Below are 56,264 nucleotides of genomic sequence, written 5' to 3' on the forward strand. Positions count from 1 at the left end.
TGGCAGATGCCACCCTGCCTTGCAGGCAGGAGTCAGCCGACCGAATGCGCTCCGTTCCCAGAAATGGGCGTCCTTCGCGGAACCAACCGCCAAACGAAAACTGGAAGTGCAAGCCCACGATATTAATCGTGGGTAGCTGACATGCGCACTGGAATTAACGGTGAATTGCATAAGGGTCCGTAGCTTAGTCTGGCCAGAGCGCCCGGCTCATAACCGGGCGGTCGTCGGTTCAAATCCGGCCGGGCCCACTTCATCCGTATCCAGTAATGTCCTTAACAAGATGAATAACGGGCTTTTGTGCATTTGTTGCGTTTTTTCACCCTATGAATATCCAGCGTTTTGGGCGAAAATCGGGTGTTTGCTTAACACATCGCGGAGCTGCCTGCCGGCGACGCCTTATTTGATTCATACGTAGTATTTCTCCGTCTCTCGATCTCCCAGCGTCCTCCGAGCCTATCAAAAGCTCCCCCAAGGTATTTCATATGAGAGGACGTGCCATTCCCTGACGACGCCTGCTGGTCCGGTTCGCTTCCCTTCCTATTGTTAATAGGCACCAGGCCAGCCCCAGGGAATAATATTTGAGAGAGCAACCGTTTGCCTGGTACCGAACGACATGAAGATCGAAATCTACTTCGAATCAAAGTTCGGCAACGGCAAGAAGGTCGTTGAGAAGCTCGCGGAGGATCTGACCTCCAAGGGGTATGTTGTGGGACTGCACCCTATCAATGATGTCAGTCCGAAGGAGATGCCTCCGGCGGACGTATATGTGTTCAGCTCACCCACCAGGCTCGGAAAGCCGGTGGGCAGTATGAGGCGCTTCACGAAGAAGGTCAAGGCACCCCAGGGAGCGAAGTACGCCCTCATCGCCACGCACGGCGCCGCCACGCCGAACAAGAAGACCGGCCTGATGCCAACTATCGAGGAGATCGAGAAGTGGCAGCGGACCCTCCCGATCATGGAGGAAATCCTGAACCAAAAGGGAATGGTGAAGATCGCGGACCTGAAGGTCTATGTGCTCGACTTCAAGGGGCCGCTGGAAGAGGGCTGGGAGAATAAGGTGACAGGGTTCGCGGACCATATCCAAAGCAGGCTCACACAATAGGCCCAGGCCGCTGATCCAGCTAGCCACGAACGGAGGCCGCCTCGGTGTCTGTCTTCTAGGCCGATCGGTGAGAATGCTCAGTTGGTCAGAGAGGGGATTCTCGATGGATTGGGATCACTGCATTTGTTCAAGTCGATATGAAATGGCGAGAGGCATTTGAGCCAGATCGCTCTGGTATCAGAAGACACGGTGGTCGACCGCTTCGACCAATCCATTCTCCATTTCGCCCATGTGCTCTCGAACCGCATTAAGCCAGATGAGATCCGGCTTTCGGACAACGTCCTGCAAAACGATTTATCCGCACATCCCCATGCAAAAGCAGTGCTTGGGGGGAGCCATGATGCAGAAACTTTCGGACATCAAGGAGATCAAGCTGGAGGACCTGAGACCAGACGCATTCATCAAACGGCAGGTCAAGGAGATATCCGTTGCCGTGGGAAAGGGGGTGGCCATCAACGCCTTGTCGGGCGGCGTCGACTCGTCCGTCGTGACCATGCTTGGCCACCGAGCGCTAGGTCCCAGGCTGAGGACCGTTTTCGTCGAGAACGGCATCATGCGGGAAGGAGAGCCAGAGCGCGTCGTCAAGCTGTTCAAGGGGCTGGGGGTCAAGGTCGAGCTCGTGGACGCCAAGAGGGAGTTCTTCGGCGCCCTGAAGGGCCTCACCGATCCTGAGGAGAAGCGGGAGGCCATCACCCAGACGTTCTACAAGACCGTCTTCGGCCGCATCGTCAGGGAGAGCAAGGCCAAGTATCTGCTCCAAGGCACGAACTACACGGACGTCGAGGAGACGGTGGCGGGCATCAAGAGGCAGCACAACATCCTGGAGCAGCTGGGCATCGACACCAAGAGGGAGTTCGGCTACCGGGTGCTCGAGCCCATCATCCAGCTCCGCAAGACTTCCGTCAGGAGGGTGGGAAAAGCTCTGGGAGTCCCGGAGGATATCTACAACCGTCCTCCGTTCCCCGGCCCCGCCCTGGCCGCACGGGTCATAGGCGAGGTCACCCCGAAACGAGTGGCGACGATCAGGAAGGCCACGGCCATAGTCGAGAAGGAGCTCCAGGGCACCAAGGCGTTCCAATGGCTTGCCATACTACATCAGGATAAAGTCACTGGGATACGAGCGAACAAGCGGGATTTCGGGCAACAGATAGAGGTACGGTGCTGGAATAGCACGGACGCGGTCACGGGCACACCGACGAAATTGCCTTTCGAAACGCTGACCCACCTCGCGGACCGGATCACCGCGGAGGTGCCGGGGGTGGTGAGCGTCACCTACAACGTCACCAAGAAGCCGCCCTCGACGATTGAAGCCATCTGAGCACCAGGACCTGCGGCCAGCAATAGGAGCGCCGGCGTTTCCGGAGTACTTGCCCTTGTGGGTTTCCTGCCGCCCCAGGTAACGAACCCATTGGCAGACCAGAGGGCGATATCGATAGAGGTCAGATACCGCGTCGGATGTCGTCGATGCCCGCTTCCACCCTTTCTTTGACGCCCGCCTGCAATTCGTTCAACCGATCGCGCACACGGACCTTGTACACCTCGTCCTTGATGGCTGAGAGATTGATCTCCACGTTGAGCGCCGCTCCCACCACACCTGAGTAGGCGGCCTGCAATCCCACGGCGACATCCGTGGCGGCGTTCTTGTTGCACTTTCCTGCAATCACCAGCAGCTCATCGATGACCTTCCTGCACAGCTCGACCGTGGACAGAGGAATCTCTGCGGCGCATTTGTAGGCGTTTTGGATCCGCTGAGTGCGGAAGATCTTTTCCTCCTCGTTCTTCTTTGACAACTTAAATGCCTTCATGACGTCCTCGTAGGCATCAGCATCCAGATCGATCGCCAAGGTGAGCTTGGATCGCAGCTCGTCGAACAAGCGCGCCTTCTCTTCGAAGAGCGACTGGACCGATTCGTATCCCTTCTTCCCGAGGGTCAGTCTGCTCGTCATCGCTCCTAGGGCTGCGCCCATGGCCCCGGACAAGCAAGCAGCGCTTCCTCCACCAGGGGTCGGAGACCCGGATGCCAGGGTTTGAAGGAACTTGTCCATTCTCATCGATCTGAGCGTTGGCGACTGGGCATCCAACTCCTCCAATCTCTTTTCGATGATCTGGCTGCGCTCCCATCCGTCCGTCAGCTGGAGACAGTGCTCGGCCGCATCGAACAGCGCATCGGCTGGAACCACACCGTACACTTCGCTCCTGATGACCCTGACGCCCTTCCTCTCGGCTTCCTTGCGCACCGCCTCGAACACCGCCTGCATGGGGGTCTTCGTGAAATCGTTCAGATTGATGGACACCTGCACGTGGGGCTTGGTCCGGAAGCCCATCGCCTTCACGTAGGGGAATCCTCCGTCCTTCTGCCGGATGCTCTTGGCTATGCTCTTGGCGACGTCGACATCGCTCGTATCCAAGTATATATTGTAGGCGATGAGGAACGCCCTGGCGCCGATGACGGTGGCACCGGCCTTCGGCAGTGCCGACGGCCCGAAATCCGGCTTGCGGTCCGGATCGGAGCGGATGGATTCCTTGAGCCCTTCATACTGCCCTTTGCGGATGTTGGCTAGATCCACACGATCCGACCGGCTGGCCGCCGCCTCGTACAGATAGGTCGGGATGCCCAGCTCCCGGCCGACCTTCTCTGCCAGCCTTCGAGCCAGCTCGATACATCCCTTCAGATCGATGTCGCTGATCGGAACGAACGGTACAACATCCGTGGCACCGATCCTCGGATGTTCGCCCTTGTGCTGGTCCATGTCGATGAGCTCGGCCGCTTTCTTTATGCCAGCGAAGGCCGCGTCGAACACCTCCGTCGGCTCTCCGACCATCGTCACCACGGTCCGATTATGATCAGGATCGCTCCGAGAGTCTAGAATCTTGACCGATCCACTCTCTCGCATCGCCTTCAGGATGGCGTCTACGACCTCCTTCCGCCTCCCTTCGCTGAAGTTGGGAACGCACTCCACCAGAGCCATCTTCTCTCCCCTAACATGGACCGGTCAGCTACATAACTCGATGTCCGCGGCAGACGACCAAGGAAGGATGGATAGCGCCCTGGCGATACAGTATCTCCTTGAAGCTCTCGCATGGAAAGCCGACCAGGTCCGCTACGAATCCCGGTTTGATCGTTCCTCGGTCTTCGAGACCGAGGGCTCTCGCCGCCCGATACGTGATACCGGCCAACGTCTCGGCCATGCTCAGCCTCTGGTCCGCTCCTAGCAAGGCGGCTTGGGTCAGTAGGTCGCCCATCGGAGCGGAGCCAGGGTTCCAATCGGAGGCAATGACGACGCTCAAACCCATATCCAGCATCTTCCGCACCGGAGCGAACGGCCCTCCCAGACCTAGAGAGGAACCGGGAAGGGCGATCGCCACCACACCTTTCTCGAGTAGAGCTCGCATCTCCCGCTCCGTGCTCTGCTCCAGATGGTCTGCGCTCATCGCTCCCACCTCGGCCGCCACCAAAGAACCGCCGACCGCGAACTGGTCCGCGTGCACCACCAGGCTGAATCCCACGGCCTTGGCCTTGGTCAGGAACTTCCTCCCTATCTCAGGAGCGAAGGCCCCCTCGTCGATGAAGATGTCCACCCGTTCCGTCAGGACCCCCGCCCTCACCCGGGGAAGGATCTCCTCCAGAACATATTCCAGATACTCTTCGTGCGAACTGAACTCCGGAGGAAGGACGTGGGCGGCGAGGCACGTAGGCACCAAGGTGGGATAGATCCCCTCCAGCTCCTTCACCATACCAATGGCTCGGAGCATCTTTAGTTCGGATCTCACGTCGAGTCCATATCCGCTCTTGACCTCGCAGGTCGTTACCCCTCTCAACAGATGCTCCTTCGCCCTTTCGGCCAGCAGCTGAACCAACGTATCTTCCGAGGCTTCTCGGGTATGCTTGACGGTGCTCAGGATGCCGCCTCCACCTTCAGCAATCTGTTGGTAGGTCTCGCCGGCCAAGCGCCGGGCGTACTCCTCGGTCCGCGAACCGGCATAGCAGATGTGAGTGTGGGAATCGATGAAGCCCGGAAGCAGGACCGTGCTCTCGCGCACGGGGGAGATGGTCATGGGGAGAAAATCAGACCTTGCCTTCTCCCTCAGTTGCTGGAATTGGTCTTTGCTCAGTACCTGCTTGATATGAACGCCCTCTAGCAGCAGCCCACCGCCTTCGACGACCTCCAGTCCATCGTCCTTGAGCGGACCGGTCGGGGATAGATGGTCCATGGTGACCATCTGTGAGAACGGACCCAATAGTTGCTGCCTGGTCAAAGGGACTTCACCCGGAACGAAGTTGATGAGCAGGACTTGTGTGCCGGAGGTAATAATACTTCACCCGACGCCAGCTACTTCCTTTTCTTGTTCGTCCGATCGGAGACCAGGCGTTCCACCAATCCCTTCTCCGGAATGAATGGCATCGTGATATGTCCCTCATGGGTGCGGTTCCATTCCTTTGCTGTATCAATGGCATTGGGGTTGCGGGCCCACGCTCTCCTGGCTATGCCGCAGTTCACGTCCCAATCGAGAGCGGAGGATAGTATGCCCTCGACCCTCTCGCTGCCATCGAGCAGGAGGCCGAAGCCGCCGTTGATGGCTTTGCCGGTGCCGACCCCACCCCCATTGGAGAGCACGGTCATGGTCATGCCTCGAGCGATGTTCCCGGCCCAGGACTGGTGGCTCATCTCCGCCATGATGTTGCTGCCATCCTTGATGTTCGCGGTCTCGCGAAACGGGCTGTCGGTGCCGCTGACGTCGTGGTGATCGCGACCGAGCATGACCGGCCCTATCTTCTTCTCGCGGACCATGTCGTTGAACTTCTTTGCGATACGAACTCTCGCCAAAGCATCGGCGTAGAGTATTCTGGCTTGAGTGCCGACCACCAGTTGGTTGGATTTGGCGTCGCGCAGCCAGACGTAATTGTCGTAGTCCTGCCCTCTCCTTTCCTTCCTTCCTTGCCAGATCTCGTGGACGATGTCTCGGGCCGCGACATCGGTCTTGTCCAGGTCCTCCGGATCTCGGCTCAGGCACACCCAGCGGAACGGGCCGTAGCCGTAGTCGAAGCAGATCGGTCCGATGATGTCCTCCACGTAGGAGGGAAGGATGAAGCCGTTCTTCGGATCGCCGTCGATGGCTATGTCCCTGGCACCTGCGTCATAAACGGCCTTCAAGAACGAGTTGCCGTAGTCCCAGAACTTCGTTCCCTGCTCCCGCATGATCTTTATCAGCTCATATTGGCGGAGGAGAGAGCTATCCACCAGCTCTCTGAATCTCTTTGGGTCGCTTCTGAGTAGTTGCCTTCCTTCCTCGAATTCCACGCCTACGGGGGTGTATCCGCCCTCGTAGACGGCGTGGCAGGAGGTCTGATCGGAGGCCAGTTCGATGCGGATGTGGTGATCTGCCACGTATTGCCACAGATCGACCACGTTACCGTGGAAGCCGATGGAGATGCCTTTCTTCTCTTCTCGAAGCTCCTCCACCCAGGAGAAGACCTCGTCCAGATTGTCGGAGACGCGGCCGAGCCATCCTTGCTCTTTCCTGGTCTCGATGCGAGAGCGGTCCACTTCCGCAATGATGCCGATGCCGCCGGCGATCTCGATGGCCTTGGCCTGAGCGCCGCTCATGCCCCCAAGCCCGGAGCTCAGGTAGACGATCCCGGCCAGGTTGCCGCTCTGCTCGATGCTCAGGTACTTCCGGGCTGCATTCAGAAGAGTGAGGTACGTGCCGTGCACGATGCCCTGGGGGCCGATGTACATCCAACCTCCGGCGGTCATCTGGCCGTAGTTGCTGACGCCGAGCGCTTGAGCTTTCTGGAATTCTAAAGGGTTGTCGAACATCCCCACCATCAGGCCGTTGGTGGAGATGACCCGGGGGGCGTCCCGCTTCGAGGGGAAGAGCCCTAGAGGATGTCCGGACATGACGACCAACGTCTGATCCTCCTTCATGACCTCCAGATACTTCTTGATCAGGCGGTACTGCATCCAGTTCTGGCAGACCTGGCCCGTTTCGCCGTACGTGACCAGCTCATAGGGATAGAGGGCGACCTCGAAATCCAGGTTGTTGTCTATCATGACCTGGATGGCCCTGGCCTCCGGGATGCCTTTGTATTCGTCAATCGACCTGCCAAAGATGGCGCCAGCTGGGCGATAGCGGTATCCGTAGATCCTTCCGTAGGTAAGCAGCTCATTCAGCAACTCGGGAGCGAGGGTGCGGTGCAGTGAGCTGGGGACGTAGCGAAGGACATTCTCCACGGCTAGGATGATCTCCTTTTCCGTCAGATCGAGCGCACGCCTGGGAGCTCGGCGGTACTGAGGGTCGAAGGTCGGATCTGGAGGAAGGAGACTGTTCAATTGGACCGAGGGCGGGGAAGTTTTGCTCATCGCATCTGTCTTCCCACGGGGGCGGCTTAAATGTTCGCCTTGGGCTTAGGCCGGTGATTGAACAACGGTCCCACGTGGCAGTCGCCAATAGATTAACATTCAGAGGCCCTGTTGCAAAACTCTCATGACCAGAATTTCTTACGCATAGCCAGTTGAATTAGATTGAAGAGAGCGAGCTTGACCCGAACCTCATTTCTTCGACCGTTTTCCGACCGACATCGAAGACGATGTCAGAGAAGAGCGCCGATCATGCTGAAACGGTCTTCAGCATGATCCAGCGCCTCTTCGGTTACCGCTTGAGGTGCCGTTCCGAGAACGGCAGGAAGAATGAGGTCCAGGCGAAGCTCTCGATGTTCAACCTTTTCTTACTGGCTAGGAACGGTTTCCTTTGGAACGATTAGTTTAGCAACAAAGCCTTCAGAGTTACAGGTGAATCTTCGGAGACCAGACGACTTGCAGCCAGCTTCCAAGGGTCATGGCTCGTCTTGGGGTGCAACTAATTGATACAGGTCTTCACGGATTGGTCAGGTATTGATTGTAATAAACCGGCCGGTTCTCCATTCATATCCGACCGAGCCCACCAATCCTCCAGCTCGGCATTGAGGTTGTCCAGAATGTCCACCTCGTCCACGATCCTCTTCGCGTTCTGTGTCTTGCCGCCCACCAGCCGAATGACCGATGTCACCTTTTCCCTTCTGTCCATTCCAAGCCCGTCGCTAACAACCTAGCGATTTTCCTATGTCCTTTTCCATTCTCAAAGACAGGTCGACGCCACTATTTCCTTATAATCAAACCGCAGAGCAATGACAATGTTAAGGAGAGCGTGCTCACATTTGCCGTCGTGGAATCTAAAACGGAGGTTGAGGGCGACGGGTGCGCCAGCGCGGAGGACCCCCTCGCCTTCAGGAAGGAGGTGGCGGAACGCATCGCTCGCGAGGAAGCGATGCTGACCAAGGTGAGCCGGCCTCCGAGAGGCTTTTATCTGGCCAGCATCGTCACCTTCGCCCTCCTGACCATCATGATCTGCTTCTTTCTCCTCGATCCTCCAATCCTGCTTATCTGGCTGGTCATCGGCATCCTCCTCTATTCGTACAATTTCATCATCCTCCTCATACCCACCACCACCTCGAAGAAGATAACGGCGAAAGCGCACCTGGACGTCGCCGGGCTGTACGATCAGTCCAAGGAGCTGGGGCAACACCTGATAACCAAGAACAAGAAGCTGGCGGTGGAGATGGGGTTGACCGTCTTCCTGAGCGGGATGGTGCCCTTGGCACTCAGCTTCGGGGTCATCTTCGGGCTGGGCCTGGTCTTCGCCCTCTACTTCGGCTACGTGACTCATTCTATCGGCAGCGACGTGGCTGGGGCCATGGTGCTCCAGATCCTCCTCATCTTCGGCTACTACATGCTCATCATCGTCCTCCGACCTCAAGCCCAGGGCATCACCAAGGTGGCCCGCTCATTCCGAGGCAAAGTGGGAAGAGCGCGGAACGAGGGACGATGGGCGCTCACCCTCATCGCGGTCATCATCGCCGGGGTGGTGAGCCTGATCACGATCCTTTTCTTCGGGGCGATCATCTTCCCGGGAAACACCTTGTTCAAGATCCTTTCTGATTTCGACGAGCTCGGATGGGTGAGGGTTCCAGGATTGATCGTCATGCTTGCCGTCCAGGTGGTCGTGATGCGACATTTCCAGGGCATAGCCAGCCGGATGATGGCCAAAGGACTGCTGCGCATCCGAAGCCAGAGGCTGAGGAAAGAGGTCCTGGAGGAACTGGATCGCCGATTGGCTGGAATGAACGGTCCTGAGTTGGATAGCTGCCTCGTCGAGCTGGACGAGATCAAAGTGCGATACTATTCGATAGCCATCTACGACATAGTGGAGCAGAACATCTTCGGCCGTTGGCCGATCTACTTGGTCACTCCCACCATGCGTTACGTCAAGGACGTGAACGCCCTAAAATACGTCGAGGTATGAGCGACGGAGCTCAATTCTTTCCGGACCCGAGCATCTCCACCCAATCCCAATAATAAGCGATCCGCGGCCGTTTTTCTTTGACGCGGGCGTAGGCGTCCCGGTAGCTCAGGCCGTACTTCTTGCTCACGTAGATCATGGCCAAGAAGAGGGTCCGGTCCTTTCCCTTGCGGCAGCGGATGAGGACTTTGGCGTCGAGGTCAGAAAGAGCCACGAGCATGTCCCCCGCCCGCAGCAGCTGCTCGATCCTTGGCGTGTGCTTGAGATCGCGGCCTCGGTCGAACAGCGTCCGGGCGTCGATGATCAGCTCAACGCCCTCCTCTTTCCTCCTGTGGACGGAGATGGCATCCATCCAACCTCCAACGGCCACGAAATCATCTATCCAGTCCATGCATGCCCTCCGCTTTCCTGACTCTAGGTAATGGACTAGGGAGGCGGATGGGTTTTAGGATGTTGGCTGATGGCTCGGAGGAGCCGTCTCATGGAGCCGATCGACCTTGCTTGAACGTGCCAGGTCGAGAGCTCAAGCGATTTTGGTACCCGCCGTAGGACCCCACAGCGCATCGTATACCGCTTCGATCTTCACCACGACGGCCGCTTTCACGGGATTCTTGGGGTTCACGGCGTGCACCTGGGCCCTCAGGTCCTCGTGCACCTTGTCCCCCTTATGCACTTTGACGGAGCCCTTGATCTGGAACGATCTCTTTGTCTCCGAATCATAGCACAGGACGGAGATCTTCGGGTTCTCCTCCAGGTTCTTGGCCGTCTTGTAGAAGAAGTTGTCCGTTATCAACAGCGTCTCATCGTCCACGATCTTTAGCGAGCCGATGAAGACCACGTTCGGGGTCCCGTCCTTCGACGCTGTGGCGATGGGTATGGGCTTCTGCTTCTGCAATGTCTCCTTTACTTGAGTAGGCATCTTGACCGTTTCGACCACCAAGCGCAATTAGAATCAACCCCGCTAATGAAGATGACGGTGCTCTGCAGGCGGCAGAAAGGCGAATATCGCTCTAGGTCGGCCTTCTGGCCTTCTCAACGACCTGCCTGTCCCGCCAGGATTCCACATGATGACCGGACATCATGAAGCGGCATACGATCGAGAAAAGGTCGGCTCCCGCCCTACGACGGCGGAAGCATGATGCCTTCCCCTGACATCCTCTTCGTGGGAATAAGATGACGGCCAAGAAGATGCTGAAGGTGCTGGCGGACGGAGGATACCCGGCCAGGATAGTGCCTGTCTCCCGACTGGAAGATATCAAACGGGACGTGGAAGGTCTGCGCGAACAGGGACTGTTGGACCCATTGCTGCACGAGACCTATCTGAAGGGTTACAGCTACCAGCCGCCGAAGGAGATGCCTGATGCCAAGTACATCATCATACTCTCAGTGCCAAGGCCTCAGATCGAAGTGAGGTTCCACTGGAACGGGAGAGAGGTCAAGACCATCGTCCCTCCCACCTACGCGAACACCCTGAACATCATCGCCAAGGCCAAGGAGACGCTGGAAAGGACCGTCGAGCACGGAGAAGGAAGATTCGTTCTGGCCCTGTTCCCGTACAAGACCTTGGCCGTGCGCACTGGGCTCGCCTCCTACGGACGGAACAACATCAGTTACGTCGGGAAGCAAGGCAGCTTCCACCGCCTGACGGCTTTCTTCACAGACCTCGAGCTGGGCGTGGATGACTGGGGAATGCGATCGGTCCTTCCCCGATGCACGAAATGCACCGCCTGCCTGAAGAGCTGCCCGACCAAGGCAATAGACGAGGACCGCTTCCTCTTGCATGCGGAGAGATGCCTGACCTTCCTGAACGAGTTCCCATCGGACCGGTCTTTCCCCTCGTCCATCAAGCCTTCGATGCACAACGCCATCGTCGGATGCATGCGGTGCCAGCATGTCTGTCCTTACAACAAAGAGGTTCGGGATTGGACCGTCAAGGGGGAGGATTTCTCAGAAGAGGAGACGGGATATCTTCTGAAGGGCGAGTTCGTCGGCGACAAGGCCAAGGAGATGGAGGCCAAGCTCGGAAGGTCCGGGCTCGATCTCAGTGTGTTCCCCCGCAACCTGAGAGCGTTGCTGGACGCCTGAGGAGAGCCGCCATTGGGGATGCATTTACGACCATGGAGTGCATAGGTTCATATACTAGGATGCCGTCGGGTGGCTCACTAGAATCGGTCCGTTCACTGTTTTCCTGAGAAGCATCACACGGAATCACAAGGGAAGAAGCGAAAGGCAGAGAAGCTAGAATAATTCACACGGAGGTGAACAATAGAATGTACGACAGGGCACCCAGGGAAATGCACAAGGCCGTTTGCGCCGACTGCAAGAAGGAATGCGAAGTCCCCTTCAAGCCCACTGAGGGGCGACCAGTATATTGCCGCGACTGCTTCAGCAAGCACAAGCCGGCAAGGCGCTTCTAAAGGGACAGTGCTGCATAAAGCACAAATCCAATCCTTTTTTTCATTTTTCTATTTTCTCATGCACTCCTCGTAGCTGGTCGTATAGCTACTTCGCTTGGTTTGCAGGAGGAAGAATCCATATTCCCTTGTCTTCTAGTGTTCCATTGCGGTGAAAGGCTCAGTGGAAACGCTTTAATCCGCGCGCATGATGGGTTGTCGTGCTCCTGTCCGCGAAAGGCATGACCAAGGCCTTCGGCGCCAAAGAGGTCCTCCGCAACGTGGACTTGGAGATCGAGGCAGGGGACCGCATCGGCCTGGTGGGTCCGAACGGCACAGGCAAAACCACGCTGCTCAAGATCCTTACGGGAGAGATCAAGCCGGACACCGGTGAGCTCACCGTCCGCACGGCGAAGATAGCATACCTTCCTCAGTTCCACGGATTGGACGATGAGACGTTGGACCAGGTTCTCAAGGACCCCTTCGCCCCGGCTGAATTGGCTCGGCTGGAAGAGCTGGAGCGGTTGATGTCCTCCGCCGGCGATGATCCGGAGGTCGATCTGAACGAGGTGGCCGCCGAGTACGCTCGCCTGCAGGAGGAGCTCACCTCCAAGAGAGGATACATCCAGGAAGAGAGGAAAGAGAAAGCCTTGGTCCGCTTGGGACTGACCGACCGGCCCCAGGAGAGAAGGATCAACGAACTCAGTGGGGGCGAGGCGACCAGGGTCATGCTCGCCCGGGTCCTGGTGCAAGCGGACGAAGCGGAGATGATGATCCTCGATGAACCGACAAGTCATCTGGACATCGAGACCACCGAATCGCTCGAGGACTTCCTGCGCCATTACCCCGGCGCGGTCCTGGTGGTCTCCCACGACCGCTATTTCCTGGACCGGGTGGTGAAGGAGATCTGGGACTTGGACTCAGGAACGCTGACGAAGTACCGGGGCAGCTACACGGAGTTCGCCAAGAAGAAGGAGCTGGAACTGGAGAAGCAGAGGATCGCCTACCACAAGAACCAGACGGAGAGGGAGAGGAATCTCAAGATCGCGGAGGAGCAGCACCTGCGCCTGAAGTATGCTACGACGCACAAGACCCGCTTGAAGATGGTCGACCGCATGGAGGAGGTCGATGCCCCTCGGAAAGAGAAGAAGCTGGACATCAGACTCCAGGCCGTGGCCAAGTCCGGCAAGAACGTCCTCACGGTCAAGGGATTCACGGTCAGAAGAGGAGGGAGGAGGGTCCTGGAGAACATCGACCTGGAGATCGTGCGGGGCGACCGGCTGGGCATCTTCGGTGCTAACGGATCTGGCAAAACGACGCTGCTTCTGGCATTGATAGGCGAGCTGGGCTTTGAGGGCGAATACTGGCTCGCTCCCGGCGCGCGGTGGGGCTACTTCGCCCAGGGACACGACGGCCTCGATTCGAACCTGACGCCGGAGCAGCAGCTGGAGCAGATGCTGAGCGAGGAGGAGAAGAGAAAGGCGAGGGGGATGTTGGCGCAGTTCCTCTTCACACCGCAGCAGGTCAAGACGCCGATCGCCAATCTGTCGGGGGGAGAGAGAGCGAAAGTGGCGCTGGCCATGCTCACCTCGGAGAAGAGCAACCTGCTCTTTCTGGACGAACCTACGAACTACCTCGACCTGCCTTCGAGGGAGGCGGTGGAACGAGCGCTCATAGGGTTCCCGGAGACGCTGGTCCTGGTCACGCACGACAGATATCTTCTTGATGTCGCATGCAATAAAGTGGCCGATCTTAGGAATGGCAGAATGCGCCTGTTCAACGGCACCTACTCGGAGATGAAGAGGTCCTTGCCCCCCTCAGAGGTCATGGCCGAGGCGGGCATGTACCGGGTGGTGTCCGGATTCACCGACTGGGCCACGAGAACGAAGTATCGGCCGGGGGACAAGGTAGGCATCGCTCCCTCCGAGGTCGAGAGGTTCCGCTGGGCCCTGGACGCGGGAAAATTGAAGAAAGGGACGGGGAAAGAGCTGAAAAAGGTCCAGAGGAACATCTGAACCAAGCCATTGAAGGATGTCAGCGGAAGAGGAAGATAGAAGTTGAAGAACAATGGAAATAGGTCTAATCTATACAGGCTGGAAATATGAATAAGTTTCACGAGATGCTACTGTATTTCATTCGAGGCGTACCAATGGACAGGGTTGTCAATCTAATGGGTATGAAATGGTACGTGCCACATGATTACGTCCTCCCTTTCGTAGGTAGGCTGACGATCCCCTTCGGTTTCTTGCCATTGTTTGAGGCAACGCAACGTAATTGGATACGCCAGAACGTCCCTAAGGGGGGCGTGTTTGTGGACATCGGGGCGGCCTTCGGCCTCTATTCACACACCTTCGCTAACCATTTCGATATGGTCTATGCCATCGAGCCGCATCCAGTCAATCGCTTCATCCTCGGAGAGAACATCCGTTTGAACGGGCTGAACAACGTACAGGTCATACCCTATGCCATATGGGATTCGCATACCGAGATTCGCCTCGGCCATCTAATCGAAAACGATTATTTCCGAGTGGGAATCCAGGAGAACCAAATCGAGGGCCTTCATACGTTCGATGAGGTACATATTCCAACGATAAGGCTCGACGACGTGTGCTTGGCTCCAGACTTTATCAAGATGGACATCGAAGGCGGAGAGTATATGGCCATAAGGGGAATGGAAGAGACACTCTCGACATATCGTCCTCTGCTTATGGTGGAGGTGCATGAGTTCCAGCACCCCGCTAAGGACTTCTTCGAAATAATGGGGGCATTAGACTATCGTAGAATCTATTCTCATTGGACCAGTCACGTCTTCGCTCCGGACCGTGGACCGCAGTAGTCGGTGGCCTGGGCCATGCTCGCACTGGGCATGTTCACGCTGAAAGTGCCATTCTCCAGCATCCCGTCCTTCGTCCTCCGCTTCTTGCTTATCACCAGCCCGATCAGCGGCGGCTCGTTCTATATCATCGTCACCCAGGCCAGGATACAGAAAGTCGCCTTGCCTTTCACGTTCGCTCCAACCAGGACTACCGGCATCGCCATCGGTGGCAGCTTCTTGCCCAGCTTCACCTTGCTCATGTTCCCCTCATCGAACTGATTCGTGCCCAGGCTTATCAGGCTTCACTTTCTCTTTGCTCCGATAGCTCCCAGGAGAGCGGTTGTGCTCCAGTTGGGGAGAGCGGAAGGAAAAGGCATTAATACTTGCGTGGTATGTCGTGGCATAGCACGGCTGACCGTGCAACCACAAAAAGGAGGTTGAAAATGGCTGGAGCGAACCTTGAGCTATCGTCTTCGCAGACGAGCGTCCCGCATTCGAGCACCATCGCCACGCAGCATAGCGCTGCACTGGAACCGGGGACGTCGGAGTACTATTCGCTCCAGCAGGCGGTCTTTGAGGCGGGCAAGATGTTCCTCGTGCATGGGGGCCGGGTGGTCGTTCTCCGCTGCGACGGCGGCAGATGGATCTCGCCGCTGATCCAGTGGGCCCGCGGCAATTGCCAGTTCATTGCGCTTGACGACACGCAAGAGAGCGTGGAGGAGTGCATCGACCGGCACAAAATGTGCGTCCACCTAGGATTCGTCGAAGCGGGGCAGATGGACCTGAACGAGCGGTTCCCTGAAACGACGAGCGTGCTCACCTTAGGCATTGAATCGATGAGCAGACTGCAAGACGAGCGCAGAGGAGAGGTGCTGCGATCGATCCGCAGACATCTGGAACGAGGTGGCGGTTTCATCATGATGGAGCACGCCGACCGGGATTGGGAGACGGAACTCAGGGAAGCGGGCTTTCATGAGATCAGGCGCATCTGGCGCCGCGGGACGTTCATAGCCTGGTTGGCACTTCGCTGAACTCGTCGAGGTTGCCTACGACAAGGACGACGGTGTCGCCAGAAATGGCTGGCGTTGGAAACGCCCCCAAGCTTATGCCCTTCGCGCAGTTGCGTTCAACGGACCCGGCGCTTAATGCAACTGCCCGCCATGCCTAGAGCATCTGGTCCGTGGCCCTCAGGCTCAGAGTGTCGCAGATCTCCTCCACGAAACGCAAGAGATCCTCGCGGCCGCAGGCAACGGCGCCCTTGACCAAATAGGGTGAGAGATCGTGGTCCATCGCGCCGAGGTACGTAGCCAGGATGCATCCCGTCGCGCTCAACCCCTCGATGATGACGGTGTCGCATTTCTGCTTGAGCAGTATATCTGCCAGATTGGTTTTGTTGAAGGCGTTGGGGTAGTTCTTCGTCACCTTGATGTCGGAGTCCCGGACGTGGATGCCATCCGCGAATTCGAACGATCTCGTTCCAGGCTCCGGGCCTTTCCCCTTGTCGGTATGGTAGATGAATATGATGGGCAACCCCTTCTCGCGGAAGATGCGGATGCCTTCGTTGATCTCCTCCGCACGCATCTCCACGGACCTCTTCAGTTCGGGGCTCATCTCCAACCAGGCATTCTGGATGTCCACCACTAGCAACGCGGGCTTCATGTTCTCATCCTTTGGTAGGGGTGCAATTCCATTGGCAGATAATGAGGATTGGTGTCGCGCATGTCGAAGTGGTTCGATGGCTCGTCAGCCCCCTCCGCGCTCGTTCGTTCCGGGATAAGGCAGTGACCGCATCGCGACCACTAGTGCCCGCATCCCCCAAGTAACGTGACCAGAATAGGAGGGAACGAGGAACATGATATCCAATGCCCAGATCTACGAGAACAGCGAGATGAGAATGACGCTCCGACGCCTTGAGGACGACAGAAGCTGGAGGCTGTGTGTTTCGGCACGATCGCTCTTGAGCGGGAACGGAGGAACGATAAATGGCGCAGCGGATGCCTTTCACAAAGAGCCGGCTTGCTACCCGAACGAGGGGGTGAGATGGTGAGCGCCGCCAATCCCCTAATGGCGCTAACGGAACTGCTGGTAGCGGTGACCGTATTGATCACGCTCTGGCGATTCCTCAACTCCCCGGGAGTAGGAGGAACGGAGAGTGGGGAAGGAGAGCAACAGCACCCCGACGACTCAAGGAGCTCGGGCTAGGGAACGCTGCTAGATGGCGATATCATCTCATGATTGGCGGCTTGAGGAGAACGCCTGCAACTGAGCGGAGATTCTTTGATGCAGACCTTTTCCCGATTTCTCATTTCTTGATGGCGACATCTTGAAGCCGAGGAGCGCACAAGCTCGATGCATGAAAGCGCGCTCGGTCACGAGAGTGCTGACCGGAAGGCCAACCTTGGAAGGGGCGGGAGTGCACCTGTTCCGGGTCTTTGGATATGGAGAGGTCAAGCTCATGGACCCCTTCCTGATGCTGGACGATTTCCACTCCTCCAATCCAGATGACTACCTGGCAGGCTTCCCGATTCACCCGCATCGGGGCATGGAGACGGTCACATACATCATCTCTGGTAAGGTGGAGCATCAGGATTCGCTAGGCAATCGCGGCGAGATCGGTTCGGGCGATCTGCAATGGATGACCGCTGGGTCCGGCATCATGCACCAGGAGATGCCCCGCCGATGGGAGGGGTTCATGCAGGGATTCCAGCTCTGGGTGAACCTACCTCGCAAGCACAAGATGATGCAGCCCCGCTATCGAGATGTCAAGAAGGAGAGCATTCCCCTCCTCGAACCGGAGAAAGGGGTGGAGATCAAACTAATCGCCGGCGAGCTCCAGGGGATGAAGGGACCGGTGCAGGACCTGGTCGTGCCAGTGGAGTGCCTCGACGTCCGATTGTCCAAGGATGCACACTTCTCCCACGACATCGCCCCAGAGCACAACGCCTTCGCATACGTGTTCGAGGGAAGCGGAATTTTCTCTGTGGACGAGGGAAGGGGCATCAGGACCGGCCAGGCAGTGGTCTTTGGAGAAGGGGACCATGTCCATGTCAGCGCTGCGGACGGAGGTGTTCGTTTCCTCTTAGCCTCCGGCCATGCGCTGCACGAGCCGATTGCCTGGAACGGCCCCATCGTCATGAACACTTCTGAGGAGCTGGAACTTGCTTCCAGCGAGCTGCGCGCCGGCACGTTCGTCAAGGCCCACCCTCAGAGATGATCTAGAATCGGATGGCCGCAAGAACCTGGCAAGCTTAAGTAGCGCCTGGAGCAATAATTGGACGCTACAAGGGGGTCTAGGAACGGTCAAAGAACTCAAATACGGCCAATGCCGCAATTTCAGTCCAGAAGTCGATTTCAAGTGCCAGTCGACGGCCGAGCTGGAGCCGCTGACGGAGATCATCGGGCAGGACCGGGCGGTCAAGGCGCTGCAGTTCGGACTGCGCATCAAGGACAAGGGCTTCAACGTTTTCGTGGCGGGCATGCCCGGCACGGGAAGAAAGACCGCCATCATCAACTTCATCAAACAGCTGGCCAAGGAAGCGCCCACGCCGCCGGACTGGTGCTATGTCAACAATTTCAAGGACCAGGCCAGGCCGAAGGCCCTCCAGCTTCCTCCGGGGAGGGGAGCGAGCTTCAAGAAGGAGATGGAGAAGTTCGTTTCCGGTCTGGCCAAGGCCCTCCAGGATGCCTTCGAATCCAACGACTACGTACAGCGCCGCACCTCCAGCCTCAAGTCCATCGACGAGAAGAGGCAGGAATACAACGCCAAGATGACCAAGATGATCGCCGATGCCAAGTTTCAGCTGGTGCAATCCCCCGTGGGCGTGGCATTGGTGCCTCTCATCGATGGCCAGCAGTACACCGAGGACATGCTTGCTCAGATGCCAGCTAGGGTGCACAAGCAAATCGATGCCAAGCGCGACGAGTTGCAGGTAGAAGTGCAGAAGACCTTCGTACAGCTGCGGGACCTGGACCGCGAAGCAGAGGAGAAGGTCAACAAGCTCAACCGGGAGATCGTCACTTTCGTGATTGAACCTCGCCTGGCACCCATGCGGGATCAGTTCAAAGAATCGCCACAGGTATTGGAGTACCTGGCGGACGTGCAAGAGGACGTCCTGCAGAACGTGCCCCTCATCATCCAAGGAGCGAGGAAGGTGGATGGGCCGATGGGGCTGCCCATATCCATAGACTCGCCGGCCAAGAACTACCAAGTGAACCTGATCGTGGACAACTCCAAGCTGGAAGGTGCTCCGGTGGAGATCGAGCTCAACCCCACCTACTTCCGTCTGTTCGGCGCCACGGAGAAGGAGGCGAAGTTCGGCGCTCTGTTCACGGACTTCACCATGATCCGGGCAGGCTCCGCCCACAAGGCGAACGGCGGCTATCTGGTGGTGCCGGTGGAAGGCCTGTTCCAGGATCCGCTCACCTGGCCTTCGCTCAAGCAGACCCTCTCCTCAGACATGCTGGAGATCGAGGAGCAAGCGGCCCGCATGGGCTACATGGTCACCCGCTCCCTGCGGCCGGAGCCGATACCTTTCAACACCAAGGTCGTCATCATCGGCGATCCGTACGCATTCGATGTCCTGTACGCGGCGGACAAGGACTTCCGCGGACTCTTCAAGGTGAAGGCGGACTTCGATACCACCATGCCGCGCAACAAGGACAATGTGGAGCAGTACGCGGCCTTCGTATGCACGCTGTGCAACAAGGAGAGCTTGCTGCATTTGGACGCAGGTGCGATGTCCGAAGTGGTGGAGCTCTCCTCCCGCATGGTGGAGGACCAGAACAAGCTCAGCACGCACTTCGCGGAGATAGCGAACGTCGTCCGCGAGGCCAACTTCTACGCCCGCCAGGAGAAGGCGGCGGAGATAGCGCGCAAGCACGTCGTGAGGACCATCGAGGAAAAGGTGTACCGCTCCAACATGATCCAAAAGAAGATGGAAGAGATGGTGCAGAAGGGCATGGTGCTCCTGGAGACCAAAGGCGAGAAAGTGGGGCAGGTGAACGGGCTCTCGGTTATCTCCCTCGGTGACTACGCCTTCGGAAGGCCATCGCGGATAACCGCCTCTGTGGGCGTGGGGAAGGAGGGGGTCATCGACATCGAGCGCGAGGCGCAAATGAGCGGCCCCACCCATCACAAGGGCGTGCTCATCCTGGGCGGATACCTCAATGGCACCTACGCCACCGAGAGGCCGCTCTCCCTCACCGCCAGGCTGGTGTTCGAGCAGTCGTACTCGGGCGTGGACGGGGACTCGGCTTCCTCCACCGAGCTGTACTGCATCCTATCCGCCCTCTCGGACAAGCCGATCAAGCAGTATCTGGCCGTCACGGGCAGCGTCAACCAGAAGGGCGAGGTGCAAGCCATAGGCGGCGTCAACGAGAAGATCGAGGGCTTCTTCGAGACCTGCAAGATCTCCGGCATCAGCGGCAAGCAGGGCGTGCTCATACCGCGAAGCAACGTGCAGAACCTCATGCTCAAGCAAGAAGTACTGGACGCCATCAAGCGGGGCAAGTTCCACATCTATCCGATCAAGGTCATCAGCGAGGGGATTGAGGTCCTGACCGGTGTGAGGGCGGGCGAACGTCGTCCGGATGGCAGCTTCGAGAAAGGCACCATCAACGACCTGGTGCAAAGGCGCCTGAACGATATGGCGGACCGTATCAAGGAGTTCCGCAGCTGATACCTCGACCTACGATCAACTTGAATCGAACGGCGACTGACAAGCAACGACTCAATGGATCATGAGCAGTGGCGCCGAAGAACATAGCTGAGGTGGAAGTGATAGAGAGCGATCTACCTTCTCGCCGTCGTGGTGGCAGCTGACTGTCCTTCGGGCCGCAGGTCCTTGAACATGAGGAAGAACGCCGCGATGGCGAAGATGTAGAGCATTGCTGCCAGATAGAACGGCAGGTCGTAGATACCTGCAGCCAGCAAGGCGCCACCGAAGAAAGTGGTGACGCTGTTCGGAAGGCGCCAGACGATGTTGTTGACCGCGCTCGCCAGCCCTCGCTCCTCTTTGGAAATGATGCTCATCATGTATGAGTCGCCCAGTGGGCCAGCCATGTTCATGAGGACCGAGCGCACCAAGAACACGACCGCCGCCAGTGCGGCGCCGGGCATGAGGGGGATAAGGACCATGAAGATGGTGGAAGTTCCCTGGCACAGAACGATGGCACGCACCGATCCGAACCTCTTCCCCAGCCTGGTGGAGACGATGGTGGCAATCCCTATGGTGATGCCAGAGACCGCCAGCAGGGGGCCGCTCCAGGTGTCAGGGATGGAGTACCGTAGCCAGAGCCAAGTGGGGATCAGGGGTATGATCAATCCCGCCCCCAGGCCGATGAGGGCGTTGCAGCCGGAGAAGCGCAGGATCCGCCCCATGTTCTTTCCTCGCTTCAGCCCCTGCTTCGGTCTCTTGTGTTCGTGGTAGTCGCGCAACAGCCTTGACAGGGCAAAAGGCGATACTATGCTCAAGATCGCCATCAGCAGGAAGGTGTAGGAGTGGATCTGGGCGGAGCTGATGTTGAGCACGTCCTGCAGAGCGGGGAAGAAGAACGGCAGGGCAGCGCCAACCGACATGGCGGTGCCATTGACGATGAATGATACGACGAAGGCTCCATCCCGATTCTCCAGGGTGGTCATGTCCGCGATCATGGCGTTCCAGGTGGCCATGTAGGCCCCTTCGCCGATGCCCCCCAGCATTGCGGCCAACATCAGGACCGTGAAGTCTGTGGTGACGCCAAATGCGAGCATCACGGGGGCCATGACCAGCAAGCCCGCCAGCAGGATGCGCTTCCTCCCGATGCGGTCAGAAAGGAGACCGATGGGCACTGCCACCACGACCAGGGCAAGGCCGGTGACGCCCATGATGGCGCCCACCTGTCCCGAGGAGAGTCCGACCTCGGGCAGATAGGCCGCGACGATCGTGAGCAGGTAGCCGTACCCTACGCTCGAGAAGACCGTGAGGTAGATGAGCCACTTCACGGTGCGGGGAACATGTGGGGAGATGCCCTTTCTCATGGCGCGCCTCGGCGAGCGCGAGATTCCGCCCCATCCATATCAAGGCTGCGTCGCGGCCCTTAAACCACCGAGGCCACGCCCAGAACGATGGTGATCAGAAGAAGCGGATATGCCTCCAGGATCGAGATTGCCAACAACAATACTACGCCCGTCCCCTTGGAGGACCTCATCTTGGTCAAACGTCTCAGTCAAGAAGAGATAGTCGTTGCGCCTCTCGCCCTCTCAAAGGCAGCCTTTGATCTCTGAGCGCAGCTCCTCCTTGACCCGCTCCCCGACCACGGCCTTTGCCAGCTCTCCGCCCTTGAAAATGAGGAAGGTGGGCGTTCCACTGACATCGTACCGCCGAGCGATGACTATATTGGCGGGAGCGTTTAAGCGACCGAATATCACCGTACCGGTCATCTCCTCGCACAGCTCTTGGAAGGCCGGCTCCATGCGCTTGCAGTGACCGCACCCCGACATATAGACCATGACCACTGCCGTTCCGCCCTTGGAGAGGAAGTCGCCGAAGCTCTTCTCGCTGAGCTCTGCAGGCCCGCCCGTCTTCTGATCATCGCTGCTGAAGAAGCCCATGTTCTCCTTTGACAATTGTGAGGTCGGGCTATAATACCTTACCAGAACGGAATTCGTTCACTTGCGAAAGAGGGGAGAATAGAAATGAAGGGGGGGCCGTCCCCTTCCCCAAAGGGCCATGCGGCGGCTCTTCCCTTCAGCGGAAAGCATGCCCGCTCGAGATAAATAAGGCTTTGCTGACTGGAGAACTATTTCGAATTTCTACCATGCGAGAATCACTCAATGTTCGTGTATCGCTAGCCGACCAAGCCAGTCGCAGTAGGGTCGCAACTTATATATCCAACGTCGGACAACTGTCATACATAGGGATGCACTTATGCCAAACTCATTGGTCAAGAGCGCTCTCGAGAGCGTGAAGAATCAGGCTGAGCCGCCTGGACAAGCGAACATGGGAGTATCTGCCGCCGACGAAGAGATCAAGAGGATCGCGGCGCAGCTCGAGGTCAGTATCAAGATCGTGGGCTGCGGGGGCGGTGGTTCGAACACCATCAATCGATGCGTTGACGCCGGAATAAGCGGAGCGCAACTTTGTGCCTTGAACACCGATGCCAAGCACCTGCTGACCGTGATCGCGCCGACCAAGATACTCATAGGCAAGGTGACTACGCGAGGCCTTGGAGCGGGAGCGATCCCGGAAGTGGGAGAGCAAGCCGCGCGCGAGAACGAGATGGAGATCCGCAAGTTCCTGGAAGGCTCGAACATCGTCTTCGTCACCGCGGGAATGGGGGGCGGAACCGGCACGGGTTCGGCGCACTTCGTGGCCGGCATCGCCAAGGAGAGGATCAGGGCGCTGACCATCGGAGTGGTCACGTTGCCATTCAAGTCCGAGGGAACGGTCCGAATGGAGAATGCTCTCGACGGGCTGGATAAGCTCCGCCGGGTCACCGACACCACCATCGTGGTCCCGAACGACAAGCTGCTCGAGATGGTACCGAAGCTGCCAGTGCAGGCGGCCTTCAAAGTGGCGGACGAAGTGCTCATGCAGACGATCAAAGGGCTGACCGAGATCATCACCAAGCCCGGCCTGGTCAACCTGGACTACGCAGACATACTCACCATCATGAACGAAGGAGGAGTAGCGTTCGTGGGAATGGGCGAGTCGGACAAGGACAGCTCCGACGACCGCGTCAAGGACGCGGTGCACGAAGCGCTCACCTCCCCGTTGCTGGGGGACATCAATGTGAAGCAGTCGAAGGGCGCACTTGTGAGAGTGGTGGGCGGGCCGGACATGACTGTCGACGAAGCCCAGAGAGCTGCGGACATCGTGGGTAAGAGCGTCGATCCCCGCGCGAGGATCATCTGGGGATGCTCGATCGAGCCGGAGAACGAGGGCAAGGTGCAGGTACTGGTCATCTTCACCGGGGCAAAGAGCAAGTTCATGCTGGACGGAGCGAGCGACGACGTGGCCGCCAGGCTGGGCATCAGGGAGCAGAAGCTGGGGGCGGTGGCCACGGGCCACGGAGGAAACGAAGGCATCGACTTCGTGCACTGATCCGACCCACTCCAAACCTCTTCTTCCTTCTTCTTTCAGTCTCGGCCTTCGACGGTGATCCTGAGACGGTTCGCCCACGTGCCTGAGACTGCAGCGGAACAAACACCCGTCTGAATCGGCGCGGCTTAGTGGTGCATCCTAAGCTACAAGCTCCTGAAGCGCGGATTGATTAACGAAGGGCGCGTTCGGTCGAGGTCGAGAGCATGGACGGTCGGAAGAGAAGGGAGAAGACAACGATCGAGGGAGCGATGGTCCTGGCCCTCGCCAAGAAGGAAAGGAGCGCAGAGGAGCTGGTATCGTTGTTCTTGACCGATGCTGAGCAAAGCCGGGCCCGGGCAACGCTGCACTCTCTCGTCGAGACCGGCATCGTGACCAAGGGCGTGGATGAGGGACCGTGCGCGCTGGCACAGACCATCGAGGCGATGAGGGGGGCGTTCTGGCTCGCCGACCGCGAAGGTTTGGGAGGAGATTTCCTCTCCTCGGCCTACATGCAGAAGTTGATCCACGAGAGATTCCTGGATGAGATGACACGAGAGCTTGTGTACTCCTCCATCCTCTCGATCCTGAGCATCATCACTTCGAACCCCGGGGAGAGGGAGCGGGACCCGACCATGAGCTCGTTGACAGAACGCCTCATCGAGGATGAGGAGAGCATGCTCGGCATGAGCGCCATCGCCGGCCTACTAGAGGAGGTCGGTTTCCGAGAGTTCCTGGCATTCAATCTCGGCGACTGTGCGGATGAAGAGGAGCGCTCGAGCAGAAAGCGGGAGGTCCTGGAGAGCATGGCCGAGAGGGACATCGTCATGTTCTTCGGCAAGGAACCGGTCCTGGATCCAGCCGCTGAGGTGTTGAGGGACGCGCTCTTTCCCGCTGAGAGGAGAGAAGAGGTCCTGGTGCTCCTGCGTTCGTCTTCCGCCGCAATGCGAGCGGTCCTCACGACCGCGGAAGGACGGTCGTCCGCTCTGCTTTCGGAGGCCATCGGTTCGCTCCTTCCCCTCCTAGAACATTTGTTTGCAGTCTTCGTGCACGCGGACCTCGTCCGCTGCGACGTCGCAAGCAAGGCCAAGGCCGAGGGTGAGCTTCTGGCCGTGGCTGAAGAATGCGCTAGACGATGGAGGGGAGAGCCGCCTTTTCTCCTAGCTCTTCAGCAGAGGGCGAGGGACGAGTTGAAGAAGGAAAGATGATGAGAGGCGTTCAGTCCAGGAGTCGCTTCTCTCCCTGCAATGCCTGTATCTCGGTGATGTCCTGAGTGGCCTCCAGGCAACCGAGGTACTTGCCCGAAGGACCGCGCAACGCGTGGTACTCGATCATGATCTTCCTCTTCCCCCTCCCTTCCATATGCAGATCGATCCAGAAGCGCGCCCCCTCCCTCTTGCCCTGCTTCATCTCCTCTAGGATGGCCTCCACCTTGTCCAGCGATCTTTTTGGATGGCAATTGCGCACATCCCGCCCCACCACCGCCGCTGGCCGCTTGAAGATGCGGCTCTCATGTCGGTTCCACGCTACCACCTTGTCCTTGGAGTCTAAGACCGAGAACTCCACTGGCACCGTTTCCAGGACCGCCTGCAACAGCTCACCTTCGAGTTTACCGATCATCCTCTTATCACCTTCGACTAGAATCGTGCCAGCGGTAGATGAGCCAATCGGTGCTCCCATCGACACAAAGAAGAAGCACTGTCGGTATCGGCGGCGGAGGAGCTTTCGACCAACGGCCACGTCCTGATACACCAGGACGACGGATTGATGCTCGCCGAGAAGTCGGTCGACCGGGACCGTCTGGAGGACGAGTTTCGACCGCTCCCGGAATCGTTGGAAAAAGCACGGAGGGCGTGAGCGATGGAAGCCGTGTAAAGATTAATTACCGGCACCTCGGTAGTATTGGCCGTGACCGAATCATTGCAGTACACGGTGGAGAATCATATTGGGAACGTGGAGATCCGTCGCTATCCCACCATCGTCCTGGCGACCGTGACCGGATTGACCGATAATGCTGCCTTTCGCGTCCTCTTCCGCTATATCACAGGCGACAATCGCACCCGGACGGACGTGGCGATGACCGTTCCCGTGATCTCCAATGGACCGACCTCCGAGGAACTTGCCATGACCAGACCGGTGGTCTCGGACAACACGACCTTCTCCTTTGCCATGCCCCCTATGTACTCCATCAGCACCATCCCAGAGCCGCTTGATGACAGGGTGAAGATGGTAGAGATCAAGTCAAGGAGAATGGCAGTGCTGCGCTTCTCTGGGCGAGCGGGGGCGGAGAGCGTGAAGAAGCTAGAAGATGAGTTGCTCCATACGCTGAAGGAGAATGGAATGCGGACAAGAGGCACCCCGGTCCTGATGCGATATAATGGACCTGGTACTCCCGGCTTCTTGCGCCATAATGAGGTGGCGGTGGAGATCGAGGACCTGGCGCCTATCCAGAAATGATAGGGAGCGGCCAAGTGTTATATCGCTGAGGCGCACAATCGATGGCAGTGGACCCCACGCCCCCAGATCAGTCGCCCTCCAACGGAGGTTCGGACACCGGCGTTGTCGCTCCAGCCCCAGCTCCACCAAATGTCAGAGGGCCTTCTGCCCTGAAGGTCGCAGGGGCAGTGGCGGTGGTCGCCATCTTGGTCTTCTCTGTTCTGGGAGCGGTGGTGGTCTTGGGCAACATGGGAGGGGGTCTGTTCCACTTCGGACCTCCGGACCGAGACCATGATGGCGTTCCCGACTCGGAAGATGCTTTCCCCGATGATTTCAACGAATGGAGAGATACGGACGGGGACGGCATGGGCGACAACGGCGATCCTTTTCCCAACGACGGCGACAATGACGGCTATGCCGACCCAGTGGACCTCGTTCCTGGTTACGATGCGGGAGTGAGGGTGGACCTGGACCAGGTACGCGTCCTAGACGGCGTTGACCCTCTGGACATCTATGCAGAGGGATACTTCATCATCTCGGTAGAGGGCCAACAGGATGTCAGAGTGGACGACGAAGGACAGACATATTCATTCGAAGTGGGCCAGACCTATACGCTGAACAAAAGTCTGCGTTTCAATGTGGACGATGACGAACGCAACATCTCCGTTTCCATCGCCCTGTTCGACCAGGATGCCGGGTCCTCCGACGATCGCATCGACATCGACCCTTCGTCCACCGCCAACAGGGTGCTGGATCTGGTCTTTGATATGCTCACTGGCAACTGGACCGGCGATGATCGCACCGGGCTAGCTGACGGCTCTCTGGACGGAACGCAGACCATCGATGACGACGATGGCATGCTCTGGTATGATCTGTCGCGATGCGAGATGCAGGCCTCTAAGACCTATCACTGGTACTTCGAAGGATGCAGCTTCACCCTGGACCTCAACCTCTCAGCCCAGAAGTACTGGCAATACTGGATTATGGACGTAGACCGCAGCCCCATCTCTAATTCTCAGATGGCGGCTTTCGTGACCTCCACTGACGCGGTAGTTGCGGATCTGGCTAACAGGTTGGGGGCCATGGCCTCAGCCCGCGGATATGATCGACTGCGCACCGCCGATCTCGTTCTGGCCTTCGTGCAGAGCATCGATTACTCCTTTGACAATCAGTCAACTGGACAGAGCGACTACTGGCGTTTCAGCGTGGAGACCCTCTACGACCAGACTGGCGACTGCGAGGACACCTCCATTCTCTACGCCTCCATTATTGAGGCCATGTCCTACGACGCCACATTGCTGCTACTTCCCGCGCACATGGCCGTGGGACTGGCATGCCTTGGCGCCAGCGGAACGCACTACAGATATCAATCGGTGGACTACTATTATTGCGAGACCACCGGAGAGGGGTGGCGCATCGGCGACGTCCCGCCGGATATGCAGGACCAGTCTGCGAATGTCATCCAGGTCTCCTAAAGAAAGCTAGGCAAACTATATTGCCTTGGACAGAATAATATTCGACATGCGCCTCATCACTATGTACAAGAAGGTGGGCGAAGCCAAACTGGAATTCTTCGGTTGCCCCCTGGCCTGTAAGTTCTGCTCCCATCGCATGCAAGAGAGAAGGGACATGAGCCTGGACCAGGTGGTGAGCTATCTCTCGGAGTACGAGGTCAAGCGGGTGTTCCTAGGAGGAGCGGAACCGGTGCTGCAGAAGCGCGAGCTGGGGGAGCTCATCCGCACTCTGAAGAAGAGGGGAAAGGAGATCACGCTGAAGACGACGGGGTTCGACCCCGCTTTCCTGAGGGAGACCTTGGGATTGGTGCAAAGCTACATTGTGGAGGTCAAGGGCGATCTGGACGACGTCGCCGGCACATCCAGACTGGTGAACATGCCCGAGGACAGCGTGCGCGCATACCTCTCCAATCTTCGGCAGAGCCTGGAAGTGCTCAAGGGACAGAAGGTGCGCATCCTGTTGCGGGTCATCCCGCCATACGTCAACAAGGATAGCATCGAACGCCTGGGTCAGCAGATCCAGGGCTATGCGAGCGAGATGCACCTGGTGCAGTTCATGAGCTCTACCTCCGACACGCCCTTCGAAGGGATCACCGAGCCTTCTCCTCCCCTAGAGCAGGTGATCGAGATGGGGGATGCGCTCTTGAAGTACGTCCCGGTCGTCCGGGTGCAGGGCGATGGTATGGACAGCGTGCTACGAGCCTGAAACTGGACGAACCAACCTCCGTCACCCTTTATCTACGAGAGATGAGTGAGGTCAGAACGTGGTGGGGATTGACCTGGCGGCGGGTATGCGCGCTCCCGACTTCCGATTGAGCGAGGCGTCGGAGGAACCGTTCCAGCTGCACGAAGAGCTGAAGAACAATCCCGTACTGCTCCTGTTCTATCCCAACGACTTCGGCATCATATGCTCTCTGGAGATGAGGACCGTCCATTCCATGTGCTCCGAGATATCAGCAAAGGGCATCAGAGTGGTCGGGGTCTCCCGCAACTCTCCTTACACTCACAGGCAGTGGAAGGAGAACCTGGGCATTCCGTTCCGTCTGTTGGCGGATGAGGATGGGAGCGTGAGCAGACAATATGCCGGGTTGCTGGAGGATGGGCTGCTGAAGGGTTTGACCAGGAGGGCGGTGTTCCTAGTGGACCGAGACGCCAGGGTCCAGTATCTCTGGGTCTCGCATGAGGAGGCCTTGCCACCTCCTTTCGAGAAGATACGGGAGGCGGTGTCCCGCTTCCAGGACGACCCCAACACAACCGTGAAAGAGGTCTGTCCGCCGTCACCTTAAGCCTTCTTGGCCCCTACCTGGCCTGCTCGGATGATCCACCCAGGGAGACTCATTATATCCAGGTTGCTCCAAACGTGCCTCGGACATACAAATGAAGCTCACCATCGGCACCCGGTTCAAGTTGAACAATGGAGTGGAGATGCCCTGCCTCGGGCTGGGAACATGGAAGATGACCGAGGGAAAGGAAACCAGGGAGGCGGTGTTGCAGGCCTTCGCCGCCGGCTACCGCATGATCGACACCACCAAGGTCTATGGCAACGAGAAGGAGGTGGGCGAGGCCTTCAGGCAAAGCGGACTGCCGCGAGAAGAGGTCTTCATTACCACCAAGGTCTGGAACTCGGACCATGGATACCAAGAAACGCTAAATGCTTGCCAGAGAAGCCTACGCGCCCTGGGCATGGAGTATGTAGATCTCTATCTTGTGCACTGGCCTGGCGGAGGAAGGCGGCCGGAGACGTGGAAAGCCATGGAATGGCTGCTCAAGGAAGGCAAATGTCGGGCTGTGGGCGTGAGCAATTACACCATCCGCCACTTGGAGGAGATGAGCGGGTACGCAGAGATCGTACCGACGGTGAACCAGGTGGAGTTCACTCCTTTCCTCTACCAGAAGGACCTTCTCGACTACTGTTCCGCAAAGAGGATCCAGGTCGAAGCTTACTCGCCATTGACACACGGCAAGTATCTCGAGAACACCAGCTTGAAGAGCATTGCCATTCACTATCGTAAGAGCGTGGCCCAGGTGCTGATCCGTTGGGGGTTGCAGCACGGCACGGTGGAGATTCCCAAGTCCAAGCGTCGGAATCGGATCATCGAGAACGCGGGCGTCTTCGATTTCCAGATCTCCGCGAGGGACATGAGAACGCTGGATCTGTTGGATGCAGGCATGAGGACCGCCTGGAATCCTGAGGAGATACCGTGAGATAAGGAATTGAAGAAGAAGACCAGAGTGCTTTTCATTTGCACGCACAATGCCGCCCGCTCGCAGATGGCGGAGGGCATCGCCAACCACATGTTCGGGGAGAGGGTCGAAGCGAGCAGTGCGGGAACCCAACCCGGGAAGGTGCATCCCTTGGCCATCAAGGTGATGAAGGAGATCGGCATCGACATCCCTGGCCAGAGACCGAAGCACCTGAAGCAGTTCGAGGGACAGCATTTCGACTACGCCATCACGCTCTGCTCGGACGCCGAGGATATCTGTCCGTTCTTTCCGGAGGCGAAGGAGCACTTGCACCACGGCGTCAACAACCCGCCGAGCATGCATGGCAGCGATGAGCAGCAATTGAACGCCTTCCGCATCATGCGGGACGATATCCTGGCTTTCATCGAGAGCATGTTCTCCTAGGTTTTGCGGCGCAGGTCTCGAAGTGCAATGCCCGGGCAATGTCGAATCCTCACGGGTTCCTAGAGCGCAAGGATTAGACATAAGTCACGTTCAGATGACGGCCCTTCGTCGACACCAAGCAAGTGTTTGGCTTCGTTGCCCTTGTCCTAGTGCAATTCATCCCCATGGGAGCCTTCGAAATTCAGGCAAGGGACGAGGAGAGGACTTATCTATCCTCCCCGTCGCTTCCGTTCGGATGGGTTCTGTGAAAGGGTGCCACTACCAGGACGAGCCATGCCGTTGCGGTCTTTGCCTGAGAGAACACCATCTCTGGATGACCTCGGATGGCGAAGGCGATAGACCCTGCCCCCCACTGTGTGATGAGACCATAGCGGAGGTTTGCCAGCACCGTGCCTGGAATCACGAGCTTAGCCTTGCGATCATTCGCTCCCGGTCCAAGCTCATCGACCGCTGCCCGACGTGCGGAAAACGCCATCCGACCCTCAAAGATAGCATACGTTGCGAGTTGGAAGGCACCATAGATGCAGCTTTTGCGAGCACAAAGTCCTGGCATGAGGAGGGCAGTGCCGAGAATCTTCTTGACCCGCACATCCCGGATGGCATGGCGAGAATCGCGTGGACGAAAGTGAGACGGCGCGTTCTGGAACGGGATGGTTTCCGCTGCCAGGAATGCCGCCGAGACCTCCAAACCTTGCCTGGGTGGTTCACGGAGGTGCACCACATCCTGCCGAGGACCAGGGGCGGGACCGATCATCCGGCGAACCTGGTGACGCTCTGCGCCTCCTGTCACAAGCGAAAGACCGAGACCCTGCTTTGGGAGAAGGCGTGGGAGAAAGGCTTCGGCCTGAAGGAGGAAGCATGACGCCGTCTCCTCGCAGAAAAGTCACAATCCGCGATCTCCATGCGGAGGATTATGACGAGCTAGTAAGGCTTTGGGATGCGGCCGAGCTTCCTTTTCATCCGGAGGGAAGGGATTCCAGAGAGAACGTCGAGCGTGAGCTTGGTTCCGGCCAGGCGGATTTCTTCGTCTTGGAGATCGGTGGCAAGATGGTCGGGGCCGCCCTCTGCACCAACGACGGCCGGAAAGGATGGATTAACCGGCTGGCAGTCCGTCCAGAGCACCGCAGGACCGGGATCGCTTCCATGCTCGTGATGGAAGCTGAAAGACGGTTTGATGCACGTGGTCTGGGAATCAGCGCCTGCCTGGTGCATGGTGACAACCAATCTTCCAGGACGCTGTTCGAGAACCTTGGCTACACTCTGGACAGCCGGGTCTTGTACTATTCCAAGAGAAAGAGCGACCGCATCTGAAGGGACGAAGGCGGTCATCTCAACGATTTCCTTCCCTGCGGGGGCCTAGAGCCCAGATCGCCGCGGCGGAAGCCAGCAATGCGACAACAATCGTCGCCGCCGTCAAAATGGAATATCCACCTGCTCCCCCCTTGCTCACTACGTACAGGGATAGAAGATGTCTAGTGTGCCATCTGTATTGTCCATTATGAACACCGAGATGAGACGGGAAGGTCCGTCGCGATCCATCTTCTCCAGTTTGGCCCTCAAATCGATCTTCGATGACTTCTCGCCTACACCCGCCGCCATTCCTCAATGCCCACTCGTCTTGCCCTCGCTATCGAGACGAGTATACTTCTCCCGCTGATGCTTCCCCCGCCCCTTTGCATTAGGCCAGTAGACGTCGTGGATGTCCTTGTGGTCCATCAGCCCGGTCTCCAGGTAGGTTCGCTCGTGTTCCTCCAGCTTATCCGCGAATCCTTTCAAACGTCGGAGCACCTCTTCCGCATGCTTCGACTCCTCTGACTCCTCATCATACAGGAGCTTGAGCTCCGCCTCCTTGTTCATCAGGTCGACGATCTCATCCAGTTGTTTCCTTCGTAGGTCGGTCATCTCGATCATGGTCTCACCCCGTGGTCCGGTTCCGGACCAGTATCCTTTGTCCCCGCGCCTGCCTCCAATTCCTTACCCTCGATTTCCACTTGCCGGTGTCCTGCACTCTGGTTCGGTGGTGCAGAAGGATGCCGTCATTGCCAACTACTACGAGTTCTTGGGCACCGAGGCGGCGAAGGTCAAATCGCAGGCCTACGCGCACAAATCTCTAGGAGAGGACCTCTACCTGAGCTTCGATTGGCAATCCTCTTCCACCGGCTTGGTTCAGATGAAGATCGTGCCCCTCATCAACCTGCTGTGAACTGGTCTCGTTCTGCTGATGGTGGGCGGGGCTATACGCATCTTCGCCTTGCCTTCCAAAGATGCAATCTCATCAGGCCAGACATACCAAAGATGAATGCTGGTTCGGGAAAACCTTAATGGGAAGGGAGAGATATCACCCGCTAGAAGGCTGGTGCCGCGATGAACGTGCTCCTGGCAACCGACGGAAAACAGCATTCGGAGAAGGCGGTCAACTACGCGTTCGAACACGCTTCGCTCCACAAGGCTCACTTGTACGTCGTCTTCGTGGTCAGCCCCAAAGCCGAGGAGGATAAGGAGAAGATCATCCAGTTCGGCCGGAACGAACTGGAGAAACTGAAGACTGCGGCGGCGAAGCATGGGGTGCAAGTGACGACGCTGCTGGAGGCCGGCAATCCTTACGAGACTGTTCTTGGCGTATCGGAACGAATAAACGCCAACGCGATCATCGTCGGCACGTCGGGCAAGACAGCCATCGACCGCGTGCTCATCGGATCGGTGTCCGAGTATATCGTGCGCAACGCTAAATGCACAGTCATCGTGGTGAAGTGACTCACGGGGGTAAGACACGATTTCAGCGGCTGGCCTGCCCTTTCTCCGATCTGTCCATCGCCAGTAAGAAGGCGCTGATCAATGCTCCGGGCGTGGGCGGACATCCTGGCACGTAGACGTCCACCGGCAAGATCTTGTCCACGCCGTCGGCGGTGGCATAGCAGTTCCTAAAGATCCCGCCCGAACAAGCGCAGGCGCCCATGGCGATGACCATCTTGGGCGACGGCGTCGCCTTGTAGGTCTGGAGCAAAGCGTGCTCCATGTTCCTCGTCACTGGACCGGTGACCAGGAGGACGTCCGCATGCCGCGGCGAGGCCACGATGTACAGCCCGAAGCGCTCTATGTCGTAGATGGGATTGGTGAGCGAGTTCACCTCCACCTCGCAGCCGTTGCATGAACCTGCGTCCACCTCTCTCACCGCCAGGGAACGGCCGAAAGCCTTCTTGATGCGTTTCTGCAACTGCCGCCCCAGCTCTTCAATGCTAGGCTCAGATACGGATGTCATAGGTCCTCACCGTCCCCTCCTTCGTCTTGCAAGAAAGCTGGTATTCCCCGGTCATGATGATAGCCTTCTCTGGACAGATACGTGCACATTCGCCGCAGAACTGGCATCGACCGAGATCGATCCTCCACTGAACTGGGGTGACCTCGATTGCCTCGGACGGGCAGACCCGGGCGCAGTCTTTGTGGGCGAAGCACTTGCTCTGGTCCAGGAAGGGCATGCCCAGGTGACCTTCATGAGCGATGACGCTTTCCTCCGTATGCTTGTTGGTCACCACCCCCTTGCGCCTAACACCCTTGTCGATGATGCGGAACATGACGCCACCTCAGAGATCATTGCCCGAATAGGATAGGTTGAAGGATTTATTCACCAACGGGAAGTCCGGCACGATGTTGCCCAGCACCGCCACCTCCATCGCCCGCCAGTTGTGGAACGAAGCATCCCGGATCTTGTGCCGGAAAGGCCTTTGTTCCGGTCCAGCGATCATCCAATGCACCAACTCGCCTCTGGGCGACTCGACCAAGCCCATGCCCGTCATGCCCTCCGGGACTTCCACCGAACGAACGGAAACATCTCCCCCGGGCAGATTGCCCAGGACCTGTTCGATCATGCTTATTGATTCGTAGACCTCGTCGATCTTGACCCGCATGCGCGCGTCCACGTCGCCTTGCTTGTACACCGGCACCTTGAAGCTCAAGCAGCGGTAGGCGGCGTAGGGATGGTCCCTGCGCACGTCCCGGTCCACGCCGCTAGCTCTGGCCCCCGGACCGACCACGTTCAGGTCCTTGGCCGCCTCCAGCGACAGGACGCCCGTGGCCTCCGTTCGATCCAGGAGAGAGGGCGTGCCCACGATCAGGTCCGCGAACTCCTTGAACTCCAGCTTAAGGTCGATCAGCGAAGAGGATAAGATGTCCACATCCTCCTTCATCAGGTCCCTCCTCACCCCGCCCAGGCAGTTGACGGAACGTAGCAGGCGGCTGCCTATGATTTGGTCGTTGAGGCTGAGCATTCTTTCGCGGAGGATGTGGGCGTGGGCCGCGCCGACGTTGAAGGCCGTGTCCAGAGCGATGCCCCCCAGATCACCGAGATGGTTGTAGATACGCTCCATCTCCGCGTACGCGCTCCTTAGGTAGAGGGCGCGTTCCGGCACCTGCACTTCGGCCATCATTTCCACCGCCTGGCAATAGGCGAGCGAATGCGCGTAGCTGTTGTCCCCCGAGACTCGCTCCGCCAGATACACGCCCTTCTGATACCGCATGCCCTCGGACAGCTTCTCGATCCCCTTGTGAGTGTAACCCAGGCGCACCTCTAGGGCCAGGATGGGCTCCCCGGCCACGCTGAAGCGGAAATGCCCCGGCTCGATCACGCCGGCGTGCACCGGGCCCACCGGTATCTCGAACACGCCCTCGCCCTCGACCTGGCGGAATGGGTATTTGGTGGGAACGCGGGGTACTCGTGTCCGCACATCGAAATCCTTGCGCAGCGGGTAGATTCCAGTGGGCCAGTCGTCATACAGCACCAGGGGCCTCAGCTCTGGATGTCCTAACGGCGTTATTCCGAAGAAATCGTGGATCTCACGTTCGTACCAGTCGGCACAGAGGATTTCCGAGGTGAGCGAATCGAACTCCGGTCGCTCCCGGTCCACGCTGGCGAGCAGAGTGACGAACTCCTCCTCCCCCTTGAGCCCTAGGACCACGATGACCTTGAAATCGTTCGTGGCAGAGCGATTGTCGACGGCATGCATGGTGATCAGGTTCGCTCCCCAGAGGTTGTGGATGTGGGCGGCCACCTCTCGCAGTCGAGAGCGGTCGATCTCCATCCAGATGTTCTCATCCTTCACGTTGGTCGAGATGACGGCGGCGGCGAGCCCCTCCGGCATGGAATCGATGATCTCCCGCAGACGGTTCTCCGTCAAGGCGTCGCCCCCTGGAACAGGTGGACGATCGAGTTCAAGGCATGGCTCATGAAATTGGGGATATAGACGCCCAGCCCGAGCACGAGGACGAAGAGCACGGAAATGACCGCCAGGTTCAGGCGGCTCACCTCCCCCTTCGGCTCAGATCTCGTTCCGTTCCCGAAAACCATTCGCATGACGTGCCAAAGGAAGGCGGCGAATATCACCGCCAGGAAGAGGAGCAGCAGGCCGCTGACCAGCCACTGCCCCTGCTCGATGCCCGCGTAGAGCACCGTGAACTCGGAGATGAAAACGCCGAACGGGGGAGATCCCGTGATCGCCAGAGCGCCCAGCACTAGGAAGAGGGCGGTGTATGGCATGCTCGATGACAGCCCCCGCACCTCTTCCATGGTCTTGGTCTTGAAGCGAAGCAGGATGTTGCCGGAGGTGAAGAAGAGCATGGATTTGGTGACGGCATGGTTCAGCATGTGCAGCAGCCCGCCCAGCACGCCTATCGGTCCCCCGAGCCCGAAGCCGATGGCGATGATGCCCATGTGCTCGATGCTGGAATAGGCCAGCAGGCGCTTGTAGTCCCGGGCCAGGATGATGAAGGCCGCCGCCACTGCCAGGGAAAGGACGCCGAAGAGCAGCAGCAACGATCCGCTGAAGCCCGGACCCAGGGCGGCGGAGGAGACCATATGCATTCTAATGATCCCGTACATTGCGCAGTTCAGCAGCACCCCCGAGAGCAACGCGGAGATAGGGGTCGGAGCTTGCGAGTGAGCATCGGGCAGCCAAGTGTGCATCGGTGCCAATCCTACCTTGGTGCCGTATCCGACCAAGACGAGGATGAAGGCCACCTTGAGCAAGGTCGGGTCGAGCTGGTTCGCGACGGACATCAGGGTGGTCCAATCCAGACCCGTTGCTTCCGTCCCAGGAATTCTGGTGGATGAGGCATAGGCCAGGATGATGCCCAGTAGGGCCAGGGTGATGCCCACGGAACAGATGATGATGTACTTCCAGGCCGCTTCCAAGGAGGTCTCGCGATTGTAGAAGCCTACCAGGAAGGCGGAGGCCAGGGTGGTGGCCTCGATGGCGATCCACATGATGCCCAGGTTGTTCGAGACGCACACCAGCACCATGGTGAAGATGAAGATGTGAAGCAGAGCGTAGTAGTAGCGCAACCGCCCCAGTCCGAACTCCTTCTCCCGGTACTCGGTGCCCATGTACCCTATGGAGTAGAGGGAGGTCATGAAGCCGATGAAGGTGACGAGGAGCAGGACGTAGGCGGAGAACTGGTCGAGGAACAGGGCGCCTTCGTATCTAGCACCGTTCCCGAAGGCGTCGTAGGCGAAAGCGAGAGCGAAAGCGAACAGCACACCGGAGCCGACGGCGCTGGCCAGCTCCAACAGCCGATGGCCATTGCACAGGTAGCAGAGCATGGCGGTGACCAGAGGAATGGCCAAGAGCAGTTCTATCATCTAATCCCTCAGCCTCCTCAGGAACGCAGTGTCCAGGGTGTCGAAGGTGCGATTGATGCGGAAGGCGAAGACCCCCATGATCAGCACCGCCACCAGGATGTCGAAGAAGATGCCCAGCTCCACGATGAGCGGCATGCCGTAGGTGGCGGAGATGGCGGCCATGAACAGCCCGTTCTCCATGCAAAGCAGGCCGATGACCTGGGTGATGGCCTTCCAGCGAGAGATCATGATGAAGAAGCCGATGAGCACCACTCCCAAGGAAAGGGCCATGGCGTTGCGAGTGATGACCGTGCCCTGCTCGATGATCGGCGCTGCCACGTGGTAGGCGAGCACGGCCAGTCCGGCCGAGACCAGGAGGGAGGAGGGCGTGTTCAGCAGCGGCTCCACCTCATTCTCCACCTTGATGCGCTTCATGACGTAGGAAAGGATGCGGGGGATGAGGAGGGCCTTGATACCTATTGTGAGCCCGGCCACTAGATAGATGTGCTCGGAGCCAGTGAGGTAGGCCACGCTGGCCGCTAGCGCACCCAATGCAAGCGACTGCAGGGCAAAGATGCGGACCATGGTCTGCATTCTGGAGCTGGCCACGAGCATGAACGCTGACAGCATGACCAGGGTCGCCAGCCCATTCACCATGTTGATCTCCACCAGGCTCGCCGTCTTCTCACCTCACAGCACGTAGTATGACATGACCGCGAGGAACGCCAGCATGAAGGAGCCGGTGAGTAGGTTGGGCAGTCGGAACAACCTCATCTTCGACATCGAGGATTCGAGCAGCGCTATGGCGAACGCCATCACGAGGATCTTGGCCACGAACACCAAGATGCCCAGAACGATCGGCAGTGGGGCGACCTCCGTCGCTATCCCCCAGGGCAGGAAGGCGTTCCAGGCGATGGTCATGAACAGAATTAGCTTAGTCATGCTCGACCACTCCATGAGCGCCAGCTGCTTGCCCGAGTACTCGAGGAGCATGCCCTCGTGGATCATGGTGAGCTCGAGATGCGTGGCCGGGTTGTCCACCGGGACCCGGGCGTTCTCCGCCAGGATAGCAATGAAGAACGCCGCAAAGGCCAGGAAGAGGGAGGGGCGTACCAGGTCGAGCCCCGAGGTCGCCAGGTCCCGCGATATCCCGGCCAGGTTCGTGGTGCCTGTCAGCAGGGCGGTGGTGAAGATGGCCAGGAGGATGGTGGGCTCGATGATCGAGGAAACGAGCATCTCCCGACTCGAGCCCATACCGCCGAATGTGCTCCCTGCATCCAAAGCGGCCAGGGCCATGAACAACCTCGCCATGGCCAGCAGATAGACGATCACGATGAGATCGCCCATGAACCCCATGGACTCGGACACGAACACTGGTATGAGCAGGGCGGCGGCCAGAACGGCCAACACGCACACATAAGGGGCAATGGTGGTGACCCAGGAGGCCTCCTTGGAGACCACTGAATCCTTCTGGAAGAGCTTTGCTAGATCGTAGTAGGGCTGCAGCACCGGCGGGCCACGGCGGCTCTGCATCCAGGCCTTGAGCTTGCGTATGATGCCCGTTACCAGCGGTGCCAGGAGCAGCAGCGACAGGGACTGGATAATGGAGAGGAGCACGTCGTTCATGGCATCACCGGAAGATGAGCAGCAGTATCACCAGGGTGGCGAAGATGTACGCCAGGTATGCCTGGATGCTGCCTGTCTGGATCACCCCGACGCGCCTGGCCAGCCCCGTGGCCAGTTTGACGGTCGGCTCGTAGAGATAGCGTTCGAAGATCGGCTGCACGGATGTGGAATAGGAGAGCCTGCGGAGGTAAGCGGAGCGCTCTTCCAGCACTGTGGTTCTGGACTGGGAGCGGAAGATGGAGTTGAAGACACGATTAATGGGCTGCGAATAGCCAGTGGCCGTGTACTCGTTCCTTGGACCCAGGGGCGTGCCGCAATCCCAGGTATCGCCTTCGACGGTCCTCGTCCTGCCTCCGAAGATGCGAGAGAAGGCGACCACCAGCGCCAGAAGTGCGATCAAGGCCAAGCCGAGCAGCGCCGGCGACATGGCTGAGAATCCTGAGGTCGGGGTCTCTAGCACCAGACCATCGATCAGCGTGGAGGCGATGCTCACGTGCAGGACACTGGCGCTGACCGAATCCACCGTGGGAATGTAGAAGGTGGAGAGCACCCCCGCGCCCACGCACAGTACCGCCAATACCGACATCCCAAACAGCATCGTGCCTGACACCTCGTGCGCCTTAGCCGCCTTCTCGCTCCTAGGTCGGGCCAGGAAGGCGATCCCATAGACCCGCACGAAGCAAGCTGCGGCCAAAGCGCCGGTCAGCGCCAGCGTGCCAAGCGCGACGGCCAGAAGGATGTTGACCACCACGTCGTTGAGGCTGAAGGAGAGAAGGAGCGACTGGAAGATGAGCCACTCGCTGACGAAGCCATTGAAGGGAGGGATGGCGGCGATGGAGAGCACGCCCACAAAGAACAGCACGCCCGTCCACTTCATCCTCTTGGCCAGGCCGCCCATGAGCTCAATGTTCTTGGTGCCCGTGGCGTACGCCAGAGCTCCCGCGCCCAGGAACAGCAACCCCTTGAAGAGGGCGTGATTGAAGGAGTGGAGCAGGGCGGCGATGAGCGCCAATGCTGCGAGCTGCTTCAAGCCGTAGGCGTCGAAGACGATCGACGAACCAAGGGCGATGAAGACTATGCCTATGTTCTCGATGCTTGAGAAGGCAAGGATGCGCTTGATGTCCTTCTCCATGAGGGCGTAGAGTACCCCTAGGAGCGCGGAGATGGAGCCGACGAGAAGCAGGAGCAACCCCCACCACGCCTCTACGGTTCCCAGGAGCTCGAAGGTGCAGCGGATGAGCATGAACACTGCGGTCTTGATCATGATGCCGGACATGAGCGCGGAGACGCTCGAGGGGGCGGCGGGGTGGGCCTGCGGCAGCCAGACGTGCAGAGGGACTATCCCGGCCTTGGTCCCGAAGCCCAGGAAAAGGAGGACGAAAACGACCGAACGCAGGGTTGGGTCCATGAGAGCACCGGCATTGTGCATCGAACCGAACTCAAGAGAATGCGCCTGCAGGGAGATGATGATCAGGGCGGTGGTGATCAAGGCCGTTCCGATGTGCGTCATCACCAGGTAGAGGAGGCCGGACGAGAGCACGCCCTCGCGTCCATGTTCGTAGATGACCAAGAAGTAGGAGGAAAGGGACATCAGCTCCCAGGCCACCAGGAAAAGGACCAGGTTGGAGGCGGTGAACACCAACACCAGGGAGAGAAGGAAGAGGTTGAAGAGCGCCCCGAACCGCCCGACGCTGTAGTGGCCCGAATACTCCCGAGCGTAGCCGATAGAATAGAAGGAGGCCGCCACCCCGATCAGGCCGAGGGCCACCAGGAAGAAGGCGGACAGCTTGTCCACGTGCAGATGAATTATCGGAACGGTGAGTAGTGTCGTTCCTTGTTCTAGAAACAGGTCCAGGTCGCCTCCCAACAGGACGTCGACGCCCACCAGGGTCAGAAGGAAGCTCGCCACGGCCGCCGATCCGAACGAGATGCACCGACAGGCATGCTCCTTTCGGTCCAGCAATACCGCTGCCAAGGCGCCCACGGATGCTGCGATGAATACGGCCGGCAGGAGGAGCTCAGCGAGCGTTCGACTCGCCTCCAGACGCCGGCCACGGCCCGATGCCTACGGTCAGAAACCGAATCGACTTCGTCGCCAAGACCTGCCTGTCCTTCGTTTGGCTGGCAAACGATAGCTGTTATTAAATGTTTCGAGTCCAGCGCAGACTAATTTTACGAAAACGAGTTCCCTCAGGACTCAACTGAGTTATCAGGCCATCAGCGACCTCAGGCCCCGATCCTCCTCGTAGCGACGGGCGACCCTCTCCGCCCATCTCTCATCGAGGCCGTGGTGCTCGCGTAGGTACCTGACCGCGTGCGAATGCCCCTTCTCCTCAACACCCAGCTCGTCCAGGATGGCGAACCATTCCGCCCATCCCTTGCCGGTGGCGTTCTGCACCGCCTCGTCGCTAATCAAGCGAACGTCCTCCTTGCCCTTGGGCGCGCAGTTCGGTCTCTCTGCCACGCATGCATATCTCACCCCGGCCTAGAAAGCGTTTGCCCCGCGAAGCGCCAGACGAATCGGGAAGGAAGACCGAGACAACGAGATAATATACCAGCGGATGGCTCTTTGACGCGGAGGGCGAAAGCGTGCAGGAAAATGGCTCCGACACGGAGGGCGACCAAAGCGTGGCCGTGCTCAAGACAGCGCTGGAGATCGAGGAGTTCGGCATCCAGTTCTATTCCTCCCTGGCCAAGTGCGTCACCGATCAGAAGGGAGCGGCGCTATTGCGCAGCCTTGGCAACGACGAGAGGGAGCACAAGGCCATCGTGGAGAAGGAGATCGCGCGCCTGGCGCAGACGCGCGACGTCACCTGGGTGCAGCCCTTGCGCGAGTACCTGCGCATCTTGCCTGAGCGAATTTTCGCGCCCCCTCCCGACAGCTGCCTCACGCTGAACGACGAGATGCGCGCATTGGGGATCGGCATCGAGGTGGAGGAGAACTCCATCCGCATGTACTCTGAGTCGTTGAGCAAAGTGCAAGAGGCCGGGGTCAAACGCACCTTGGAGACGTTGGCGAATTGGGAAGGCACGCATAAGAAGCTGCTTGAAGAGAACCTGCGCCTGCTCAAGCTTGAAGGCTCCTGGTACGGCTATGGACCGATACTCGAAGGCTGAAGAGGTTTTGGCAAGGGTTATTAAGGGCGTTAGGTTTTGGCATCTGAAACATACCAGTTCCGCTGTGTGAGAAGGAATAAATACCTAGGTTTCATGCCTAGTCCAATCTTCGCCCTCAATGGGGCAAGGGACCGCGCGCGCTGAGCTAGTTATGAGGTACGTCCGATGGTGCGAATGCCAAGGATCAACCGGGAATTGTCGGCATGTCTGCAGTGTGGCTATTGCGTCAGGGTGTGCGATACCTATGACCAGGAGCCTTGGGAATCTATCAGTCCGAGGGGCAAGGTCTTCTACCTGAGGCAACTGCAGAACAAGACCCCCCTGGATGCCATTCTCGGCCGCAAGGTGGAGGTGGACGACGAGTTCGTCGACGCCCTGTTCCGCTGCACGGGCTGCGCCGCCTGCTGGTCCGTGTGCCACGTGAGCATCGAGTTCGCCGAGTTCTGGGAGAAGGTGCGCGAATGGGTAGTGGAGCAGGGCAAGGGGCCCATGCCCGCGCACAAGAAGATACGCGAGCGCATCCTGGCGTCCAACAACCCTTATGGAGAGCCGCCAGAGAAGAGAGGAGCCTGGTTCCCTGAAGGCATCAAGCGCGTGGAATCCAACCCGGATGCGGTCTTCTTCGCCGGCTGCACCGCCTCCTACAGGATGACTAGCATTCCCAAGGCGGCCGTCACCGTCATGGACCGGGCGGGAGTGAAACAGAACATCATGGGCAGTGAGGAGTATTGTTGCACCTCCCCCATGCTGCGCACTGGCCAGATCGATGCCTCCCGCAGATCCGCGGAGAACAACATCCTGCAGACGGAGAAGATGGGCGCCAAGGCCATGGTCACCGCCTGCGCCGGCTGCTTCAAGACCACCACTCACGATTACGGCCGCTTCTACTCCAATCCCTCCTTCGAGGTCTACCACTTCTCGCAATATGCCCAGAAGCTGATCAAGGAGAAGAAGCTCAAGTTGACCAAGGAGATCAAGGCCAAGGTGACCTACCACGACCCGTGCCACCTGGGAAGGCACTCGGGCGTCTTCGAGCCTCCGCGCGAGGTCATCAAGGCGATTCCGGGGATGGAATTGGTGGAGATGCCGCACAACCGCATGAGCTCACAATGCTGCGGAGCTGGTGGCGGCTACAAGTCCCAATACAACGAGCTGGCAGTGAACATCGCCGCTAAACGCGTCAAAGAAGCGCTTTCCACGGGAGCTGAGCGGATCGTCACCACCTGCCCATTCTGCGTGCTCAACCTCCAGGCCGGGGCGAAGCAGCTGAATGCCAATATCAAGGTGATGGACCTGGCGGAGCTGCTGATGGAGGCCACCGAACCAGCGCCGGCGGCAGCTCCGGAAGCGAAGAAGTGATCAGGCCGAATCGAAGCGCACTTCGAACACCTCTGCCGGGCCCACATCCATCTCCCAGGAACGCTTGAGTTCCAGTCTGAGCGCCTCCGAGCCGCTGCGTACCACTAGGAAGCGGATCGTCGTCCGGCCGCCGCTGCCGATGCGACGAGGCTCGTCCGGAACGTACTCGCTGCTCTTCAGCTCGAGCGTGCTCGGCTGGTGAGCCGCCTCCCAGCGGAAACCGGTGGTCGGGTTCTCGTCCAGCACCACCTCTACGATCTCGCCGACGGCAACCCATACCGACCTTCCCGAATCGCGCGCTCGCAGGTGCACGTGCATGAATGGCCCGAACACCGTTTAGCGCTTACCATCGCCTCACTTTCACGCCGTAGCGCGATAGGTTAATGTACCCCGAAGCGCTCGATTCGCAGCCCATCATGGTCTTCGAACTCCTCGATCCCCGGATCCAGAAGGTCCTGAAGGACAAGGACATCCACGAGCCGACCGGCCCCCAGCGGCAGGCAATCCCTCACATCATGAAAGGCGAGCATCTTCTGCTGGTCGCTCCCACGGGAATAGGCAAGACCGAAGCGGCCATGCTGCCGATCCTGCACCAAATACTCCAGACCCAAAGGCAGGGGATCAGGTGCATCTATGTCACGCCGCTACGTGCTTTGAACCGTGATCTGCTGCGCAGGCTGGAGGAGTTCGGCAAGGCGCTGGATCTGGATGTGGCTGTGCGGCACGGAGACACCTCTCAATCCGAGCGTTCCAGGCAATCGCGAAAGGCACCGGACGTGCTCATCACTACTCCAGAGACGCTGCAGGTCATGTTCGCGGGCAAGAGGCTGCGCACGCACCTGGCCAACGTGCGCTTCTTCGTGGTGGACGAGATCCACGAACTGGCCGAGGATGAAAGAGGGGCACAGCTGGCCATCGCCATGGAACGTCTTGTGAACGAGGCGGGCGAGTTCCAACGCATAGGCCTCTCCGCCACAGTGGGAAGCGTGCAGGAGGTGGCCAACTTCCTGGGCGGTTCGAAGAGAAACGTGACCGTGGTCCGGACGCACGTGGCCAAGGACATGAGCCTGAGCGTGCAGGCGCCTCAGGTCGCAGAGGAAGACCGTGATCTGGCCGGGACCTTGCAGAGCGACCCCCAGCTGGTCGCGTGCATGCGCCGCTGCCGTCAGATCATCGAATCCCACCGTTCCACGCTGCTCTTCGTCAACACCCGGGACACCGCCGAGGCATTGGCGGCGAGATACCACATCTGGGACGAGAAGTTCCCCGTCGGCGTTCATCACGGCTCCCTTTCAAAGGAGATACGCATCGAGATGGAGGAGGCCTTCAAGAAAGAGGCCATTAAAGGGCTCATCTGCACCTCCTCGTTGGAACTGGGCATTGACATAGGGAGCGCGGACTTCGCCATCCAGTACAACTCGCCCAGGCAGGTGGCCCGTCTGATACAGAGAATGGGACGGGCCGGTCACCAGGTCGGTGCCAAGTCCAAGGGAGCAATCGTTGCTTCTACGGCCGACGAGGTCGCAGAGAGCCTGGTCATCACCAGAAAGGCGTTGCACGAAGAGCTCGAACCTCTTCGGGTGCGGGAGAACCCCTTGACCGTCCTGGCCAATCAGATCGTGGCCATGGCCATGATGGGACCGGTGAACACCGAGCAGGCTTATTTGACCGTCGTCCGCTCCTACGCCTTCCGCAATCTGACCCGGGAGAAGTTCGAATCGGTGCTGGACCAGCTTTCGCGGATAGGGCTGGTGTTCGTCGCTCCCGAGGACTATCGCCGCTCCAGCCGGGGAATGCGCTACTTCTATGACAACCTGTCCATGATCCCGGACGAGCGCTCCTTCAAGATACGAGAGCTTTCTTCCCGGCGCATCGTCGGGCAGCTGGACGAATCGTTCGTGGCCTCGTTCGCAGAACCCTATGCCACCTTCATCACCCGCGGCCGCTCCTGGCGTATCATCGAGGTGAAGGACGACGAGCTGCTGGTGGAACAGGTGAAGGAGCTCGGCTCAATCCCGTCCTGGGTGGGAGAGGATATCCCCGTTCCCTATGACGTGGCCATGGAGGTGGGCCGACTGCGCCGCTTGGAGAACTATGCTGAGTATCAGGGCGACCAGGAGGCGATCTGCACCCTCCGCGCCTATCTGCAAGAGCAACGGTCCGAGTCTAAGATGCCAACGGATCAGTTGATCACTTTGGAAGTGGGGCGGAAATTGGTCATCCTCAACGTCTGCTTCGGTTCCAAGGTGAATGAGACCCTTTCCCGATTGCTCTCCGTCCTACTGTCGGCCAGGATAGGGGAGAGTGTGGGCGTGCACACCGACCCCTATCGCATCATGCTCGAGCTTCCCCGAGACCTCAAGCCCTCCCTGATCATGGATACGCTGAAGGGCATTCGATCGGAGAACGTCGAGGGCTTGGTGAGATTGGTGATCAAGAACTCCTCCCATCTGCGCTGGCGCTTCGTGCACGTGGCCAAGAAGTTCGGGGCGGTGGAGAAGGAGGCGGACTACCGGAGCATCAACTTCGGCCGGCTTTTCGACGCCTACGAGGACTCGCCCCTCTTCCAGGAGGCGGTGGACCGGGTGCTGTGGGAGGACCTGGACCTCGTGGGAACGGTCAAAGTTGTCCAGGACATCTCCGACGGGAAGGTGGAGTTCGAGATCTGCCCTTTGACCCCCATCGGTCGGGCGGGACTGCAGCACTCCAAGGAGCTGATTGCCCCTCAACGCGCGGATCATCGTATCCTCATGGCCCTCAAGGATCGTCTGGAGGATGAGACGATGCACATGACCTGTCTCAACTGTCGGACGCAATGGCGTCTGAGGGTGCGCGATTCTCCTCGCACCATCACCTGCCAGAAGTGCGGCGGGCGCATGATCGCCGCCTTGCCGCCCTATGCCCGGGAGCAGGGCAAGCTGCTGAAGAAGGAGCGGCTTGCTGAGGAAGAGGAGAAGGCGGTCAAGCGCATCTACAAGAATGCTAGCTTGGTGAACGAGCACGGCCGCAAGGCCCTTCTTGCTCTCGCTGGAAGAGGCGTGGGCCCAGACACCGCCGCCCGCGTCCTCTCTGGCCTCTACGACAACGAGGACGAGTTCCTCCGCGATATCCTCAGTGCCGAGATCACGTATGCCCGGACGAAGAAGTTCTGGGACTGATCAGAGGAAACGCACTGGATTGCTGACCTTGCCCACGCCCTCGATGCTCGCTTCGACAAGATCGCCGTTCCCGATCGGTCCGACGCCTTCCGGGGTGCCGGTGGCGATGACGTCACCTGGCTCAAGCGTCATGAACCTCGAGATGTACGCGATCCGCTCCTCCACCGGGAAGATCATGTCCTTGGTGAAGCCGTTCTGACGCAGCTCGCCGTTCAATCGCAATCGCACGTTTAGATCGTGCATATCTGGTACGTCTGAGATAGCTTTGGGTTCGGACATCGGGGCAAATGTATCCATGCCCTTTGCCAAAGCCCATGGCAGGCCAGCCTTGCGCGCCTTGCCCTGGACGTCGCGAGCGGTAACATCGTTGAAAACGGCAGCCCGGTCGATGTATGCATAGGCCTTGGACACCGTGACGTTCTTGCATCTCTTGCCTATAATCAACGCCAGCTCCGCCTCGTAATCCACCCGGCCCAAGTTCGCCGGGACAAGGATCTCTTCCCCGTCCCCGATAAGTGCGCTCGCTGGCTTCAGGAAGATCACCGGTTCCTCGGGCACCTCTGACCTCAGCTCCTTGATATGGGCACGGTAGTTCTGCCCGATGCACACGATCTTGCCCGGACGCATCCAGTCACCCTGATGAAAGATCAGTCCTCTTCTTCTCTGCGCCCGTTATTGCCCACGGTCTCCAGCTTGACCAGCACGCCCATGCCTTTTAGGGTGACGATCACCTTGTCCGCCAGCGATATGGCATCGTCCAGGGTGGCCTTCTTGTCCCAGGTGTACTCGGCATCGTAGTTGCCGGTGGTGGGTCTGAAGCCCATGTTGTTCAGGGCGTCGAAGACCTTGGATGGCTTGGCTCCTTCCGAGCTGAACATGACCGTGATGTAGGTTATCATCGCACGGGGAATTCGCGTCAATCGATTAAACCTTTACATGAATCCCTGCGACGATCGACGAAGTGGCTGCCTCTGAACTACTTCTGGACGTATCCCTTGGCCACGATGTAGATCTCCGATGAAGAGGAGCGCGAAGCGTCCGGAGCGCCCAACCTGACCTCTTTGAACTTGCTCTTCACCAGCTTCAGGAAATCCTGCATCATGTCCCCTTCGAATATCTTCATGACCAGCGATCCGTGCGGCTTGAGCACCTTCTCTGCGAATTCCAGCGCGTGCTCGCAAAGGTCCACCGAACGGGCTTGGTCCATGGAATAGTTGCCTGAGATACTGGGCGACATGTCCGAGAGCACGACATCGGCCTTGCCTCCGAGCGCTTCCAGCATCTCCGCTACGGTCTCATCCTTGCGCATGTCGCCCCGGACCGTGATCACATCCTCGATGGGCTCGATCCCTTGCAGGTCCACGCCCACGATCTTGCCTCGGGCGCCCACCCTTTCCTTGGCCACCTGGAGCCAGCCACCCGGTGCCGCTCCGAGGTCGGCGACGATGGCTCCCGGCCTCAGAAGACGGAACTTGTCATCGAGCTGTATCAACTTGAAGGAGGCGCGGCTGCGGTAGTCCATCTGCTTCGCTTTCCTGTAATAGGGATCACGACGGCGCTCGTCCAGCCATCGCTTTGACATCGTGCCTCCCATTTTTCGCCATCCCAATAAAGCTTTGCAGGATGCCCCAGTCCCCCCCCCCACCATCCGACCAGCCTCCCCCGCCGGCGAAGAATATTTTATCTAGCCTCCGTCTACACCATTCGATACTCATGCGCAAGTCCCGAATGACCTACGCGAAGGCTGGCGTGAACATCGACGCTAAGTCGCAGGCCATTGCCTCCCTGGTCAAGCAGCTCAAGTACCGAAGGAAGGGCAGAGGTGGGAACATGGATATCAAAGGGCAGTTCACATCGCTCATCGACTTCGGTGAGGTAGCGCTAACGCTCTGCACGGACGGGGTGGGCACCAAGCTGTTGATCGCGGAGGCCCTGGACAGATGGGACACGGTAGGCATCGATTGCATGGCCATGAACGTCAACGACACGATCTGCGTGGGCGCCGAGCCCTTCGCTTTCGTGGACTACATCGCCGTCGACAAGCCGAACGCTCGGGTGACCGAGCAGATCGGTGTTGGTCTGAACGAAGGCGCTAGGATGGCGAACGTGGACCTGGTGGGAGGGGAGATCGCCGTCCTTCCTGAGATCGTGAAAGGCGTGGACCTATCAGGAAGCTGCTTGGGTTTCGTTGAGAAGGAGGATATCGTCGATGGCTCCAAGGTCAAGGTGGGCGACGTGATCATCGGACTGCCTTCTTCCGGCGTGCACTCCAACGGACTCACCCTGGCGCGGAAGATCCTGGAAAGAAATGAGATTGGGCTCGATCAGAAGTTCGCGAAGCTTGGCAGGAGCATCGGGCTTGAGCTCCTCACCCCCACCTCGATCTACGTCAGGCCCGTTCTGAGGATGCTAGAGAAATGCCAGGTCACTGGCATGGTGGACGTGACCGGGGGTGGGCTGCGCAACTTCGTCCGCTTGAAGAGGGGCGTGCGCTTTGAGATATCGAATCCTCTCGATCACCCGCCGGTGTTCGGGATCCTGCAGGAGCTAGGCGAAGTCGAGGACATGGAGATGTACCAGACCTTCAACATGGGGATGGGGTTCGCAGTCGTTTGCCGGGATGACCAGGCGAAGGAAACGGTCAAGGCGCTTGGCGGTGGCGCAAAAGTCGTGGGCCACGTGGTGAACGGCGAAGGAGTAGGTTCGGAGCCGCTCGGCTTGGACTATTGCCAGTACTAGTCAAAGGATCAGGGTCAAGAGGCGAACCCAAATAGCATTGTTGAAAGTATCAGGATGAACGGCACGAAGAACATGGACAATACCGCGACCACGGCCCACACGGGCCTGAGCCTCCGTCTGCCCGTTGCGTCGGCCCATTTCGGCGGTGCGAGCGCAGTCTCCCAGAAGAGCGCGACCGTCGCTCCGGACAGCGCAATGGCCGTCCCTTGGCTGAAGTTCGAAAAGTAACTTCGCTCCGAGAAAACAAGCATGAGGACCAGGCCCGTGAAGAGGCTTGCGATTGCGGCCATGGCCATCACGCCCGAGGTCACTGCTTTGTCTGTCCGTCGGATAGCGACCTGCCACATCATGGACACAGTGAACGCGAAAGAACCGAAGGCGGGGGCGAATTGCGGTATTTCTATCGTGCGAGCGGAATACAGGCTGACCTTGCCCAGAGTGACCGCAAAGAAGAATGCCAGCGGGACCAAGATGAAGAGCAGGTCTGTTTCCCGCGGGGTTTTGCTCACCAGAACGCCTAGCTCTGCACCGGAGAGTGCGAGCAGATAGGCGCCCGCCCAGAAGGCCAAACCCGCCAGCTGGTCATCGTCCAGCCTTCCAGGGAAATGCTGTGAGAAATTGGGATCGGTGGCGCTGAGGAACGAGATGAGGTGGGCTACCATCCCGAGACCACCCAGAAGCGCGAACCCGAGCCATCTCTTCATGGCGCTGACACACCAGGTCGATATTCGCCGCCCGGTTCTTTAATTCGCTCACCCCAGGGGTCAAGCCTCGGACCTTCCGCCCTTCACCTTATGCGCGATGACCCCGACCACGGCGCCTAAGGCGGTGCAAGTCTCTAGCGAGTACCCTCCGAATGTTATGTCCAGGTGATGCTGTGCGATGTCGAACAAGCCTTTGGGCACGCCCTTAGGCCCGGTTCCGAAGATGAGCGCCATGCTCCTGCCATCCCTCAGCATCTGCGCCACCTCGTCCGCGCTCCTCTTCTTCCTCGCTTCGGCATTGCAGGTAGTGAGCACCGATTCTCCTAGCTGCGGCGGAAAGCCCTTCTCCATATAGGGGAATGTGGAGAAGCGGCCTTTGGCGGTGAGCTCCTTGAGGTACGCACCGTCCTCGCCTATGGAGGTCGTGGTCGCCACCCAGTCCGCGATTTTCTGCGGCGTCGTCAGCTCCGGAGGGAAAGGAAAACCGAAGGTGGCTAGGTTGAGGTCGAAAGCCAGGGCAAGGGGACCAGCTCGGGCCAGGATGCGCCGGTGCGCCTCCCGGAAGGTCTTGGGATCGTAGGAGTTCCAGAGGGCGATGGTCGCCCGGCCCTGTCTCGCCATTGCACACCCGTCGGACGAGAAGGCAAATGAGGGTAAGGAGTTTTGCGCCTACTCGATCTTCAAAGGCACCTGCTTGATGCTCTTCAGCTCATCGCCCTGCCAATCGTATCTCAGGCGCTTGCGACCCTTCCACAGCTTCTTCTGCAGGATGTAGCCGGCCATGAGGCTCAGGCCGATGGACGCTTCCACATACGCCACGGCCTTGGTCGCATCCCGGTTGACCTTGCCCCATGACTGTGCCTCCTCGAAGGTGCAGCCGGACAGCCCGCCCCACTGCGGCGCGTCCGTGGTTATTTGGATGGCGTAATGATGCCCGCCCCTGTCGTAGCCCAGGGTCTCGGCGATGACCTCGGTCTGCTGGATGTAGTTCTTCGGCACCCCGCCCCCGATGTAGATGACCGCCGTCTTCTCGGAGTGGATCTTAATCTGGGTTAGCTCCCAGTTGTCGCGGATGGGGTCGATGCTCATGAACTCCTCGCCCTTCTTGCACCTCTCCACATAAAGGCCGGTGAGACCGATCCCAATGGAGGAATCGTTCAGCGCCGGTACGAATATCGGCACTCCGAACCTATAGGCGATGCCCAGTATGGAGCTCTCGTCCTTGGCGCAATGTGAACCGAGGATCTGCATGAACTCGCGACTGGAATAGCTCCGAGGCTCCAGCTCCCCAGCTATCTTACCGATGGCGGCATCGGTCTCGCGGAACTTGTTCTCGTCCACCAGAGTGTCGTAGATGCGGTCGATGAAGAACTCGCGCAGCTTCAGATCGTCTATGCGCGGAGAGCATTTGTAGTGGCTGTAGCCCTTCGCCTGGTAGAAGTCCTGGTAGGGTATTGCCCCGATGGACACCACTGCGTCCACGATGCCGTAGCGGATCAGGTCCGCGATGACCTTCCTCAGACCGGCGGCTACCAGCGGACCGGCCAGCCCGAGCACTATCGTCGGACGGGCCTCGTCCTTCATGGCATTCTCCAATGCGATGGCGCAGGTGGCCAATGCGCGGCTCTGCACCGAGCTGTCCTTATAGGCATCCACCAGGTCGGCGACCGTCGAGATCTGGTCGAAATCGATGGCCTTGACCTTCTCCTTCATGATATCTGATTTCTTGACCATGCTAACTGCAAGAGGTATCGGAGTCTAGTATTTCCATTTTACTTGTGAAGGGGCGGTCCCAGAACCGCCCTAGACCTTAGGCCCTCTGCTTCTCCGCCGCCTTCTTGGGCCTAGAGCATATAGCATAGAGGTCGCCGTCGAAGAAAACGTCGAGGTCAGGGTTCTCCGCTTGTATCTCCTGTATCTTCTTCAGGACCTCTCGGAGAGTCAGGTCGCTCTTCTTGTCGATCTTGACGTGCACCCTGGTCTCCATCGCTCGAACTCCTGGCTGACGGCCGATTCCTTAGTAAGGCTTTATCCAACATATATATTCTTTTTTACGGTGTGGACCGTCCCCTGATGGGTGAGAGCGGCCATTCTGGACTGTGCCCTATCCCTTTCATCCCCTTGTTGGGAGCTTCATCCAGAAGTCGCTGACAGCTACGAAATGTTAAAATAGCATGCTGGTCAGTCGGAGAGGATAGCCGGGTCAAGACGTAGGTGTGGACGTGAGTTCGAAACGGAAGGTCACAGGTGAGGACACGGGCAGCGTTCGCTCTGAAGCATCGATGCCCCCCGCTGACCGTTCCCAGCAGACCGGCGGGGACAAGATGGATGATCTGCGCCGGTGGCTCGCCGGGGAGGAGGCGGGCTTGCTTGATTGGCTGAACGAAGAGGACGAGGCGGGCCCAGCGGCCTTGGCCGCTCCGAGAGAGGCCAGGCCAGAATCGGAGGAGCTTGCCGTCACTCGCCAGCGGGCGGAGAAGTCCAAGGCGGAGCTCGTCAAGCTCCGCGCGCTGGTCATGGAAGAGTTGAAATCGCCTCCTGCCCAGCTGAGCGAGAAGGAGACCGCCGAACTCTCGGAGCACCTAAAGAGCATCTTCGAGCAGACTGACATCCTACGAGGGCAGTTCGACCTGCTGGCCAAACTCAATCACGATTCGCGGCTGGAGACGGAGAGCGCTTTGGCAGGGCTGCCGAAGGACCAGGAGGAGCTGGTTCGCAAGCAGATCGAGCTGCGAGAGCGCGAGAGCCTGTTCGAGAACCGGGAAACGGAGCGTTCTTCCGTGAACGAGCTCTCCCAAGAAATCGGCGGAGTGGGCGAAGGGGAGCTTGAGAAACGCTTCCGGATGGAGCTCTTGGACAAGGAGACCGAATACCGCGAGAAAGAGAAGGAGTACCATTCCAAGGTCGACTATCTAGCCGAGGAGCTCAAGAGCAAGAGCCTGGAAATCCAGCAGCTGAAGGAAGAGCTCAATATCGTGCGTATGGGGGCAAAGAACGGCAGCGCCGTCGTCGAGGGAAGGCTGCGCGAACTGCAGCTCAAGGAGAAGCGCATCGCCCTCATGGAAGAAGAGGCGGCACGCCTTAAGATTGAGATCCGAGAGCGCGATGATGAGCTGAAGAAGATCAAGGAGGTCGTCGGCTACAAGCAACAGGAGATGATGCGGAGGGAGGAGGACCTCGATTACCGGGAGAAGCTTCTCACCAATGAGAGGGGCAAGTTCGACGACGTCAAGAAGGATGTCACTGGCGTGGAGGAGGTCGAGCTCAAGAGGCGCATAGAGGAGCTGAAGGCCGAGGTGCAACAGAAGGAAGAGGAGCTGCTCATCAAGGAGAAGTACCTCAACGCCAAAGCGGAGGATCTCCGCCTGCGCGAGCAGGGTGTGATCGATGACGAGATCCAGCAACGGGAGGAAGAGCGCACCTTGGAGATCCAAGTAGCCAAGGCCAAGACCGGCAACAACCGTTTCGATGATCTGCTCCTGGGTGGCATTCCTTTCGGTTCAAATGTGCTCATCCATGGCCCTCCGTTCGTAGGTAAGGAGATGATGATGGCGCAGTTCGTAGCCGAGGGCCTGAAGAAGGGTGTGCCAGCCATCTGGGTCATCACCGACAAGACGGCCAGGGATACACGAACGGATATGGAATCCGTGCTATCTGGCTATGAGGAGTACGAGCGCCGTGGCCTGGTGAAGTACGTCGACGCCTATTCTAAGAGCATGGGCGAGGTGACCGACGACCCCTATACCAGCTACATCGACGAACCGACGGACCATGACATGATCATGGAGGCCACCGAGAAGATCGCTAAGGAGTTCAAGGAGAAGCACAAATACTACCGTCTGGCGTTCCGCTCCCTGTCCACGCTCATCGCCTATTCGGACCCTACCACCGCATTCCGCTTCCTCAGCCCATTCTGCGGCCGACGCAAGCGCGATGGAGCGGTGTCCATGTACTCCATCGAGAAGGGAGTGCATGGGGAGCAGGAGATCCAGATGCTCGGCTCCATCATGGACGGCATGATCGATTTCAAGCTGGACCAGCTGAAGAACTTCTTCTCTGTGCAGGGGGTGTGCGACGTGCAATCCCGTTCCTACATCCGATACACGGTGGGCAAGCACGGCCTGAGCATCGGTTCGTTCTCCCTGGACCATATCAGGTGACCGGCACCTTTGACCTTGTCCTGTTCCGGACGTCACTTAGGCAGTGCAACTAGAAAAGGGACTACATCCAGATGGTTTCCCTCAGGCAACTTCCACGCCGCTCGAATCGCCACGACGCTTCGGCTGCTGTTGCTGGATGTTAATGTGAGGCATGGGGACCGGTGGAGGCAGACGAATGTCGCGCGCCACCAGCATGGTCGTGGGAATGCAGCTCGGCACCACGGTGTTGTGCACCAGGTTCGCCACCTCGGGCGGCATGGAGCTCTGGCGCTGCCATTCCCCTACCACGTTCGCCACGTCCCCAGAGAGCATGACCTGGCCCTCTATCTTGACGTACCCAAGGCCGACGTAGTTGGCGGTGAAGCGGAAGTCCACCACCGCCGTATCGTCGGACACGCGGGAGATCTGGGTCACGGTGCTGTTGTGGTCGATGCGGATGTTGTTCACCTTCTCCCCCTGCTTGGAGAACCGCTTCGCCTCGATGCCCGTAATCTCAAAGCCCTTGACCTGCATGCCGACCGCCCGGTAATCAAGAACTGTGCTAATAGATGTTTGCCAATGGTAGCATGGGAAGAAAAGCGAGTGCCGCAGGCCGGGCTCGAACCAGCGACTTCAAGATATCGGCTGCCCCCGCGGGAGCAACTTCAGTCTTGCACTCTCCCAAACTGAGTTACTGCGGCGCGCTTACCGGAGAAAGCGCCCCAGTCTAATATACTTTGTTGGCGAGGTGGCCATTCGGCCACGTGCCCCGATGCCAGGACGGATGAGGGCTAGCGGAAGGACTTCAAACGCCCCTCGGTCCCCATCGAGTGTCCGCCCAGACCGATGACGAAGGCCAACTTGGGGTAGACGGTCATGCGCTCCATGCCCCCCACCCCTAGGTCAAAGAAGGCCCCGCTGATCTCCAGAACGAACGCCAGTAGTGCGAACCCTCCTCGCGAGGCAGATGAGCATTCCCTCCGAGGTTAGACAAAGCCCCATCATGACCAGGTGAGGAGGACGATGCATCGACGCGAAGTTGAGGTCCTCTTAAAGGATGGCGGCCCCTCCGGAGAATATTGTGAGATTTTCAAGCTTAGCCAGCAAGTGCAATACGTTTATATATCTACGAACCGCTCAATCGAATGACTTATTGGAGGACTGGTCAGCAGATGCTAGCGCCGCGAGAGTGTCGCCTCTTCAGCAAAAAAGACAAGGGCCGCCTTCTCCACCGGGAAAGGGACGAGCGAGGAGTGGCCTCCACTGTGGGCACCATCATGGCCCTCCTGGTCTTCCTCACTTTCCTCACCCTATTCACTAATTCATACGTCCCAGTCTGGATGACGGACAACGAACGGACACACATGAACACGGTCTTCAATCAGTTCGGGGACCTCAAGGGCAAAGTGGACAACCTTGTGGTCATGGCCCAGGTGACTGGATCCACGGACATGAGCCTCTACGCGCCCATCACTCTGGGAGCGGCCGGCATTCCGGTGTTCGCTTCGCCCACCGCGGGGCAGCTGAACTACATGCCGCTCAACCAAGAGAAGAGCACCGTTCGGATCAAGTTCAGCTACGGTCTGGATATCAACCATCAAACCCTAATGGTCGATTCGCAGGGCGGGGGCATGGTCGAGCTCTACGCTCCCAATCGCTACTACGTGGAGCAACGCATCGCCTATGAGAACGGAGCCATATTGGTGAAGCAGAACGATGGGCAACTGATAAGGGCGTTCCCCAGCTTCGAGGTGAACAAGGAAGGCAGCAATGTGTCATTCTCCTTCACCGAGATAGACTTCGTGGGCAAGAACGCCTCAATGGCCGGGACGGGTATCACTGGGCTGAACATCGACCTCATCTACCTGGACCGACAGACCTACACCAACCTCTCTTTTCCGTCTGGCAATCAGGTGCAGGTGAGTCTCAACATAGCCATCACTCTTCACACCCTATATGGAAAGGCCTGGTACAGCTATCTTAACGAGACCCTCCACGACTCGGGATTGGTGAACAATACCGATTATAGTATGCAGGTGATGAAGGCGGACTACTCCGTCATAGCGCTGAACCTGAAGACCGTGAGCACTTTCGTTTACAACAAAGCGACGGTGGAGGTCGCCGTCCAGAACGCCTAGGTGAGGGGATGAAGACCATCAAGAAGGACCGGGGGGCCGGTGAGGCCCAGGCGGACGCCCAAGAGCAGGCTGTGGACGTTGATGTGCCAGCCGGAAGGGCGACCGATAGGGTCCGCGATTCCTATCTGAAGCTTCTGCGCAAGATGGTACCGAACCGGGCCACCCGGGTCCGCCTCCCTGCTGGGCAGGTGGCGCAACGCGTCGAATGGTCCAAGGGACGAGGCTCGGGAATTACCGAGATCCCCAAGATCGAGGACCCCCAAATCGATGTGGTGGAGGTCTACCCGGTGATGGAGCCCTACAGTTACATCCGGGTCACCTTCAACAACGAGAACTCTGAGTATCTGCTAGAGACCATAGAACCGCTTTTGGACGAGAAGGAACAGAAGC

At 58.7% G+C, this 56,264-nt stretch carries 61 protein-coding genes and 2 tRNA genes (1 of these 63 running past the window's edge); 33 read left to right on the forward strand and 30 right to left on the reverse strand.

What is annotated here, in order from left to right:
* Positions 1-173 precede the first annotated feature (173 nt).
* From NT137_07975 to NT137_07985, 3 genes are all read left to right on the forward strand, one after another.
* Positions 174-248 (forward strand) — tRNA-Ile (locus tag NT137_07975).
* Between the two features lie 365 nt (positions 249-613).
* Entirely contained in the window at positions 614-1,102 is a 489-nt protein-coding gene (locus NT137_07980; GenBank protein ID MCX6653268.1) for a hypothetical protein, read from the forward strand.
* A gap of 337 nt (positions 1,103-1,439) precedes the next feature.
* On the forward strand, positions 1,440-2,420 hold the full coding sequence (locus NT137_07985; GenBank protein ID MCX6653269.1) for a hypothetical protein: 981 nt from the start codon (positions 1,440-1,442) through the stop codon (positions 2,418-2,420).
* Between the two features lie 121 nt (positions 2,421-2,541).
* On the opposite strand, the gene ftcD is transcribed toward NT137_07985, so the two are convergent.
* The 3 genes from ftcD to NT137_08000 form a co-directional block, all read right to left on the reverse strand.
* On the reverse strand, positions 2,542-4,071 hold the full coding sequence (gene ftcD / locus NT137_07990; GenBank protein ID MCX6653270.1) for a glutamate formimidoyltransferase: 1,530 nt from the start codon (positions 4,069-4,071) through the stop codon (positions 2,542-2,544).
* Positions 4,072-4,099: 28 nt separating this feature from the next.
* Positions 4,100-5,314, reverse strand: a complete 1,215-nt coding sequence (gene hutI, locus NT137_07995; protein MCX6653271.1) for an imidazolonepropionase — start codon at positions 5,312-5,314, stop codon at positions 4,100-4,102.
* A gap of 119 nt (positions 5,315-5,433) precedes the next feature.
* Positions 5,434-7,464: a urocanate hydratase gene (locus NT137_08000; GenBank protein ID MCX6653272.1), complete on the reverse strand. Its 2,031-nt coding sequence runs from the start codon at positions 7,462-7,464 to the stop codon at positions 5,434-5,436.
* 227 nt (positions 7,465-7,691) lie between these two features.
* On the opposite strand from NT137_08000, the gene NT137_08005 reads away from it, so the two are divergent.
* Positions 7,692-7,865, forward strand: coding sequence for a hypothetical protein (locus NT137_08005; GenBank protein MCX6653273.1), 174 nt, complete (start codon positions 7,692-7,694; stop codon positions 7,863-7,865).
* 95 nt (positions 7,866-7,960) lie between these two features.
* On the opposite strand, the gene NT137_08010 is transcribed toward NT137_08005, so the two are convergent.
* A complete protein-coding gene (locus tag NT137_08010) occupies positions 7,961-8,167 on the reverse strand; it encodes a hypothetical protein (GenBank protein MCX6653274.1) in 207 nt (68 codons plus the stop codon).
* A gap of 138 nt (positions 8,168-8,305) precedes the next feature.
* Between NT137_08010 and NT137_08015 the strand changes: the two genes are divergently transcribed.
* Positions 8,306-9,442, forward strand: a complete 1,137-nt coding sequence (locus NT137_08015; GenBank protein MCX6653275.1) for a hypothetical protein — start codon at positions 8,306-8,308, stop codon at positions 9,440-9,442.
* A gap of 10 nt (positions 9,443-9,452) precedes the next feature.
* On the opposite strand, the gene NT137_08020 is transcribed toward NT137_08015, so the two are convergent.
* Together NT137_08020 and NT137_08025 are read right to left on the reverse strand one after the other, a co-directional pair.
* Positions 9,453-9,830, reverse strand: a complete 378-nt coding sequence (locus NT137_08020; GenBank protein MCX6653276.1) for a dual specificity protein phosphatase family protein — start codon at positions 9,828-9,830, stop codon at positions 9,453-9,455.
* Positions 9,831-9,962: 132 nt separating this feature from the next.
* Positions 9,963-10,376, reverse strand: coding sequence for a pyridoxamine 5'-phosphate oxidase family protein (locus tag NT137_08025; protein ID MCX6653277.1), 414 nt, complete (start codon positions 10,374-10,376; stop codon positions 9,963-9,965).
* A 236-nt stretch (positions 10,377-10,612) separates the two neighbouring features.
* On the opposite strand from NT137_08025, the gene NT137_08030 reads away from it, so the two are divergent.
* The 6 genes from NT137_08030 (at position 10,613) to NT137_08055 (ending at position 15,678) form a co-directional block, all read left to right on the forward strand.
* Positions 10,613-11,524 carry a hypothetical protein gene (locus NT137_08030; GenBank protein ID MCX6653278.1) on the forward strand — a complete coding sequence of 304 codons (912 nt, stop codon included), beginning with the start codon at positions 10,613-10,615 and terminating at the stop codon, positions 11,522-11,524.
* Positions 11,525-11,709: 185 nt separating this feature from the next.
* On the forward strand, positions 11,710-11,856 hold the full coding sequence (locus NT137_08035; protein ID MCX6653279.1) for a hypothetical protein: 147 nt from the start codon (positions 11,710-11,712) through the stop codon (positions 11,854-11,856).
* Between the two features lie 197 nt (positions 11,857-12,053).
* Positions 12,054-13,847: an ABC-F family ATP-binding cassette domain-containing protein gene (locus tag NT137_08040; GenBank protein MCX6653280.1), complete on the forward strand. Its 1,794-nt coding sequence runs from the start codon at positions 12,054-12,056 to the stop codon at positions 13,845-13,847.
* 134 nt (positions 13,848-13,981) lie between these two features.
* Positions 13,982-14,668, forward strand: coding sequence for an FkbM family methyltransferase (locus NT137_08045; GenBank protein MCX6653281.1), 687 nt, complete (start codon positions 13,982-13,984; stop codon positions 14,666-14,668).
* A 3-nt stretch (positions 14,669-14,671) separates the two neighbouring features.
* Positions 14,672-14,926 (forward strand): hypothetical protein, encoded by a 255-nt coding sequence (locus NT137_08050; GenBank protein ID MCX6653282.1) that lies wholly within the window; start codon positions 14,672-14,674, stop codon positions 14,924-14,926.
* Between the two features lie 164 nt (positions 14,927-15,090).
* Positions 15,091-15,678 carry a hypothetical protein gene (locus NT137_08055; protein MCX6653283.1) on the forward strand — a complete coding sequence of 196 codons (588 nt, stop codon included), beginning with the start codon at positions 15,091-15,093 and terminating at the stop codon, positions 15,676-15,678.
* 133 nt (positions 15,679-15,811) lie between these two features.
* Here the strand turns inward: NT137_08055 and NT137_08060 are convergent, their stop codons facing one another.
* A complete protein-coding gene (locus tag NT137_08060; GenBank protein MCX6653284.1) occupies positions 15,812-16,306 on the reverse strand; it encodes a cysteine hydrolase in 495 nt (164 codons plus the stop codon).
* Positions 16,307-16,687: 381 nt separating this feature from the next.
* Between NT137_08060 and NT137_08065 the strand changes: the two genes are divergently transcribed.
* The 3 genes from NT137_08065 (at position 16,688) to NT137_08075 (ending at position 20,325) form a co-directional block, all read left to right on the forward strand.
* The gene (locus NT137_08065; protein MCX6653285.1) at positions 16,688-16,849 is read left to right on the forward strand and encodes a hypothetical protein; all 162 of its coding nucleotides are present in this window, start codon (positions 16,688-16,690) and stop codon (positions 16,847-16,849) included.
* A gap of 151 nt (positions 16,850-17,000) precedes the next feature.
* On the forward strand, positions 17,001-17,861 hold the full coding sequence (locus NT137_08070; protein MCX6653286.1) for a pirin family protein: 861 nt from the start codon (positions 17,001-17,003) through the stop codon (positions 17,859-17,861).
* Positions 17,806-20,325, forward strand: coding sequence for an AAA family ATPase (locus NT137_08075; protein ID MCX6653287.1), 2,520 nt, complete (start codon positions 17,806-17,808; stop codon positions 20,323-20,325). The genes NT137_08070 and NT137_08075 overlap by 56 nt, the downstream gene beginning before the upstream one ends.
* Before the next feature lie 113 nt (positions 20,326-20,438).
* Here NT137_08075 and NT137_08080 read toward each other — a convergent pair whose 3' ends face one another.
* Positions 20,439-21,665 (reverse strand): MFS transporter, encoded by a 1,227-nt coding sequence (locus NT137_08080; GenBank protein ID MCX6653288.1) that lies wholly within the window; start codon positions 21,663-21,665, stop codon positions 20,439-20,441.
* A gap of 222 nt (positions 21,666-21,887) precedes the next feature.
* Complete coding sequence (locus NT137_08085) at positions 21,888-22,253, reverse strand: thioredoxin family protein (protein MCX6653289.1); 366 nt, start codon at positions 22,251-22,253, stop codon at positions 21,888-21,890.
* A gap of 301 nt (positions 22,254-22,554) precedes the next feature.
* On the opposite strand from NT137_08085, the gene ftsZ reads away from it, so the two are divergent.
* Together ftsZ and NT137_08095 are read left to right on the forward strand one after the other, a co-directional pair.
* On the forward strand, positions 22,555-23,730 hold the full coding sequence (ftsZ, locus tag NT137_08090; GenBank protein MCX6653290.1) for a cell division protein FtsZ: 1,176 nt from the start codon (positions 22,555-22,557) through the stop codon (positions 23,728-23,730).
* Between the two features lie 203 nt (positions 23,731-23,933).
* Entirely contained in the window at positions 23,934-24,914 is a 981-nt protein-coding gene (locus NT137_08095; GenBank protein MCX6653291.1) for a hypothetical protein, read from the forward strand.
* 10 nt (positions 24,915-24,924) lie between these two features.
* Here NT137_08095 and NT137_08100 read toward each other — a convergent pair whose 3' ends face one another.
* The gene (locus tag NT137_08100) at positions 24,925-25,326 is read right to left on the reverse strand and encodes a PAS domain-containing protein (protein ID MCX6653292.1); all 402 of its coding nucleotides are present in this window, start codon (positions 25,324-25,326) and stop codon (positions 24,925-24,927) included.
* 288 nt (positions 25,327-25,614) lie between these two features.
* Between NT137_08100 and NT137_08105 the strand changes: the two genes are divergently transcribed.
* The 8 genes from NT137_08105 to NT137_08140 all read left to right on the forward strand — a co-directional run bounded on the left by NT137_08105 (position 25,615) and on the right by NT137_08140 (position 31,595).
* The gene (locus NT137_08105; GenBank protein MCX6653293.1) at positions 25,615-26,163 is read left to right on the forward strand and encodes a heme-binding protein; all 549 of its coding nucleotides are present in this window, start codon (positions 25,615-25,617) and stop codon (positions 26,161-26,163) included.
* Positions 26,164-26,204: 41 nt separating this feature from the next.
* On the forward strand, positions 26,205-27,617 hold the full coding sequence (locus NT137_08110; protein MCX6653294.1) for a hypothetical protein: 1,413 nt from the start codon (positions 26,205-26,207) through the stop codon (positions 27,615-27,617).
* A gap of 46 nt (positions 27,618-27,663) precedes the next feature.
* Entirely contained in the window at positions 27,664-28,362 is a 699-nt protein-coding gene (locus tag NT137_08115) for a radical SAM protein (protein ID MCX6653295.1), read from the forward strand.
* 58 nt (positions 28,363-28,420) lie between these two features.
* Entirely contained in the window at positions 28,421-28,942 is a 522-nt protein-coding gene (locus tag NT137_08120; GenBank protein MCX6653296.1) for a redoxin domain-containing protein, read from the forward strand.
* Positions 28,943-29,033: 91 nt separating this feature from the next.
* Positions 29,034-29,861, forward strand: coding sequence for an aldo/keto reductase (locus NT137_08125; protein ID MCX6653297.1), 828 nt, complete (start codon positions 29,034-29,036; stop codon positions 29,859-29,861).
* A 9-nt stretch (positions 29,862-29,870) separates the two neighbouring features.
* On the forward strand, positions 29,871-30,284 hold the full coding sequence (locus NT137_08130) for an arsenate reductase ArsC (protein MCX6653298.1): 414 nt from the start codon (positions 29,871-29,873) through the stop codon (positions 30,282-30,284).
* A gap of 601 nt (positions 30,285-30,885) precedes the next feature.
* A complete protein-coding gene (locus tag NT137_08135) occupies positions 30,886-31,146 on the forward strand; it encodes an HNH endonuclease (GenBank protein ID MCX6653299.1) in 261 nt (86 codons plus the stop codon).
* Positions 31,143-31,595 (forward strand): GNAT family N-acetyltransferase, encoded by a 453-nt coding sequence (locus NT137_08140; protein ID MCX6653300.1) that lies wholly within the window; start codon positions 31,143-31,145, stop codon positions 31,593-31,595. Before NT137_08135 ends, NT137_08140 begins: the two co-directional genes overlap by 4 nt.
* Positions 31,596-31,733: 138 nt before the next feature.
* On the opposite strand, the gene NT137_08145 is transcribed toward NT137_08140, so the two are convergent.
* Entirely contained in the window at positions 31,734-31,883 is a 150-nt protein-coding gene (locus NT137_08145; protein ID MCX6653301.1) for a hypothetical protein, read from the reverse strand.
* 3 nt (positions 31,884-31,886) lie between these two features.
* On the reverse strand, positions 31,887-32,195 hold the full coding sequence (locus NT137_08150; GenBank protein ID MCX6653302.1) for a hypothetical protein: 309 nt from the start codon (positions 32,193-32,195) through the stop codon (positions 31,887-31,889).
* A gap of 106 nt (positions 32,196-32,301) precedes the next feature.
* On the opposite strand from NT137_08150, the gene NT137_08155 reads away from it, so the two are divergent.
* Both NT137_08155 and NT137_08160 read left to right on the forward strand, forming a co-directional pair.
* Complete coding sequence (locus NT137_08155) at positions 32,302-32,487, forward strand: hypothetical protein (GenBank protein ID MCX6653303.1); 186 nt, start codon at positions 32,302-32,304, stop codon at positions 32,485-32,487.
* A gap of 161 nt (positions 32,488-32,648) precedes the next feature.
* The gene (locus NT137_08160; GenBank protein MCX6653304.1) at positions 32,649-33,038 is read left to right on the forward strand and encodes a universal stress protein; all 390 of its coding nucleotides are present in this window, start codon (positions 32,649-32,651) and stop codon (positions 33,036-33,038) included.
* Between the two features lie 22 nt (positions 33,039-33,060).
* Here the strand turns inward: NT137_08160 and NT137_08165 are convergent, their stop codons facing one another.
* The 8 genes from NT137_08165 to NT137_08200 form a co-directional block, all read right to left on the reverse strand.
* Positions 33,061-33,543 (reverse strand): NADH-quinone oxidoreductase subunit B family protein, encoded by a 483-nt coding sequence (locus tag NT137_08165; protein ID MCX6653305.1) that lies wholly within the window; start codon positions 33,541-33,543, stop codon positions 33,061-33,063.
* Positions 33,527-33,856 (reverse strand): 4Fe-4S binding protein, encoded by a 330-nt coding sequence (locus tag NT137_08170; protein ID MCX6653306.1) that lies wholly within the window; start codon positions 33,854-33,856, stop codon positions 33,527-33,529. The genes NT137_08165 and NT137_08170 overlap by 17 nt, the downstream gene beginning before the upstream one ends.
* Before the next feature lie 9 nt (positions 33,857-33,865).
* The gene (locus NT137_08175) at positions 33,866-35,455 is read right to left on the reverse strand and encodes an NADH-quinone oxidoreductase subunit C (protein MCX6653307.1); all 1,590 of its coding nucleotides are present in this window, start codon (positions 35,453-35,455) and stop codon (positions 33,866-33,868) included.
* Positions 35,452-36,915, reverse strand: coding sequence for a hydrogenase 4 subunit F (locus tag NT137_08180; protein ID MCX6653308.1), 1,464 nt, complete (start codon positions 36,913-36,915; stop codon positions 35,452-35,454). Before NT137_08180 ends, NT137_08175 begins: the two co-directional genes overlap by 4 nt.
* Positions 36,916-37,551: a hydrogenase gene (locus NT137_08185; GenBank protein ID MCX6653309.1), complete on the reverse strand. Its 636-nt coding sequence runs from the start codon at positions 37,549-37,551 to the stop codon at positions 36,916-36,918.
* A gap of 33 nt (positions 37,552-37,584) precedes the next feature.
* Positions 37,585-38,520 carry an NADH-quinone oxidoreductase subunit H gene (locus NT137_08190; GenBank protein MCX6653310.1) on the reverse strand — a complete coding sequence of 312 codons (936 nt, stop codon included), beginning with the start codon at positions 38,518-38,520 and terminating at the stop codon, positions 37,585-37,587.
* A 4-nt stretch (positions 38,521-38,524) separates the two neighbouring features.
* Positions 38,525-40,516: a hydrogenase 4 subunit B gene (gene hyfB, locus NT137_08195; GenBank protein ID MCX6653311.1), complete on the reverse strand. Its 1,992-nt coding sequence runs from the start codon at positions 40,514-40,516 to the stop codon at positions 38,525-38,527.
* A gap of 213 nt (positions 40,517-40,729) precedes the next feature.
* On the reverse strand, positions 40,730-40,984 hold the full coding sequence (locus NT137_08200; GenBank protein MCX6653312.1) for a hypothetical protein: 255 nt from the start codon (positions 40,982-40,984) through the stop codon (positions 40,730-40,732).
* A gap of 125 nt (positions 40,985-41,109) precedes the next feature.
* On the opposite strand from NT137_08200, the gene NT137_08205 reads away from it, so the two are divergent.
* Complete coding sequence (locus tag NT137_08205) at positions 41,110-41,637, forward strand: ferritin family protein (protein ID MCX6653313.1); 528 nt, start codon at positions 41,110-41,112, stop codon at positions 41,635-41,637.
* A gap of 165 nt (positions 41,638-41,802) precedes the next feature.
* Positions 41,803-42,996, forward strand: a complete 1,194-nt coding sequence (locus tag NT137_08210) for a (Fe-S)-binding protein (protein ID MCX6653314.1) — start codon at positions 41,803-41,805, stop codon at positions 42,994-42,996.
* Here the strand turns inward: NT137_08210 and NT137_08215 are convergent, their stop codons facing one another.
* Positions 42,997-43,329, reverse strand: coding sequence for a protease inhibitor I42 family protein (locus tag NT137_08215; protein MCX6653315.1), 333 nt, complete (start codon positions 43,327-43,329; stop codon positions 42,997-42,999).
* Positions 43,330-43,379: 50 nt separating this feature from the next.
* On the opposite strand from NT137_08215, the gene NT137_08220 reads away from it, so the two are divergent.
* The gene (locus NT137_08220) at positions 43,380-46,154 is read left to right on the forward strand and encodes a DEAD/DEAH box helicase (GenBank protein ID MCX6653316.1); all 2,775 of its coding nucleotides are present in this window, start codon (positions 43,380-43,382) and stop codon (positions 46,152-46,154) included.
* On the opposite strand, the gene NT137_08225 is transcribed toward NT137_08220, so the two are convergent.
* The 3 genes from NT137_08225 to NT137_08235 form a co-directional block, all read right to left on the reverse strand.
* Positions 46,155-46,781 carry a fumarylacetoacetate hydrolase family protein gene (locus tag NT137_08225; GenBank protein MCX6653317.1) on the reverse strand — a complete coding sequence of 209 codons (627 nt, stop codon included), beginning with the start codon at positions 46,779-46,781 and terminating at the stop codon, positions 46,155-46,157.
* Positions 46,782-46,801: 20 nt separating this feature from the next.
* Positions 46,802-47,053: a hypothetical protein gene (locus NT137_08230; protein MCX6653318.1), complete on the reverse strand. Its 252-nt coding sequence runs from the start codon at positions 47,051-47,053 to the stop codon at positions 46,802-46,804.
* 77 nt (positions 47,054-47,130) lie between these two features.
* Positions 47,131-47,736, reverse strand: coding sequence for an RlmE family RNA methyltransferase (locus NT137_08235; GenBank protein ID MCX6653319.1), 606 nt, complete (start codon positions 47,734-47,736; stop codon positions 47,131-47,133).
* A gap of 131 nt (positions 47,737-47,867) precedes the next feature.
* Between NT137_08235 and purM the strand changes: the two genes are divergently transcribed.
* Positions 47,868-48,893, forward strand: a complete 1,026-nt coding sequence (gene purM / locus NT137_08240; protein MCX6653320.1) for a phosphoribosylformylglycinamidine cyclo-ligase — start codon at positions 47,868-47,870, stop codon at positions 48,891-48,893.
* Positions 48,894-48,907: 14 nt separating this feature from the next.
* On the opposite strand, the gene NT137_08245 is transcribed toward purM, so the two are convergent.
* From NT137_08245 to NT137_08260, 4 genes are all read right to left on the reverse strand, one after another.
* Entirely contained in the window at positions 48,908-49,555 is a 648-nt protein-coding gene (locus NT137_08245; GenBank protein ID MCX6653321.1) for a hypothetical protein, read from the reverse strand.
* A gap of 102 nt (positions 49,556-49,657) precedes the next feature.
* Complete coding sequence (locus tag NT137_08250; GenBank protein MCX6653322.1) at positions 49,658-50,218, reverse strand: DUF531 family protein; 561 nt, start codon at positions 50,216-50,218, stop codon at positions 49,658-49,660.
* Positions 50,219-50,266: 48 nt separating this feature from the next.
* Positions 50,267-51,331 carry a deoxyhypusine synthase family protein gene (locus NT137_08255; GenBank protein ID MCX6653323.1) on the reverse strand — a complete coding sequence of 355 codons (1,065 nt, stop codon included), beginning with the start codon at positions 51,329-51,331 and terminating at the stop codon, positions 50,267-50,269.
* 76 nt (positions 51,332-51,407) lie between these two features.
* Positions 51,408-51,584: a hypothetical protein gene (locus tag NT137_08260; protein MCX6653324.1), complete on the reverse strand. Its 177-nt coding sequence runs from the start codon at positions 51,582-51,584 to the stop codon at positions 51,408-51,410.
* 235 nt (positions 51,585-51,819) lie between these two features.
* On the opposite strand from NT137_08260, the gene NT137_08265 reads away from it, so the two are divergent.
* Positions 51,820-53,757 (forward strand): hypothetical protein, encoded by a 1,938-nt coding sequence (locus NT137_08265; GenBank protein ID MCX6653325.1) that lies wholly within the window; start codon positions 51,820-51,822, stop codon positions 53,755-53,757.
* A gap of 81 nt (positions 53,758-53,838) precedes the next feature.
* Here NT137_08265 and NT137_08270 read toward each other — a convergent pair whose 3' ends face one another.
* The gene (locus tag NT137_08270; GenBank protein MCX6653326.1) at positions 53,839-54,270 is read right to left on the reverse strand and encodes a hypothetical protein; all 432 of its coding nucleotides are present in this window, start codon (positions 54,268-54,270) and stop codon (positions 53,839-53,841) included.
* A 70-nt stretch (positions 54,271-54,340) separates the two neighbouring features.
* Positions 54,341-54,437, reverse strand: a tRNA-Phe gene (locus NT137_08275).
* Between the two features lie 471 nt (positions 54,438-54,908).
* Between NT137_08275 and NT137_08280 the strand changes: the two genes are divergently transcribed.
* Positions 54,909-55,874 carry a hypothetical protein gene (locus NT137_08280; GenBank protein MCX6653327.1) on the forward strand — a complete coding sequence of 322 codons (966 nt, stop codon included), beginning with the start codon at positions 54,909-54,911 and terminating at the stop codon, positions 55,872-55,874.
* An 8-nt stretch (positions 55,875-55,882) separates the two neighbouring features.
* Positions 55,883-56,264, forward strand: partial view of a type II/IV secretion system ATPase subunit gene (locus NT137_08285; GenBank protein MCX6653328.1) — the 5' end (the start) only. 1,382 nt of this gene lie beyond the right edge of the window; 382 of the gene's 1,764 nt are visible here — the first part of the coding sequence; it begins with the start codon at positions 55,883-55,885; the stop codon falls past the right edge of the window.

It is taken from the genome of Methanomassiliicoccales archaeon, from assembly GCA_026394375.1.
Classification (GTDB): domain Archaea; phylum Thermoplasmatota; class Thermoplasmata; order Methanomassiliicoccales; family UBA472; genus JAJRAL01.

Coding starts and splice junctions, on each gene's coding strand:
- NT137_08010 (MCX6653274.1), bottom strand. CDS start 8,167: ATGGACAGAAGGGAAAAGGTGACATCGGTCATTCGGCTGGTGGGCGGC.
- NT137_07980 (MCX6653268.1), top strand. CDS start 614: ATGAAGATCGAAATCTACTTCGAATCAAAGTTCGGCAACGGCAAGAAG.
- NT137_08080 (MCX6653288.1), bottom strand. CDS start 21,665: ATGAGAAAGGGCATCTCCCCACATGTTCCCCGCACCGTGAAGTGGCTC.
- NT137_08045 (MCX6653281.1), top strand. CDS start 13,982: ATGGACAGGGTTGTCAATCTAATGGGTATGAAATGGTACGTGCCACAT.
- NT137_08110 (MCX6653294.1), top strand. CDS start 26,205: ATGGCAGTGGACCCCACGCCCCCAGATCAGTCGCCCTCCAACGGAGGT.
- NT137_08245 (MCX6653321.1), bottom strand. CDS start 49,555: ATGGTAGCCCACCTCATCTCGTTCCTCAGCGCCACCGATCCCAATTTC.
- NT137_08255 (MCX6653323.1), bottom strand. CDS start 51,331: ATGGTCAAGAAATCAGATATCATGAAGGAGAAGGTCAAGGCCATCGAT.
- NT137_08145 (MCX6653301.1), bottom strand. CDS start 31,883: ATGGCGGCGGGTGTAGGCGAGAAGTCATCGAAGATCGATTTGAGGGCC.
- NT137_08000 (MCX6653272.1), bottom strand. CDS start 7,464: ATGAGCAAAACTTCCCCGCCCTCGGTCCAATTGAACAGTCTCCTTCCT.
- NT137_08115 (MCX6653295.1), top strand. CDS start 27,664: ATGCGCCTCATCACTATGTACAAGAAGGTGGGCGAAGCCAAACTGGAA.
- NT137_08140 (MCX6653300.1), top strand. CDS start 31,143: ATGACGCCGTCTCCTCGCAGAAAAGTCACAATCCGCGATCTCCATGCG.
- NT137_08190 (MCX6653310.1), bottom strand. CDS start 38,520: ATGAACGACGTGCTCCTCTCCATTATCCAGTCCCTGTCGCTGCTGCTC.
- hutI (MCX6653271.1), bottom strand. CDS start 5,314: ATGGACCATCTATCCCCGACCGGTCCGCTCAAGGACGATGGACTGGAG.
- NT137_08065 (MCX6653285.1), top strand. CDS start 16,688: ATGGTGAGCGCCGCCAATCCCCTAATGGCGCTAACGGAACTGCTGGTA.
- NT137_08135 (MCX6653299.1), top strand. CDS start 30,886: ATGGCGAGAATCGCGTGGACGAAAGTGAGACGGCGCGTTCTGGAACGG.
- NT137_08180 (MCX6653308.1), bottom strand. CDS start 36,915: ATGATAGAACTGCTCTTGGCCATTCCTCTGGTCACCGCCATGCTCTGC.
- NT137_08170 (MCX6653306.1), bottom strand. CDS start 33,856: ATGTTCCGCATCATCGACAAGGGTGTTAGGCGCAAGGGGGTGGTGACC.
- NT137_08005 (MCX6653273.1), top strand. CDS start 7,692: ATGTCAGAGAAGAGCGCCGATCATGCTGAAACGGTCTTCAGCATGATC.
- NT137_08270 (MCX6653326.1), bottom strand. CDS start 54,270: ATGCAGGTCAAGGGCTTTGAGATTACGGGCATCGAGGCGAAGCGGTTC.
- NT137_08125 (MCX6653297.1), top strand. CDS start 29,034: ATGAAGCTCACCATCGGCACCCGGTTCAAGTTGAACAATGGAGTGGAG.
- NT137_08095 (MCX6653291.1), top strand. CDS start 23,934: ATGGACGGTCGGAAGAGAAGGGAGAAGACAACGATCGAGGGAGCGATG.
- NT137_08260 (MCX6653324.1), bottom strand. CDS start 51,584: ATGGAGACCAGGGTGCACGTCAAGATCGACAAGAAGAGCGACCTGACT.
- NT137_08020 (MCX6653276.1), bottom strand. CDS start 9,830: ATGGACTGGATAGATGATTTCGTGGCCGTTGGAGGTTGGATGGATGCC.
- NT137_08060 (MCX6653284.1), bottom strand. CDS start 16,306: ATGAAGCCCGCGTTGCTAGTGGTGGACATCCAGAATGCCTGGTTGGAG.
- NT137_08030 (MCX6653278.1), top strand. CDS start 10,613: ATGACGGCCAAGAAGATGCTGAAGGTGCTGGCGGACGGAGGATACCCG.
- NT137_08150 (MCX6653302.1), bottom strand. CDS start 32,195: ATGATCGAGATGACCGACCTACGAAGGAAACAACTGGATGAGATCGTC.
- NT137_08165 (MCX6653305.1), bottom strand. CDS start 33,543: ATGACATCCGTATCTGAGCCTAGCATTGAAGAGCTGGGGCGGCAGTTG.
- NT137_08220 (MCX6653316.1), top strand. CDS start 43,380: ATGTACCCCGAAGCGCTCGATTCGCAGCCCATCATGGTCTTCGAACTC.
- NT137_08235 (MCX6653319.1), bottom strand. CDS start 47,736: ATGTCAAAGCGATGGCTGGACGAGCGCCGTCGTGATCCCTATTACAGG.
- NT137_08225 (MCX6653317.1), bottom strand. CDS start 46,781: ATGCGTCCGGGCAAGATCGTGTGCATCGGGCAGAACTACCGTGCCCAT.
- NT137_08250 (MCX6653322.1), bottom strand. CDS start 50,218: ATGGCGAGACAGGGCCGGGCGACCATCGCCCTCTGGAACTCCTACGAT.
- ftsZ (MCX6653290.1), top strand. CDS start 22,555: ATGCCAAACTCATTGGTCAAGAGCGCTCTCGAGAGCGTGAAGAATCAG.
- NT137_08280 (MCX6653327.1), top strand. CDS start 54,909: ATGCTAGCGCCGCGAGAGTGTCGCCTCTTCAGCAAAAAAGACAAGGGC.
- NT137_07985 (MCX6653269.1), top strand. CDS start 1,440: ATGATGCAGAAACTTTCGGACATCAAGGAGATCAAGCTGGAGGACCTG.
- NT137_08210 (MCX6653314.1), top strand. CDS start 41,803: ATGGTGCGAATGCCAAGGATCAACCGGGAATTGTCGGCATGTCTGCAG.
- NT137_08185 (MCX6653309.1), bottom strand. CDS start 37,551: ATGGTGAATGGGCTGGCGACCCTGGTCATGCTGTCAGCGTTCATGCTC.
- ftcD (MCX6653270.1), bottom strand. CDS start 4,071: ATGGCTCTGGTGGAGTGCGTTCCCAACTTCAGCGAAGGGAGGCGGAAG.
- NT137_08160 (MCX6653304.1), top strand. CDS start 32,649: ATGAACGTGCTCCTGGCAACCGACGGAAAACAGCATTCGGAGAAGGCG.
- NT137_08055 (MCX6653283.1), top strand. CDS start 15,091: ATGGCTGGAGCGAACCTTGAGCTATCGTCTTCGCAGACGAGCGTCCCG.
- NT137_08230 (MCX6653318.1), bottom strand. CDS start 47,053: ATGATAACCTACATCACGGTCATGTTCAGCTCGGAAGGAGCCAAGCCA.
- NT137_08070 (MCX6653286.1), top strand. CDS start 17,001: ATGAAAGCGCGCTCGGTCACGAGAGTGCTGACCGGAAGGCCAACCTTG.
- purM (MCX6653320.1), top strand. CDS start 47,868: ATGCGCAAGTCCCGAATGACCTACGCGAAGGCTGGCGTGAACATCGAC.
- NT137_08100 (MCX6653292.1), bottom strand. CDS start 25,326: ATGATCGGTAAACTCGAAGGTGAGCTGTTGCAGGCGGTCCTGGAAACG.
- NT137_08035 (MCX6653279.1), top strand. CDS start 11,710: ATGTACGACAGGGCACCCAGGGAAATGCACAAGGCCGTTTGCGCCGAC.